The following is a 56744-nucleotide window of genomic DNA, read 5'->3' on the forward strand; positions in this document are numbered from 1 at the left end:
AGTGCCATCTGCCATCGATGTCAACCTTCTTAGTCGTCGCCGACCTGGGACTCATTAGGCCGCAAACTTCACCAGCGGCGGGCGAGCGTTTAAGCGCCACCCCCGACTCCTGACAGCACTCGCTCCACACCTGCGGAGGAGAGTGGCGCTTGGGAGCTTCGAGAACTGCGCAATCAATTCCGTCCACCACACAAAGACTCGATATCAGTCAGAATGACTGATTCCACCGACAATCGCCCCGTCGATCTCAACCGCCGCGACAATTTCGACCGACTGCTCAGTCGTCGTGTCGCGGTGGTCAAGCAGCGAGTTCTAGAGCTTCTCGCGCCCGGATTCGCGGCTCTCGACGTCTACGCGACCAGAGAATCTGGCGCTGCCCTTTTGACGCTTGTGCCCGCTGATGCCACCGACCATTCACGCGGAGGAATCACGGTCACCACTTCGCCGGTGTCAATAACTGCCCAGTCTCCGGTCCCCGCTTCTTCCACCGACAATGCCGTGCCGTCGACACACGCCCTCGGCATGTTGTGGGGTGCTCCCGAAGGTCCCGACGAGGCAGTGCGCACCGACGAGACGGTGCAGTTCTGGGAGCACGACTTGCCGCTCCAGAGGGCCTACCTGGCAACACAACTCGATGCCGGCCACCGGTTCGACGCGATCGTCGTAGACGAAGCCCAGCACGTCGCCGACGCTTGGTGGGACCCGCTGCTCGCCGCGCTCAAAGACGAACAGACCGGCGGCCTGTACGTCTTTACCGACGAAGGCCAGCGTGTGTTCAACCGGTACGGCTCACCGCCGGTGCCACTGACGCCGCTTTATTCTCGACCACAACCCGCGCAACACCCGCCAGATCGCGACCGCGTTCCAGCCCCTCGTTGATCACCCGATGCGATTCCTCGGCGGCGACGGGCCGGCCGTCGCCTTCATCGCATGCAGCCCCGACCAAGCCATGAACGTAGGCGACGACCAGATCGAGGCGCTCCTCACAAGGTTGGCGCCCCGAGGATCTCGCGTTGCTGACGACCGGAAGCCGTCATCCCGAGCAGCTCGCCCGCCAAGCCGGTGGCAACGCCGCGTAGTGGGACACGTACTGGGACACCGATCAGGTGTTCTACGGCCATGTCCTCGGCTTCAAGGGCCTGGAGCGGCGCGCCATCGTGCTCGTCGTCAACGAGGAGTCGCGCTTCGAGCGCTCCCGCGAACGCCTCGACGTCTGATTGTCCCGTGCCCGAGATCAACTCGTCGTGTGCGGCGACCCCGACTTCATCCGAGATGTCGGCGGTCCCGATCTCGCTCGGCGGCTTGTCCGTGCTTCACGCGACGGCCTCTACGTTTCTAGTTCGATTGTTGCAGAAAGACTTTCGGCGATCTCGTCGACGAGAAGCCGGCCTGGACCCTCGAATAGCGACGAGGCGCCAGGTCCGAATAGCTGCCAACTGCCCCGCGTTGACGCGTAACGCCGCCCTCCGTACAGCACCATCACCTCGGCCGGGTCGTGGCCAGCCAACTCAGCCTGCCGCGAATGCCAGACAAGACCCTGGATTCTGCGCCCGCCGCCTGCCTGCCCCAGCACGGCAACTGCCAGTCGGCGTGTACACGGATAGTGCTCGGCGTCGCTGGAGACGACATGCCCGCGGCGCAGTCCCAGACGCTCCAATTCCGGATCCCGCAGATCGGCCAGCCTGGCCACCGCGGGCGTACGCACGTGCGCGAGCAGCATGCCTCGCAGGTTGCGTTCGTAGACGATCCGGGGGCTGTCGTGATGCAGATCGTGAAACACCGTCTCCAGCAACGCTGCGGCCGGTGTGGCGGCCAGGTACATACTCGGCAGGCGGACGCCATCCGACGGATCGTCGATGGGCGAGAAGCGGGCATCGCCGTAGCCAGGGTTGTGCTCGTCGTAACCCCACGTCGCGTTGTACACGCGATACCAGGCGGTGCCCGCCCGCAGCGAAGTGGTGCGAACACGTGGCAGCCGGTCCGCGATCGGGCATTCTGCTGGGTTCGGACAGGTCAGGTCGGCGGCCGGAAAGGCGGCCATCTAGGCGGCCGGGGCCGCTGCGAATCGCTCGGCCGCGCGCCGCACCCGCTGTGGAGCGGTGCGCACCAGTTGTTCCGGAACTGCACCGGACAGCAGACTCGTCGGCGAGGTCAGCCATGTCCACAACGCCCAGCCCTGCACTCCGGCACTCTGCAGTACGGTCAACAGCGGTCGCAGCTCCGGACGGGGCTCGCCCCGGTCATCGAGCTGGAAAGCCGGGATCAGCGTGCGCCCATTGTGAGTCACGGTGAAGACTCTGCCTTCCGCCCTGCGACGCGACAGCCACGTGCGGGTGCTGGACTCGCGGGCATCACCGCGCAGCTCGCACAGCGAACCATACGTGTGAATCGGCGTGGCCAACAATGCATCTCGGTGAATGGCCAGCCGCTGCGCTTGCGCGACGGTCGCCGGAGGGGTCAGCGGGACATTGCTGGCCATCAACGTGTGTACGAGCTCATCGCGGGTGGCCGCGGCATGCTCGGCCTGCACCGCCCGGACCCGATCCAGCAGATCCAAAGCCTCAGCGACGCGGTGCGGACTTACCCCGCGGACTTCGACGTGATCTGAGCGCTCCGCGATGTCGTAGCGTTCCGCCGCCGATGCCGTCATGTAGCGATCGTAGCACCTCTGCTCAACTATGTTAGCCGCTACAACCAGGGAGCAGTGCGACGTCTGCCCCGCATCGGGCACCATAGTGACGTGCCGCTTTCCGAGACAGCGCTGCTCAATGTGGCCGGCGATCTGTTCTATGCCCGAGGCGAAGACTACGTCCGTTATGTCCGGGGACTTCGGGTGACCGACGTCAAGGCCTACGCGTCGGTCCAGGCCAAGAACGTCTACACCGTGGAGCTCGACTGGTCCGGTCCGCTACCCGACGGATCCTGTACCTGCCCGCACCATGCCGACGGCAATTTCTGCAAGCACATGGTCGCGACCGGACTGGCCGCGATCGACACCGGACGCGTCGCCGTCGACGACGCAACCACCGCTACGCCCGCGCTTGAAGCGGTAGTGCAGGCGATGAACGTCGACGAGCTACGTGAACTGGTCATGACACTTGCGCAGCGCGACGACGGCGTCCGCCGCATGCTGGAGATCCGCGCGGCGACGGCGGCAGGCGACGTCGAGCAGGCCAAAGTCCAGTTCGAAGCCTATGTGCGAAACATGTTGTCTTTTACGGACTTTATCGACTACCGGCGTTCGTTTGAGGTGGCGGAAGCGGCCAGTGAAATGCTCGACGAACTCGAGAACCACCTGAACAGTGGGACGGCTGAAGTCGTGCGGCCGGCGCTGCTGCGCGCAGTGACCATGCTGCGGAAGATGCTCCAGCACGTTGACGACTCGTCGGGCTCGATCGGTGACCAATGCCAACGTGCCGCCGACCTCTACGCGCGGGCCTGCCGGCTGGGTCAGCCCGACCCTGTCGCACTTGCGAAGTGGCTGGTGAAGTTTCGCGCTGAGTCGCCAGGGTGGCCGACTGTGGTCTTGGCGGACTTCGTGGACGCGTTCGACGAGCGGGCACTCCAGACATACCGCCGCGCGGTGGCGGCGCTGGACCTCAAGCTCCAGGATCGTGGTGACTGGGGGCGGTCCAAGGTCGACGCAATGCTGCTTGAGCTTGCCGACCACGACGGCGATGTCGATCGGGCCGTCGACTTGCTTGCTCAGCGGGAACATCCTCAGTACGGGGCCATCGTCGATCGGCTACGCGCAGCAGGACGCCACGGGGATGCGGTGGCATGGATTGACCGCGCAGTTGCCGAGGGACGAGTCTCCAGCCACGGTGGTGGCAACGCATATTGGCTGAGCCCCGACCATGTCGCCAAGACATACCTGGAATTGGGCCGCATTGACGACGCTGTCGGTGTCCTCCGCGCGGACTTCGTCCGACAGCCGTCGGTCCAGAACTACCGCGTCCTCGTCGATTTCGCGGCTCACATCGACCGTGCCGATGCCGAACGCACCTGGGCATTGGAACATGCGCGACAACTGGCATCCGACCGCTTCGCCGCCGGGGCGGTCTTGGTCCAGCTCTTGCTGAGCGAGGGTGATGTCGAGGCTGCTTGGCAGGCGGCCGACCGCTATGGTCCCGGCTGGGCGTGGCGGGAACTGGCCGTCAGAGGCGCCGAAGCTCGGCCCATCGACGCTGCAGACCTCTACCGGCCGCAGCTCGAGGCGGACCTACGGTACCCCAACTCCAAGCTGTATCCAGACATCGCCGCGAGACTGGCGACCATGGCGGAACTCTACGAAAGAGGCGGTCGCAACGCCGATTTCGCGTCGTTCATCGCGCAGATCCGCGAGGAGTACGGCCGCCGACCCGCGTTGATGAAAGCACTGAGGGCGAAGGGACTCTGAACGGCACAGGCCGCATGTCACCGCCCATGCGTAGCCTCCGCGCCATGACTAACAAGCGACGGCCTAGGCGGCCGAAGAACCGCAACCCGGATACCTCCGGCGACACGACGGTCACCGGCATATTGCGCCGTGTCCTGGCCAGGGGGCATACCCTCAGTCTCTTGCACGGGTGGCCGAGTCCAGCAGCGACACCAACGTCGTCGAAATGACCCTCGCCGATGCCCGGGTGTGGATCGAAGAAGCACTCAGCAAGCCGATGCTCGCACCGGAAACCGAAACCTGGCCGCTTTACCGAGCACTGGTTCAGTGGCTGGTAACTCGGCTACCCGAAGGCGGTGAGCATCGGTCAGCGGCCATGGATTGGAAGATGACCGAGGAGCCGTGCGACAGGTTCTTCGCTACCAGTTCGGCAGCGCCGTTCGCCGACCCCAGCCATCGGGAGCTGCTGCTGGAGCTCCTCGAGACTGGTACGGGTGACCCATTGCGGTGGAGCACGACGCGTGTCGAACAGGCGATCGGCGGCACGCCCTACATCGACGACAACATTCCGCTAGAGGTCGTGCTGGACGTTCCCGACCTGTTACGCGCGTACATCCCATACGCTCACGCGCAGAATGGGATTCGGGACGAACTGACGTCACGAGCAGTCGCAGTGATCGACGCGCGGTAGCCAAGGCCGACACGGTAGTCACTGACGAGATGGTGTTGGCGCTCGTCGATTCCGGGCGGCGCTTACCAAACTGCTGGCCGATGGCTCCGCTCTGACTTTTCACCCGCAGTCGGTGCCGGTCATGGCGGCGGCTACTCGGTCGTTCCTGTATGCCCTTGATCCGTGACGATCGTCTGGAGAAGGTCGACGATCAGTTGTTGTCCGGCGGCCAGGACGTCGAACTTTCCGCGCATCTCGGTGAAGCCATTGTCGACGTGCGTACGAAGGTCGACGAAGTCCTGCCGAAGGGCATTGAAACTCGCCGTGGTGGCCCGGCGGAAATCGCGTATCTCCGCGGGATTCACTGACGTCACGGTCGGCGGCGCCGGCGAGAACACGAGCGGACGCGGCGTCTTGCTCAGTTGCCCGGACCCGGCCGGCGAGATCGCGCACTTGCTCCTCGAGAGCGCTGACGCGTGGTTCCAGATCCCCAGACTCCACGTCGACCACCCTATCGTGGAGCCCCGCTTCACTCGAAAGTTATCCACAGCCCCTTGCCGTGCCGACCCGTCCGCACCTCAACATGTCGGACGTCCACCGGACACTCGCCCCATGCGACGCCCGACTTCAGACGGCGTCATCGGAAAGGGAGAGTTCATGGGCAACAGGGCAAACTTCGTCGTCGTCGAAGACCAGAACTGGCAACTCTATTACTCGCACTGGGGAGGCGGCCGCATCCTCGACGCACTGATCGGCGGCCCGGAACTCGCCCTGCGGTACGCCGCCACGCTAAGGCGATGCGAGAAGGACGAATGGACCGCCCCAAGTTGGTGCGACGGCGGTGCGCTGGTAGATCTCGACCGTCGCCGGTTGCTGTTCTTCGGCGAGCCGTTGATGGTGTCGATGAACGAGCGGCGCGCCTTGATGGACGTGCTGCCCAGGCTGTGGCCGGGTTACGAAATTCGTTGGGCATACGACGGAACCGAAGAACTGGCCAGATATGTAGCAGTCCACCTGCCGCCTGACGACTGGGACAGGCAGCCGATTCTAAAGCTCGCCCGCGACCGAAAGCACATGTGCCATATCATCTCTGTGGTCGACGCCGACGGGCAGCTGCGCTTGTGGCCGCTGTGGTGGCACCTCAGCAAGGCGTGGCATGGGCCGGCATTGCTCGACAAGCTGCCTGGCCCAGGGATTCGCCGAATCAAGCTCGGCGTGATCCCCGAAGGCGGCGCTCACATCGACGTGCGCCGAAAGACGTTGGAAGCCTGGCAAACCGCCGACACGATGGGTTTCTTCCACGCTCTGCCCGAGCTGTGGCCCGGCTGGCACACCGAGGTCTGGGAGGACCGCTTCGAGGAACACGTCGAATGGTGCGCGGGTGCGCTGCGTGTGCCCGAGGTGGACGTGGCTGCCGGCATTGACAGCGCTGTGACGCGGATTCGCGAGCGGGTCTTCGAAAGCTTCGAAGACAGCCCGGCAGGGCACATCGCCAAACTTGCCGGGCTGCTGGCGCCTCTCGCGCCGGGGTTCACGGTCAGCCCCGACGCGCTCGGCGACTGTGGCGTTCGGCCGACCGAATCCGAGTGGTCTCGCTTCCTCGACGCGTGCGACGTCGTGCGATGCGTCGATGAGGAGTCGGCATAGCCGCCTTCGGTCCCGAGCTGGCGTTTGACCCTGCGCGCGGACACGGGTGAGCCTCCTCAGAGGTACATCCCTGCCGGAACCTCGGCCCGGTACCGCCCGCTGCCGACCTCGGCCAATAGCGTTGCGGTGCTGACGCTTCCGTCGTCGCCCGCGAGCACCGCGCGGCGGACGACCTCGCGGATGTCGCTGCCACTCGTCCGTTCGGGCAGCGCCGCCACGACCGCTGCCGTGTCGACGTCCTGGCCGCCAGGGATATCGCGGATCAGCGCCGCGAGGATGCGCGCGGCGTCAGCTCGGTGGGGGTAGCCGACCTGGACGACTGAGTCGAACCGCCCGGTCCTGATCGCCGCTTTGTCCAGCGTCGCGGCGTCGTTGGTGGACGCCAGCGTCAGAATGCGGGCATCGACCTTGATGTCCATTGCCTGCAAGAGCTCCGACAATCCCGATCCGCCAGTGTTGCGGTCCCGGCACCACAGGTCGACGTCCTCCAGCACGATCAGCACCGGACCGCCGAGGCGCTGAGCCTCCTCAACCACAGCGGTAAGCAGCTCGGCCCCGGCCTTGGCTTCCACATAGATGACGGTGAATTGGCCGACGACCTCGCGAGCGACGACCGAACTGACCGCTGACTTTCCGGTGCCCGGTGGACCGCACAGAAGCACACCGCGTCGTGCGCCGAGACCGTGTGCGTTGAGTACGTCGTGACGGTCGCGCACGGCGGTGACACCTAGGTCGACCTCAGTCCACACCTCGTCGGGGACGATGACGGTCTCGCGGGTCGTGGTCGACGGTAGGTCGACCACGTCGAACCGCAGTCCATGCTTCAGGGTGGCGCGCACCGCCTGGCCGCGGTAGGGGTTCAGCTCATTGGCACGCGCGGCCAGCCGGTCCAGCACCGCGCGGGCGTGCACCTGGTTGTCGGGCGCCACGTACGCGCTCACTTCGGCGGTGTGGATAACGCTTTCCCGCGCATCGATGTGGATGACGCATCCGGTGTCGTCAAGCGTTCCCGCGGGGAAATACACCCGGAGGCAGAGCGGGTGCCGATACCGCCGGTCGCCGATCTCGGTCTGCGTCCACGTCGGTGGAGACGTGTACTCGCCCGGACCGATCTCGCAGACGTCAGCGTGCCTGTCGATCCACTCGGCCAGGGCCAGCGGAACAGTCAACCGGGATACGGAATTCAACTCGCGTTCCTCATCCAGGAGGTGGCTAGAGTCCGGGACGCTCAAGCAGCGGGCGGTGAATCCGTCTGCGCTTTCCGCGATTTCCCGTTCGGTGACACCCACCAGCAGCTCGCCGAGCGCTTGCAGCACGGGGCGCACATCGGAGTCCAGGCCGTCGAGCCATGCTTTGACGTCGGTGATCGGCCGGCGGAGCCCGCCATCGCCGGTGGCGGGCTCGGCGGCTGGATCGTTCAAATCTTCGTCGGTGAGAGTCATCATGAAGTGGTTGATCGGAAAGAAGGCAAGTGGAACAGAATCGCACCCGACCGCTACGTCGTCAACTGATTTGTTGAAACTGACGAAGTTTCGCGTGGCGGCCCGCGCAGCGGGCCTCAGCGGTCAGTCAACTTATCGAGCGAGAATTCCATTGTCGTCGGCTCTTTCACACGGACCGTGCCTGCATCGAGTGCCGGGACCCGTCGATAAACCTCACCGTCGAGGCGGTAGGCGAGAAATCGTTCGTCTGGCGGTGCATCCGGATCGACGATCCAGTAGTTCTCGATGCCCGCCTGGGCGTACTCGTGCAACTTCATGACATGGTCTGTCCCGCGCGAGCCCGGCGACACGATCTCGACGACGAGCACGACGTCTGCCGCCTGGACCCGGGCGGGCCGCTGCTCGAAAACACGATCAGGAACCACGACGATGTCGGGGTCGCGGACACTCGGTGGAAACGACGATCGCGTAATCACTTCGATTTCCGGAAGTGCCTCCAGTCCCTCCGGCAGGTGATCTTCGAGGAGGCGGGTTAGCCTTCTGGAAACGCGTTGATGCCAAACCTGCGGCCGCGGCGCCATGATGAGAGTCCCTTCGCTGAGCTCCCACCGTCGCGTCGGGTCGAGTCCCAGGGCGTCCCATTGCTCCAGGCTGAGTAGGCCACGGGGCAAGCTCGCAAGGTCGGACACTGCCCGCCTCCTCTCGCCACAGAGCTCGAATACAGAATACGCGCAACGGCGATCGCATCGGATTCTGGCGGATGCCACCGACAAGCGATCGTTGCGGCGTATCGAGATGCTTTGCGCGATGCGATGATCGCGGATACACCGCTGGACATGCGAGGTGGACGCCATACGGGGTGCGACGCTTTGGCAATCGTCACCGACCTAAGGCACCGCGCGCGATGAGCTCGACGACGACGTCGATGGATGCGTTCGTGGCACAGCTGCAGCGAGATTCACCAGACCGTGCGCCGTCAGGCCGGGCCACCCGTGCAGCAGCATGCGCCAACGCCGGGGAACCGCGCTGGCCCCATAGGCGGCGCCGAGCAACCCGCCCGCGATCGCGGCCACGGTGTCGGCGTCATTCCCCGCGCGCACCGCGGCGTCCAGCGCTGGCCTGAGGTGTTCCGCGCGGACCGCGGGTACAGGCGTGGTAACGATCGCCGACCATGCAGCCTGCAGCGCGGAAACCACCCACCCGTTGTTGGGGAAGTCTTGCGGCCTCGCCGACTCTGCAGCATCAAGCCTCTTCGTCCACAGCTGCCGACGCTCAGAAGCCAACTGGCGCAATCCGATTCGGACGTCGAGCGCTTCGGTGAGCACGGCGTGGCGGATCGCGCAGCACCACAAGACACAGGCGTCCGCGGCGTCCTGGTCGTAATGCGTGAGCTCGCTGATCGCGCGGGCCGCCTGCACCATCGCATCCTCATCGTCGAGGTAAGCCAACGCGATCGGCGCCGTGCGCATCAGCGAACCGTTGCCTGCCGTCCGGCCGGTGCGCTCGTGCAGCTTGGCGGCTTCTGCTCGTGCACTTGTCGCGGAGATGTCGCCGCCCCGCGCAGCGGCGGAGAGCACGCTGCGGGTTTGGATGCCGACGTCCTTCGCGTGCAGCGACCACTCGTGCCACCGGGCGACAACCTTGTCCTGCGCGGCTTCCGTGCGGAGGTCTGCGCCGGTGGCCGCGACTTCCGCAATCGCAATCGCCATCGCGGTGTCGTCGGTCCACTCGCCGGGTTCCCAACCGCCGCCGCCGACCATGTCGACCTCGAGGTCAGGGCCACGCGGCGGGCCGAATTCGTATGGTGCGCCGAGCGCGTCGCCCGCCGCGGTGGCCAGGAGGACGCCCTCGATGCGGTCAATCAGTGAAGTCATGTGGCGACCTCCTTCTGCCGAGCAGCGTTAGCGCATATCCGCGCAAATGTATGGCCACTGTACGCTGAGGCACCGACATGAGCGCTTATCGGGACACCAGCGGGAAAACGCTGGAGGACTACCCGCGACCGTCAGTCGCGGTCGACACGGCGGTCCTGACCTTGCACCCGGAACTTGGTCTGGTGGTTCTCGAGGTCCGCCGACCGCGCGGCACAGGCTGGGCATTGCCGGGCACCTTCCTGCACCCGGGAGAAAGGCTGGCCGATGCAGTCGACCGGTCGCTACGGGCCAAGGCAGGGGTTCGCGGACTGCATCCGCGCCAGTTGCATGTGTTCGACGATCCGAAGCGCGACGACCGTGGCTGGGTGCTTTCCGTCGCGCACGTCGACGTGGTGCGACTGGACCGACTGGCCTCGCGGCTGCCGACGACACGGCTCGTCCCGATCGAAAGACCCGGGCGGTTGCCCTACGACCACGCCGACATCATCACGCTTGCGGTCGACCATATTCGCTCGCGCTACGAGAAGCAGCCCGACCCGGACGGTCTTCTCGGCGACGAGTTCACGTTGCGCGAACTGCGGTTGGTCCATGAAGCGATCGCCGGACATGAGCTGCAGCGCGACACCTTCCGGCGCACGATGGAAGATCACATCGTGGCTACCGGGACGCTGGCCACCGGGAGCCGGGGGCGTCCGGCAGAACTTGTTCCGCCGGTGACGCCATCGCGGATTGCTGAGTGCGCGTCTGCCCGGCTCTTAGCGACAAGCGGCGCACTGCACCACGCAATTGTCGCTAAGAGTCGGGCACAACGGTGTTCTCCTCCGACGCCGTTCGCGGCTGACCGAGACTACTTGCGACGCAATGCGATCGACTTCGCTACCTCGCCATACCGCTCAAACCGATCGGCATGGCTCAGCGCGTTGTACAACACGATTCGCGTCGCGACGTCCCCGTACTTCTGAATCAGTACATCTGCCAGTCGATCCCACGTCGACTCCGTCGCGAACTTGGCGATGTGCTCGTCGCTGATCTGCGCCGCCATCCCCGCGAAGTCGCCCGCCCTCTGCTTCTCCCGGATGCGCGCCGTCGTCCCCTCGAAGCCTGCCTCGTCCCAGATGAACGCGTAGTTCGGCGTGCTTCCGTAGAAGCTCATGCTGGCCCGCACCGCCTCACGCTCCCGGTGCCGTTCCTCGTCGGTGTCGCCGACGATCGTCATCACCGGCACGATCACCGCGATGTCCGACGCCGATCGTCCTGAATTCGCAGCTCCCGCAGCCACATTCGGCACCACATGCCGCGCGATGTACCCCGGCTCACCCAGCGGATGCACATGCACCCCATCCGCGACCTCGCCGGCCATCCGCAGCATCCACGGATTCACCGCTGCCACATCGACTTTCGGATCCGGCTCGTCGATCGGCCCCGCACTCCACTGCGGCGTGATGAAGTCCAGGTTGTAGAACTCGCCGTGGTGATCGAGCTTGCCGGTCCGGAACGCGCTGAAGCACGCCTTCACCGCCAGCACGTAGTCGCGCAGCCGCGGACCCGGATGCTCGAACTCCACGCCGTAGCGCCGCACCACGTGGGTGCGCACCTGCGTGCCGATGCCGAGCCGGAACTTGCCGCCCGTCGCCTCCTGCAGCTCCCATGCCGCCGCCGCGGTCACGAACGGACTCCGCGGAAACGCCACCGCGACACCGGTCGACAGCTCCAGACCCGGCGCCGCCTGCGACGCCACGGCCGCGTTCAGATAAGGCGTCCGACCGGTCTCGGTGAACAGCAGACCCGAAAAGCCTGCCTGTTGCGTCCGTCGGGCAAGCCCGCCGATCTGGCCTAACGGCTGCGGAATCGTCATCGCGTCGACCTGCACGGTGGAACAATACGCTCGGGCGGGGGTTTCGCAGACGCGGCGCCAGGGGTACTGGTCGCGCAGGGAGACCAGGGGGTGATCGAGATGAAGATCTGGAAGCTCGTGGGAAGCGCGCTTGCCGCGACAATGCTGATCAGCGTCAGTGCGACGGCGCCGGCCTCGGCGACCAGCAACATCCAGCGGTTCGGCGTGCGAGAGACGCTCAAAGACCCGAACGGCACGGAGATCGGCTATACGGTCACGACGCTTACCCACAGTGCCGACGCCATCCCGTATCCGGTCGCCGGCCAACTGTACGAAGCCACCGTGACCGCCGAATCGCTGGCCGGCACGGTCATCCCGATGATCTCGTTCTTCAACGCCCGCGCGGAAAACGGCGACAACTACCGCGCGCTTGCAGAGGTCTGGACGCCCGACGGTATCGGCGGCGGCCCGTTGCCGCCAGGTGCGAGCACGACGGGCAAGATCTACTTCGACGTCGTCGGCGCCCCGCCCAACAGCGTCGTCTACAACAACGGTTTCGAAGACCTGCTGGGCTGGGTTCCGTAAGCCGCCCTAAGCCGATCGCAGGCGCTCCGCCAACCCGGACGCCCGCACCACGCGACGCTGCACCGCAGCCCGGACGGCCGACTCCGAGCCGATCACCCGAACCCTGGTCTTCGCGCGAGTAACCGCGGTGTACAACAGCTCGCGCGACAACAACCGCGAATCCTCTTGTGGCAGAAGCACTGTCACCTCGTCGGCCTGACTGCCTTGGCTTCTGTGGATGGTCATCGCGTGCATCGTGTCGACATCTGACAGCCTGCCCGTCGCGAACTCGAGGCGCTCCGCGCCCGCGATCACGGCCCGCAGCACGCCGTCACGCACCATTGTGACGCCCGTGTCGCCGTTGTACAGCCCGAGCCCGTAGTCGTTCGCCGTCACCAACACCGGCCGGCCCGCGTACCACGCCGACCAGATCGGCTCGCCCGTCGCCTCCGCCAGCCACCGCTCCACCTGACGGTTCCAATACCGAACCCCGAACGGGCCGCGCCGGTGCGCGCACAGCAGCCGATGCTCGTCCAGCGCCCGCAGCGCCTCGTTGGCATCGCCCAGGATCGCCGCCTGACGAAGCCGAGTCGCTTGCGGCACAACCACTGCGCGTAACGGCTCCGCCGCCTCAGCGGTCTCGATCCATTCGACGTGCTCGCCGCCCGCGCGCAACACCTCGACGACGTCGTCCGCGTCTCCCGCGCGGATCGCCGACGCCAGCCTGCCGATCGACTTCCCGAACCGGTGCGACGTCGTCAGCGCCGCCACCTTCGCCTCTCCGAGGCCGTCGACAAGGTCCGCCAGGACTGCGCCCGCTTCCACCGACGCCAATTGGTCGGGGTCGCCCACCAGGATCAGGCGCGCATCAGGACGCACCGCCTCCAGCAGCCGGGCCATCATGGTCAGCGACACCATCGACGTCTCGTCGACCACGATCACCTCGTGCGGCAGGCGGTTTCCGCGGTGGTGGCGAAATCGCGCCGACGTGTCCGGACGACTGCCCAACAGTCGGTGCAGTGTGGTTGCGTGTAGGCCCGACAGCGCCTGCTGGTCGGCCGGCTCGAGCTTGGCCACCTCGAGTTGCACGGCCTCCTGCAGCCGTGCTGCTGCCTTGCCCGTCGGTGCGGCTAGCGCGATCCGCAACCGCGTGCCGGCGGCAAGCAACGCCAGCAACCGCGCGACTGTCGTCGTTTTGCCGGTCCCTGGCCCGCCCGTGAGCACCGTCAAGCCTTGTGAGAGCGCCACTTCCGCGGCGGCGCGCTGCTCCTCGAAGCCCGCCGGGAACAAGCGCTCGATGGCGGCCGACACCGGCTTCGGTTCGGTCGACGTCATCGTGAGCACGTCGCGGCAGACCTGCTGCTCCTCGAGCCAGTAGCGATCGAGATAGATCAGATCACCGTCGACGCGCAGCGCCGGTGGCGACCCGGCCAGCGGGCTGGCCCGCACGGCCGCTAGCCACGCGTCGACGTCCGGCCACGGCAAGCCCTCGACCCCGACCTGCCGTTCAGCTGACCGCAGATCAAGGCATACCGAGCCGTTGCGCAATGCCCGCACCGTCAACGCCACTGCCAATGCCACCGTTTCGTCGTGTTCGGATGTCAAGACGCAAAGACGCTGCGCGACATGGACATCCGACGACTCGATCACCTCGGCATCGCTGAACACCCGCAGCAGCCCCGTGGCGCTGCGGGCTCGTCGCCACTCCAGGCTCGTCATGCTGCGGCCTCGCCCGCCAGCAGATCAGACAGCGCCGTGATCAGCGACGCGGGCGGTTGCCAACTGAACACGCCTGCGGTGTGGCCGTCCACCACAGGTGTATCCGGCCCGCACATACCCCGCAGGAAGAGGTAGAGGACTCCGCCCAAATGCTGTTCGGGCCCATACCGCGGCAGTCGCCATCGCAGGAACCTATGCAGCACAACGCTGTAAAGCAGCGCCTGCAACGGATAGTCGGAATGCAGCATCGCCTCGGTCAGCCGCGGCTGTGTGTAGTCCGCTGCCGTCAGCGGCCGGCTCGGGTCACCCAGCCAGTTGGTCTTGTAGTCGACGACCACGTACCGACCCCCGACGCGCAGCACCGCGTCCACCGAACCCGACAGGTAGCCCCTCAGCGGCTGACTGCCCAGCGCCGCTTCGGCCAACCGATCGGCATACGAGGCCAGCGGATCGTCGGCGGGCAAATGCGCCCGCAGCAGCTCGCCGACATCACGAAGCCGAATCTCCGGCGCGGCCGCTCTGAGGTCACCACCCGCTAAGGGGAATTCGAATTCCATCTCCCGCATCCGGTCCTTCAGGCCGATCTGCCGCAGCGTCAACCCGTACACCAATGAGCCGAGGGGAGTGTCGTGCAGCGGGATCATCGCGGCGGCCATCTCGGACGCGGACACGTCGACCGGCCACCACACCGCATGTTCTTGAATCCGTGCCTCCAGTTCGGCGGCCAGGTCAGGGGCGAACGGATCGGCCGTCTCCAGCACAGCGTGCACCAGCGTGCCGAACTTCGCGCCCGTCGGCAGCTCCGCCATGGGCGACGGCACGTCCGCGCCAGCGGCCACCGACACCAACGGAATCTCCGCGACCTCGTCGTCGAGTTCGACCACTTCCGGCTCACTGCTCACCGGAGCCGACTCGGCGGTGCGGATCAACCCCGAGTACGACGTGCGCCGCCACGACGTGTCGACGGACCGGTGGAAGTGCCGCACGCCGAGGTGGGACGGCGTCTTCTCTGGTGGCAACGCAGGCACCGGTCGCACCACCGACTCCTCGACGACCGGACCTCCGGCCGCCTCCCACTCCTCGAACCGCGCGAGTGCGTCGTCGTCCGAAACCTTGTCCGGCACACACCGATGCGGCACCAGTGGCTCACCCGGCTTGCGGCCTCGCAGCAGCCGCGACAGCCCGCCGTTCGGCTCGTCGAAGGACGGCGCCCACCACGCGACCACCTGAGCTTGCGCGCGCGTCATCGCCACATACGTCAACCGGCTGTCGTCGCTGGCGTCTTCGGCGCGACCCAGCCGCGACACCGCGGTGAAGTCGGGGCTGTCGCTGCCGCCGATGTGCAGGCACCGGGTATCGCCGTCGTGGTAGAGCACGATTTCGCGGGTCTGCACATTGCGGTTGAACGCGAACGGCAGATACACCACCGGGAACTGCAAACCCTTGGCCACCCACACGGTCATGATCTGCACCGCGGCGGCGTCGTTGTCGAGCCGACGCGAGCGTTCTTTTGCGCCGCTTCGCTCCTCGCGTTGGGTGCGCAGCCAATCGCGCAGCGCGGGCAGGCTGAAGTGCTCGCGGTGCGCTGCCTCCTGCAGCAGCTGGGTCATGTGCGCGAGGTCGGTCATCAGCCGTTCGCCGCGCTGCCAGGACAGCACGCGGTCGCTCATCCCGTTGCGCTGCGCCGCTTCGAAGATCGCGGCAACACCCCGCTCGCGGGCATGACCGGCCCACTCCCGCAACGTCTCTGCGACCTCGTCGGTGAGGTGGTCACCGCCGTCGGCGAGCTCGTCGGCGGTCTTGCCGAAGAACATGGTCGCCGCGGCGGCGCGAACCATGCCCGAGCGGTGCGGCTGATCGAAAGCCTCCAGCAGACACAGCCAGTCCTCGGCGGCTTCCGAGGTGAAGATGTCGGAGTCGCCGGTGTAGACGGCCGCGATGCCCGCGTCGCACAGGGCCCGGTAGCAAGCGCGTGCGTCTTTGTGGTTCTCGACGATCACCGCGATGTCGCGCGCCTCCATCGGGCGGCCGTCGAACGTGGCACCACTGGCCAGCAGATTGCCGATGTCCGCGGCGAGGTCGCGGGGGATGTGGTCGCGCAGTTCGGAGATCGGCAGCACCTTGATTCCGTTGCGGCCCAACGTTTCTCGGCGCACGACGCGCAGCCGGAACGGGTCACCGGCGCCGTCCAAACGTGATCCGTGGTGATGAGCGTCGACGTTGTGCACGACGATCCGCGAGTCACCGAGCTGCGCGCCACCCAATACGGCTTGCAGCCGCTGCACCAGCGCGCCGTCGCTGCGCCAGTTCTTGCCGAGCGTCATCCGGGTGCCCGCTGTCTCGGCCGCCTTCAAATACGTGACGATGTCTCCGCCGCGGAACGCGTAGATTGCCTGCTTCGGGTCGCCGATGAGGATCAGCGTGGAGCGTCCCGTGAATGCGCGGTCGATCACCTTCCACTGCACCGGGTCGGTGTCCTGGAATTCGTCGACCATCACGATCGGCCAGCGGTGGTGCATCCGCGCCTGAGCCGGTGAATCGTCGGCGTCCAGGGCGTCAGCGAGCCGGCTCAGCAGGTCGTCGTAACCCAGAATTGCCCTGCGGCGCTTACGGATTTCGAGTTCCTCCAGAACGTTTTTGGCGAAGCCGACGCACACCGCGGCGCGTGAGTCGGGATCGGGGTCTGCGGGCCTGAGCTCGGTCGCGGGGTTCTTCAACACCTCGCGTGCGAGCTGCAGGGCGTCGGCGTGGCTGAGCAGCGGGTCGTCGCGCTCGTTGCCGAAGTGGCGCAGATACAGATCGTCGACGATCTCGGTGACCAGCTCGTCGAGGCTTTCCACCAGCGTGACGCCCGAGTCCGTGTCGCCGGCCACGCCCAGCGACCTGAGCACCATCTGGCAGAACTGATGCGTGGTGGCGATGGTGGCTGCGTCGAATGCGGCCAACGCGTCGCGCAGCCGAACTTTGCGCTGGTTTCGCTCTTCGCCGGTTCCGGTGACCAGGTGCTCGATCACTTGGTTGTCGCCGATACGGCTCGGATCGTCGAAAGCGGCCACGGCGTCGACGATTTGGCACCGCACGCGATCGCGCAGCTCTTGGGTGGCAGCGCGCCCGAAGGTGATCAACAGCATCTGGTCGAGCGTCGCCACGCCCTCGGCGATGTACCGCGTGACCAGACCGGCCAGCGCGAACGTCTTGCCCGTACCCGCGCTGGCTTCCAGCACCGTCGTCGAACACGGCGCGGGCAGCGGCCCCAGCAGGTCGAAAGGTTCCATCAGACAAGCGCTTTCAACATCGGCAGCCACAGTCGTTGCGCGTACTCGTCGAGGCCCCTCGCGAGGAGGTCCTTGAGCCAGGCGCCCTCACCGAACGCGCGGACGTGCGCCGGGTCGGCATCTTCGCCGGGATAGCGGTCGGAGCGCCACCGATAGCCGGCTGCCCGCTGCGGGTCATCGTGACTGTGCACGGCTGCCGCCCAGGCGTAAGACGTTTTGACCGGCAGCGGCAGCGGTTTACGGCGGCCCTCGTCGTACATGGTGACAAGATCTTTCAGCAGCTCTATGGCGGTGTCGGCCGGTGCGCTCAGCTCATCGGTTTTCGGTGTGGTGCCCCGCTTCTGGCGACCGATGCAGATTGCCTCCCAATCCCGCTGCGGAGTGTGAGCGACCAACGCCAGCAACGGGATCCACGACTGCATCAGGTGGCGCCCGTCGAGCTTCGAGTAGGTGACCGACACGAGCCGATTCCCGTAGACCGGTGAGACCGTGCCCGTCAGGCGCCGCCGGTCGTCGAGAGGGATGTCGACGTCGACCGCGCTCGGCTCTGCGTGTCGATATGGCTGGGCCGTCCGCGCCAAAAGCGAGGCCTGGTCGCGAATCTCGGTGGCCTTACGCCAGCCCAGCCGACCTGGCGGCAGCGTGCCGCGGCGCCATTCGGCATGCCTGGCCTCGTCGGGGTCCATGCCGTTGAGCATGTCGTGCAGCATCCGGTCGCCGACCGTCCACTCCTCGAGCGCGTCGATGTCGACGGGCATGGCGTCCTCGACGCCGTCGACCTCCCACGGCAGCGTGAAGTCGAGTGCCCTGAAGAAGCCCTTCACCGGATCCCTGAAGAAGGCGACGAGGTCGGCGAGCACGACGTCGCCGGGTGCTGGCGCGGGGAGGGGGCCGTCGATGAACGGTGGACGTGGGTGCCGGTCCGCCGCGCGGGCGTGGGCGGCGTTGAGGACGGTGGGGTCGAAGGTGAACGGCTCGTCGGGGATCAACTTGCCGGGGATGACGTTGCGAGTGTCGAAGGGCTGCAACGGATGCTTGACGACGATGTCGTGGCGGACTTCGCTTTCCGTCGTCATGTCGAGGGTGTCGAGCAGCTCGGCCAGCGGCACAGCGGGCGGCCGTTCCTGCCCCGAGTATTCGTTGGCGCCGGTGTAGGTGATCACCAGCTTCTCGGTGGCCGCGCCGATCGCGTCGAGCAGCAGTTGCCGGTCTTCCGAACGGATGTCGCGCTCGCCCGTCATGGGGTTGCGGGCAAGCGCGTCGTCGCCGTCGACCACACCTTGGCGCGGGAATACGCCGTCGTCCAGGCCGACGAGGCACACGACCCGGTGGGGTACCGAGCGCATCGGCACCATGGTGCAGACGGTCAGCGTGCCGGTGCGGAAGTTCGCGCGTGTGGGGCGCCCGGCGAGGTGGCGTTGCAGAATTGCTTTGACGTCCGGCAGCCGCATCGGTGTGTCCGCGCGGTCGCCGGCGTGGATCAGCACGTCGCCGAATTCGCGCTGCAGCTGGCTGGTCTGCCACACATCGTCGTCGTCGACACGGGTGAGCAGTTCGATGCCTTCGGTGAGATCGGTCAACCAGTCGTTCAGTGGCTGTGTGCCGCTGAGGTTTTCGACGGCATGCCGGAGGCGGTCGATGTATTCGGCCAACTGGCCCGCGAGTTCAATGCGGTTGCTGCTGACGTCGTCGAGCGGCAGGGTGGCCTCGAGCCAGGCGCGTGAGTCGTCGGACATCGCGACACCGGCGAGCACACGGTCGATGCCGAATTGCCATGTGTTCTGGACGAAGTCGACACCGAACGGCTGGCGATGCGCGCGGTCGAAGCCCCACCGGATGTTGGCCTGGCGCACCCAGCGAGTGATGTCTTCGAGGTTGTCGTCGGTGAAGCCGAACCTGGCTCTTACCGGAGCGGCTTGTGCGAGGTTGAGCACTTCGGTGGCGGTGGCCCTGCCGCCGGCGAGTTCCAGGAGCTGGGACGCGACGCCGAGCAGCGGATTGGTCTGCGTCAGCGCACGGTCGGCGAGCTTGACGCGCAGCTGGTGTGCGGGATGGACGCCCTTGATCATGTCGCCGAGGCCGAAACCTGCGACGATCAGCGGGGCATAGGTCTCGATGTCCGGGCACATCACGAGGATGTCCCGTGGCTCCAGCGTCTTGTCGTCTTGGAGCAGGCCGAGTAAGACTTCGCGGAGCACGTCGATTTGGCGGGCCGGGCCATGGCAGCTGTGGACCTGGATGCTGCGGTCGTGTGTAGTGTGTCTGCGTCCTTGCGGGCGGATGGCATTCGCGGTGATGTCTTGCTGCAGCCAGCCGAGCAGCGTGTCGGGTTTGGTTGTGCCGCCGAGGTATTCGTCGGTGTGGGGCTTCGGCAGGTTGCGTTGGAGCTCACGAAGGTCGCGGCCGAGTGTGGCCAGCAGCGGGTGATCGACGTGGCGATGGCTGGTGTCGTCTTTCCTCGGGATGGGGCCGTGGTGGTCTTGGAGCTTGTGCCAGAGGTCGTCGCTGGGATGTGGCAGCCACAGGTGCAGATCGTGGTGGGTGGCTAGCGCGTGCAGCAACTCGACGTCGGTGATCGCCAGCCGGGTGTGGCCGAACAGGGAGAGCCTTTCCGGAAGATCGGTAGGCGACTCCTGCAGCCGCGCAACGGTTTTGGCGTGCCTGATGTGCGGTGGGTCGGCGTCGATGCGGTCGACGAGCGCGCGCCACAGTTCGGGTTGCCAGCTGAGGTCTCGGTCGAGGCCTTCGGTGCTGCCGTGGAGCCACGCTTCGAGCAAATGTGGGCGTTGGCGGGCGTAAGAGGCGAACAGCGCCGCGAGGCGTCGGGTGACGGCGTAGCGCCGGCCTTGTCGGAGTTCTTTTTCTTCGCCGCAGGCGAAGTGGCCGAGGTGGGTGGCGAGCGTCGTGCACCACGGCTCGTCGAGGCTTCGGTCGACGACGTCGAGCAGGGGCCACACCATCGCGTCGGGGGACCAGGGGTCGTCGTCGACGGTGTTGGTGATCTCGGCGATCAGCGACTGCGGGTTGCGGAACGCGATGCCGGCGCAGACACCGTCGGATTGGTGGCCGCGGCCGAGGATGTGGGACAGGCGCTGGCTGAGCCAGCGTTCGACGCCCTTGGCCGGGACGATGACGAGCTCCTCGGCGAACGGGTCGGGGAGCGGGTCGGACAGGAGCTTGCCGAGGCCGTCAGCTAGGAGGTCGGTGCGCTCGGCACGGTGGAGGTGAAGCATTGACGGTCACGATATGCCGGGGCACCGACATCGCGGCGGTAGCAATTCTGCTACCCTCGGCGCTGTGGCCACCATCCCGCAGAAGGAACTCCGCAACAACGTCGCCGAGGTGCTGCGTCGCGCCGAGGCTGGCGAGGAGCTGACGATAACGGTTGCCGGCAGACCGGTGGCTCGGCTCGGGCCCACGCGGCACCGGCGATGGGTTACCGGCCCGGCGCTGCAGGCCATCTGGCGCACAGCCCCTCCGCAGACACTGGAGCATGATCTCGAGCGACTTCCTGCCGCGCTGGTCGATCCGTTCGAGTAGCGATGCGTGCGCTTCTCGACACCTCCGTGCTCATCGGTGAGGCAGCGCCGAAAGGTATCGAGGCGGCGATCAGCGTCGCTTCTCTCGCAGAGCTGTATTTCGGTGTGTTGGTCGCTATTGATGACGACGAACGCGCCCGCCGTGCGGTCCGGCTTGGAGCGATTGAAGCCACGTTCGACCCGCACCCGATCACAGATGATGTGGCCCGCGAATGGGGCCGGCTGTCAGCCGCCGTAACGAACCGCGGCGGCCAGCCGCGTCGGCGTGCGGTCGACCTCGCGATCGCCGCAACCGCAAACATCCTCGGTGTCCCGCTACTTACATTCAATGTTGGCGACTTTCGCATCATCAGCGACCTGGTGGATGTTCGTCATCCGTCTGAAGTCGGGAGCTAGCCGCATCGGATATCTGCGCCACGCGAACATTCCTCAACTCGTCAGCACCACCCCCATCGGCCTGTCGAGCGCACCCGAAATCGCCGTACGCTCGACGATGAAAGCCGTCGCCTGTACCAAGGCCACGCTCGAGGTCGTCGAACTGCCGGTCCCGACCCCAGCGAAGGGTCAGCTGCTCATCGACGTCCTCCGTTGCGGTATCTGTGGTTCGGACCTGCACGCCCGACACCACTGCGACGAACTCGCCGACGTGATGACCGAGTCGGGGTACGACGACTTCATGCGGTCGGATCAGCAAGTCGTGTTCGGGCATGAATTCTGCGGCGAGATCGTCGATTACGGCCCAGGTACCAGGAAGTCGCCACGCCCCGGCACGGTCGTCGTGGCGATGCCGCTGCTGCGCCGCGGCAAGGAAGTGCATGCAATCGGGCTGACCACGAAAGCGCCGGGGGCTTACGCCGAGCAGCTTCTCATCGAGCAGATGTTGGCCTTCCCGGTCCCCAACGGATTGGCAACCGAGGTAGCCGCGCTCACCGAGCCGATGGCCGTCGGCTTGCACGCGGTGCGCGTCAGCGAGGTGGGCAAGGGTGACGTCGCGATCGTCATCGGCTGCGGGCCGATCGGTTTGGCGGTGATCTGCATGCTCAAGGCGGTCGGGGTCCGCAACGTGATCGCGAGCGACTTGTCGTCTGCTCGACGCACTCTCGCGTCCGCGTGCGGTGCGGACGCAGTGGTAGATCCCGCACACGATTCGCCGTACGAGGCGGCCGCCGGCCACGGCCATCTCGACACCGTGTCCGACGCATTCGGGCGCATCAGCGCGCTCGAAAAGCTGCACAATCTGCGAGTGCCGTGGTGGCATTTGTTGCGTGCCGCGGAAGCGGTGGGGGCGGCGGCGCCCAAGCGTCCGGTGATCTTCGAATGCGTCGGCGTGCCGGGCATGATCGACCGAATCATCGCCGACGCACCCCTGTTCTCCCGGGTCGTGGTGGCCGGGGTGTGCATGGGTGCAGATCGCATCCGTCCGGCGATGGCGATCAACAAACAGGTCGACCTACGGTTCGTGTTGGGCTACACGCCGCTGGAATTCCGCGACACGCTGCACATGCTCGCGGACGGAAAGGTGAACGCCGCACCGCTGATTACTGGGACGGTCGGGCTGGCCGGGGTTGAATCGGCGTTCGACATGCTTGCCGACCCCAACAAGCACGCGAAGATCCTCATCGACCCGAAAAGCGATGCGACAAGACCTGATACCTCGTAGCGATGTGTGCATGGTTCGGAGGCCTCTTCGGCTCAGTTGATCTGAATCCACCACGGCGGATAGCTGATGTCGAGTGCAATGGTGTCGCGGTATCCCGACCATGTCGGGACGCCAGGCGGTTGGCCGAGGTAAAGACCGCGTGCGGCCGCCACGACGCGGTTCCGTTGGGTCGGCCACTGTATTCGAGCAGCGATCTGTTCAAGCACGTCGCGATCTCGTTCGAGGACACGGTCGACGATCCTCACGGCTGGCAGCGAGTTCCGCTTGTCTGTATTACAGCGGGCGCACGACAAAACGAGGTTGGCCAAGCCGTCAATTCCTACCAATGACCAAGGAAGTACGTGGTCGATCGGATTGTCTTGGCGCAGATGGGTATTGCAGTAGAAGCAATGCGGGCCGAAGGCATCCTTGAACGGCTCGCGCACTGCTCCGAGGGAATTACGTTCGCGCCCGAAGAGGTGCCCTGCGACATCGGGCACTTCTGCGTGGAGGAACTTATTCATCCGCCGCACGTCTTCCACCCACATGATCTCCAGCGCCGGCTTCAGGAGACCAGCGAGCCGGGCCAATCCGTGCGCGACGCCCGGCATGAGCTCGATCGCCTCTCCATGTGCTTGCAATGTCGACCGCGTGACGTGGTCATGGAGAAATGAGTCGTCATAGAGGAAGCAGTCGCTTCTGGCTGCGCCGGGCAGACGTTGAAGCCGGTGCAGAGGCTGTTGAGCCATGCAGATAACGATCTCGTCGATGGCTTCGCGGTAGGCTTTCGGCGCTCGCATGACGGCCACATCCAAAGCAGCGCCGGTGTGTTTCAATCCAGCGGCACCACGGAACTGACTGACGGCTAGGAGTATCCGCGCTCGCGGCTGCGTTGATTGGCGCAACTCATGCCCATCGAAAGGCCGCACCTGGCGCCAGTAGACCTCGAGGACGCGATGCGCCAGATCAGCCAGCGGCACGGTCAGCGTGTCGGCGGGCTGCTCTGGAAGGTGCTCGATGCAGTGGTCGACCAACGCCATGAGCGTTGCGAGCTTGTACGTCGCAGTGCGTAAGCCGGTCTCGAGGATCGCAACGACGCGCTGACCCAACAATAGGGGATCGACCGGACCGTCAGCCATGCCTGTCTGTCGGTGTCAGCGGGTAGAACTGCATGCGAATAAGTATGCCGACGAAAGATTCGACCGTGGGGAAATTGGTGCGCGACAAGATCCCGCAGCTAATCCGGGACTCTGGACGTGAGCCGGTTGTAGCGCGGCTCGATGCCGCCGGGTTCCAGGCAGCCCTACACGACAAGCTCGACGAGGAGGCGGCCGAGCTTCGCGGTGCGGTGGATCACTCGGAAGCTCTCCTGGAAGCTGCCGACGTGCTTGAAGTGCTGATCGCCATCGCAAGACTTCACGGCTTCTTAATTGACGACGTGATCCGGGCCGCTGATCGCAGGCGGACCGAGCGCGGTGGCTTCTCTCACCGTTACTGGCTCGACGGTGTCGGCCCCTAGACCTCGTCGAGCGCCCGCACCTGCTTGACCAAGTGCCGCACTTCGGTGACCGACGGCTGCAATTCGTACGCGTGATGGTGTACCGCTCTGCTCAGTCCCTGCCACACCTGCTTCGCCAGTTCGCCGATCTCGTGTCCTCGACGTGTCCCCAACACAACGAGTTTCGACGACGTGGTGGGCCCATAGCCACCGGCAGGACACCATTCCGAACTTTGTTCATCGAGCCAATCCTCCAACGCGCAGCGAGCAAGCACCGCCGCCGTACGCGGCCCTCGGGTGCTGAGGCCGAATGCTCCTTCGAGCACCTGCTCGGCATAGTCGAGCAGCGCGGCCCGGTCGGTCATGATGCCAGCTTCGTCAGATCAGCCGTCGCCAGTCGGGCGGCCTTCACCGCGGCCTTGAAATCCTCAATGCCGCTGTGAATTCCCTTCGTGGCCACCATGACCGTGGCGCGCCGCGCTGGCCTGCCGGCCTGCCACCTCTCGACCGCCTTTTCGTCGTCGGGGTCCACCGCTAAGGCCAGCCGCTTCTTCACCGAACTCGCCTTCTCCCAAGCGTCTTCGACCTCAGCGCGTGACTTTCCTTGTGCCAGTGCCCGTGCGCTGAACACATCCCACGCTGTTGCCTCCAGCGCCTCACGACACAACACCGGAACCGCGGCCTTCTTGACGTCGTCTGGAACGGCGTCGTCGACTGCAATTGCAAACGCCTCATCCAGCAGTCGCGTGCCGGGGCTGCTCGATACAGCAACAGTGACAACAGAATTGGCGCCGCGCGTTACCTCGATGATCCGCGCCGGCGCTCGCGACCGCCGAATCGCCGCCGGTAGCCGGTCGTCATGGGTGAACACGATGACCTGCCGCTCCTGCGCCAGCGACGTCAGCACCTGCAGGAATCCATCGATCTTCGACGGATCCATCGCCTGGATCGGATCGTCGAGCACCAAGAATCGAAACGGGCTCTGCGGCGACGTCGCACGCGGGATGAAGATCGCCAACGCCAATGCCTGCAGCTCGCCCTGGCTCATCACGCCGAACGCCTCGGTGTCGGAGCCGTCGACGTCAGCCTTGAGCACCACTCGTCGATTGGTCTTTTGCCCTTCAAGCCTGATCGCTCCCAAGTCGACATTGCTCTCCTGCCGCAGCGCCGACCAAATCTCCCGCGCCTGCTCCGCCAATGGCGCGATCCGCAGATTCCGTAGCTCACTGGCGTTGGACTGCAACCACTTCAGCGCCTCGGTGGCGACAGCCAGCTTGGGCGCGGCCTCTGCGGCCCGCTCAGCCATACGCACCCACTCGGCCAGTTCCAGCGCCACAGGACTCCACGCGTCCTCACGCGCCTGGATCAACTCGGCGGCCTCATCGCTGAGTGCGGTGTAGGCCTGCTGCAGCATCGGTAATGTCGACTCCACGTGATCGGCCAACGCGAGTTCGCCATCGGCTGGCAGATTCGTCCACCCCTTGTACGCCTTCCACGCCGCTGCCATCCCCATCAACTCCGCAGCCTCCAACGGTGGTGCCGCGACATCGCGCACCGCCGCGATCACCGCCGACCGCGCCAGCGCCGTTGCGTCCCGCGCAGCGGTCAACGCCCGCGCCGCAAGCTGCTCCTGCTCCAGCGCCGCCCGCGCGGCGATCGCCCAGTCCGTATCCAGCCTGCCGCGGCCACAGACCGGGCATGGCTGGTCGCCATGCTGTTCGTGAAACGACAGGCCCATCTCCAGCAGCCGGCCGCGGTCCGCTGCCAGCGCGTCGGAGCGACGGGCCACCTCCTGCTCGTTGACTGCCGCCGACCGTAACGCCTCACACTTGAGCGCCACGTCCTCGGTGTTCGGGGCACGGAGCCGCTGCGCATGCAACCAGGCCGACGGCACCGACGCCCCGCTGCCTTCGGTGATCAGCGGCCGCACCACATCGAGCGCCGGCTTAGATTTGCGCAGCTGTGCCAAAGCTGTTGCCGCTCGGGGGTCTTCATGACTCTCGAGCTTTGGCCGCAGTGCGTCGCGCATCTTCTTGAGCTCCGCAGACGGCTGACGCAACTGCTTCACCTCGGTGTCGAGGCGAGCCATCGCCTCGGTCAGCTGCTCCAAACCCAACAGTTTGTACAGCTGGTCGTAGAGCGCACTCGGTGGTCCCTCGAGGATGCCTCCGAGTTCGTCGTAGCTCAGGAGTGGGCGGTACATCTCTAGCGCTGCGTCCCAGCCGAGCACTTCGGTGCCCTCGCGCCTGTGACCGTCGCGCTGCACCCATGCCTTGAAGTGGTCGACGGCGACGTCGGGTCCGGCTGGCCAGTCGACCCCGATGGTGGTAGTGCCCGATCCTTCCTCGGCGATGCCGATCCGGATTTCTGCCGGTTCACCCGCGTGCAGGTTCCGCCAATTCTGGGACCACACCGGGCCTTTGCCTTTCCACCGCGAGTTGGTGCCCGTCAGCGCGAGTTCGAGACCCTCTGCCACAGTGGACTTCCCCGAACCGTTGCGCCCAGCGATGACGATCAGTCCCGGTCCTGGCTTGAGCGGCAAGGTGACCTTGGGACCGATGCCTCGAAAGCCTTGCACGCTGATGGACCGCAGGTATGCGCCCACCGGCTCAACTGAAACGTCGTCCGGCGACGTCAAGGACTCTACGAGTTGTTCGGACGTCGCCTCGTCGCCGAGAACCTCCGCCAGCTCGTCGGCAGTTCCGAGGGCGGCCAACACGACCAGTCGCGCCTCCTCGCTGAGCCCAGCGTCCGCGTCCGCGCGGGCCAGCACGTAGTTCTTGAGTCGGTCATCGGTCACCGCGAACCCCTTCCTGTGCGGCTGCCGGACTATTTGGCGACGATCGTTGCGTCATAACGCTCACACCGCGTGCGTGATTCTCAGCGCGGCGCCTCGATCTTCGCAGAGGCGTGTGACACATCTTGTCGGAGCAATTGGTTAGCCTGCCGGCGTGGACATAGGTCTCTACGAATCGCTGCTGACCCGGCGCCTGAACCAGGAACTGGCGGTCCACAGCCACATTCGTCCTTACCTTGAGTTGGTCGACGACGCCGAACAGCCGCTGACCATTGCCCGTCACCTGATGCCGATCATTGAAAAGGCACTTCGAAACGCCGGAACCCCAGCCGCGTGTGCTGACATCGTGCACGCCCTTCTGGCGGCCCTGCCTGACTCGGAATTCCTGGTCGAGGAGCTTCATCAACGCGAACCAGGCCGGATCGAACGCCTCGACGCGGCGATGCTTGCCGACGCGCTCGAACATGTGGTGCCACCGCGGCCAGTTACGCCGCTCTCGGACGCCGCGTTGATGACCAATGGCCGCAATGAGCCCACGCTCGCCGCCGAACTGCGCGCTGAGCTTGCCAGCGCCGACCGCGTCGACCTTCTCTGCGCGTTCGTGAAATGGCAGGGCCTGCGGTTGCTCGAGGATCAACTCGCCGAACTGAAGATTCGCGGCGTGCCGCTGCGTGTCATCACCACGACATATTTGGGCGCGACGGACGCCCGTGCGTTAGACGCCTTGGTGACCGAGTTCGGCGCCGACGTTCGTGTGAACTACGAGACGGACCGCACGCGTCTTCACGCCAAGGCGTGGCTGCTGCGCCGCAACACCGGCTTTCACACCGCTTACGTCGGGTCAAGCAACCTATCCCATGCCGCGCTGGTCGACGGTCTCGAATGGAACGTCCGGCTGTCAGCGGTATCGACTCCGCACCTCCTCGAGAAATTCCGAGCCACTTTCGAATCCTATTGGGAGAACCGTGAATTCGAGCGATACCGGCCCGATGTGGATGCGGAGCGCCTCCGTGAAGCGCTCGGTGTGGCGGCTGGCACCCGCGAGCGGGGGCGCATCACGGTCACGCTGTCCGGTCTAGAAGTGCGCCCCAAGCCATACCAGGCAGAGATGCTTGAGGAGCTCGACGCAGAACGGGTGTTGCACGATCGGCATCGCAATCTCATCGTGGCAGCCACTGGTACGGGCAAGACCGTTGTCGCCGCTTTGGACTACCGCCGGCTCGTTCGCGACGTCCACGGCCGCGATCTGCGACTCCTTTTCGTCGCGCACCGCAAAGAGATCCTGATGCAATCCCGACGGATGTATCAAGAAGTGCTTACCGACCCGACGTTCGGTGAACTGCTCGTCGGCGGTGACGAACCGCTGCACTGGCGCCACGTGTTCGCAAGCATTCAATCCCTGTCACCCGACAGGCTTTCCCGCATCAAACCGGACCACTTCGACGTGGTTGTTGTCGATGAATTTCATCACGCCGAAGCAGCCACCTACCGAAGGCTGCTCGAGCACGTGCGGCCGATGGAGCTACTCGGGCTGACTGCCACCCCGGAACGCGCTGACGGTGTCGACGTGCGCGAATTCTTCGGTGGACGCGTCGCGGCCGAGCTCCGGTTGTGGGAGGCGTTAGAGCAGAATCTGTTATGTCCGTTCCATTACTTCGGCATCCACGACAACACGTCGCTGGACCAGATTCAGTGGAAAAGAACGGGCTACGACGTCGCAGCGCTGACCAATCTGTACACCGGCAACGAGTCACGCACGCGGATCGTGCTCAAGGAGCTACGCGACAAGGTCGCTGACATTGGTGCCATGCGTGCACTCGGGTTCTGCGTGAGCGTCGAACACGCCCGCTACATGGCCGAACAATTCGAGCATGCCGGGATTGCCGCCCGTGCGATCTCAGCGGAGACGCCGCCCGACGAACGGCAGGCCGCTCTGAATTACCTGCGCGCCCGCCAAATCAACATCATCTTCGCGGTGGACCTGTTCAACGAAGGCTTGGACATTCCTGAAGTCGATACGGTGCTGTTTCTGAGGCCCACGGAGAGCGCCACGGTTTTCCTTCAGCAGCTTGGTCGCGGGCTGCGCCTGACTCACGGCAAGACCGTCCTTACCGCCTTAGACTTCGTCGGCCTTCACCGCCGCGAGTTCCGATTCGATCAGCGGTTCCGTGCGCTCACCGGTGCCCCACGCAAAGACCTGATCCGGCAGATCGAACACGGATTTCCCTTCCTGCCCTCGGGCAGCCAGATCGTGCTCGACCCGGTGGCACGAGAGCTGGTGCTCGGGAACATCCGCGCGCAGCTCAGGCCTCGATCGGGCGAGCTGGTGTCCGAGATTCGCTCTTACCCAGGCGGTGACCTCGCGACGTATCTGGACGCATCGGGCCGCGACCTCGCCGACATCCTGCGGTCGAACCGCTCCTGGAACCGCTCCTGGACAACGCTGTGTCGCGATGCCGGCAAGATCGCCGATGAAGCCGGTCCTTACGACGAAGCTTTGGTGAAGCGTGTGCGCGCCGTCGCGCATGTCGACGACAAGAGAAGAGCACAGGCGTACCGCTCAATGCTGCAGGGCACTACCCAAATTCGCAGCAGGGCCGAGCAGCGCCTGGCGGCGATGCTGTTCTTCTCGCTGTTTCCCGACGGCGGCGGGTTCCCACAACCCGCCGCCGGCTTGGCAGCGGCGCGCGCCGAACAGGTCTCGAACGAGATGTGCCAGGTGATCGACATCGCGTTCGACGCGGCCCGCCGCAGCACGTACTCGCTCGGGGAGGTGTTGCCCGAGCTCGCCGAGGTTCCGTTGGCTCTTCACGCGAGTTACTCCCGCGAGGAAATCCTCGCCGCGCTGGGATATGCGTCGATGAGCCGCAAGCCCAGCACGATGCGTGAGGGGGTCGCGTGGTGCGCGGAGGTGAACGCTGATGCCTTCCTCATCACGCTGAAGAAGAGTGACACCGACTACTCTCCGACCACCATGTACCGCGACTACGCAATCAGTCCTGAGTTGTTCCACTGGGAGTCACAGTCAACGACGTCGGAGGCGTCGAAAACGGGTCAGCGGTACATCCACCATCGCGAACGCGGCTCACACATCCTGTTGTTCGTGCGCGAGGCGAAGGAAAATTCGCTGGGCGCCGCACCGTACATCTTCCTGGGGCCCGCGGACTACGTGAGGCACGAAGGGAAGCGGCCGATGGCCATCACGTGGAAATTGCGGCGGCCCATGCCCACGGAGATGTTCATGGCATCGAGGGCGGCGGTCGCATAGCTCGGACCTTTGCTGATGTGGCCGCTGTGGCCGAAGTGGACGATGCGCTCAAAAACCCTCGATCAACGCTCGCGGACACGATACTTTCGCAAGGGCGACAGTCGACGCGGAGGTGACCATGGCGATCAGCCGAGCAGTGGCGAGTTCAACAGCGGTGTGCGCCTTTGCGGGCATCCTGGGCGGCCTGCCCACTGCAACCGCAGACCCCCCACCGGCATGCGGCCCGGATCAAGCCACCGCCATCGCCATCGCAACCGCCCACGATCGCCACGAGTCCATGACGCAAGGACCCTGGAACCCCAACCCGGTGATGAGCAATTTCGACCCGTGCGCGAACCTCTCCGGCGTCGTCCTCACCATCGACATGGCCAAGCCGTCGTCCCCCCGCCAGGTGTTCCTGTTCAACCGCGGCAACTACGTCGGTAACGCGCTCACTCGCGGCCAACCTTTCACCACCATCGACATGGCCGCATCCACGAAGGACACCCTGATCGTCGACTACGTGTCCGGCCGCACCTGCGGAACCTGCACTGACGGCAAGGTCACTCCGGTCCGTTACTACTGGGACGGCGCCCGTGCCGTCATGGCCGATCCCATTCCGCCCCGCCAGGATTGGCCTATCCCGTAGGCAGCCGCCAACATATGACCGAGCCGCTGGCCTGGACCCTTGCCGACGGCCGCGAGCTTTTGTTCTTCGCGTTACCCGGCCATACCCCGATGCCGGTCACCGACCGACGGTCCCTGCCCGAACACGAACATGCCTTGCCCGAGTTGCGCTTTGACCGGCAGACCGGCCAGTGGATCACGATCGCCACGGCCCGCCAAGACCGCACCTACAAGCCGCCCTCCGACGAATGTCCGCTTTGCCCAAGCTCTTCCGGCCTGACCAGTGAAGTTCCTGCCGACGACTACGACGTCGTGGTCTTCGAGAATCGCTTCCCGAGCTTCACCGGCCACGCGCCCGGCCATCTCGCCGCACCCGACGGCAACCTCTTCACCGCCGCGCCCAGTCGCGGCCGCTGCGAGGTCATCTGCTTCTGCAGCAACCACACTGGCTCGTTCGCCGAGCTCGACCAGGCGCACGCCCGCCTCGTTGTCGACGCGTGGCGTCACCGCACCGCCGATCTGATGGCTCGACCTGGTGTCGCCCAGGTCTTCTGCTTCGAGAACCGCGGCGAGGAAGTCGGCGTGACCCTGACCCACCCACACGGCCAGATCTACGGTTACCCGTTCCTCACGCCCCGCACCGAGGTGATGCTGCTCCAAGCACACCGTCATCGAAAACGCCATGGCACCAACCTGTTTGAAGATCTCCTGAAGGCCGAGCGTTCCGACGGCCGACGCGTGGTCGGGCAGACCGGGCACTTTACTGCGTTTGTCCCCTTCGCCGCCCGCTGGCCGGTCGAAGTCCACATCTACCCGAACCGGTTCGTACACAATCTGACCGAGCTCGACGACGACGAACTCGACGAGTTCGCCGAGATCTACCTCGACATCCTGCGCCGCTTCGGCCGCCTGTATTCAGCGCCCCTGCCCTACATGTCCGCGCTGCATCAGTACGCCGACACCGACGTCCAGCGTGAGGGTTACTTCCACGTCGAATTGATGTCGATCCGCCGTACCGCCACCAAACTGAAGTACCTCGCCGCCTCAGAATCGGCCATGGACGCGTTCATCAGCGACGTGACACCCGAAGGCACCGCGCAGCGTCTGCGTGAGGCCTGACGTGATCCGCTATGCCGCACCTGGGCGGGTCAACCTGATCGGCGAGCACACCGACTACAACCTCGGCTTTGCGCTGCCGATCGCACTGCCCCAACGGACCGTCGTCACCTATGCGCCAAGCGGTTCCGCCACGCTGGCCGTACGCAGCGACGCAGCAGACGGTCTTGCTCAGATCGCACTCGACACTGCCCCCGGCGATGTCACCGGCTGGGCGGCTTACGTCGCCGGCGTGCTATGGGCACTGCGCCGTGCCGGCTATCCGGTGCTTGGCGGCGACATGTCGATCTCCAGTGATCTCCCGATCGGCGCTGGCCTGGCGTCGTCAGCGGCGCTGGAGTGCGCAGTGCTGGGTGCACTGCTCACTGCCAAAGGCCTACGCCTGAATCCCGTCGAGCAGGCGCGGATCGCGCAAGCGGCCGAGAACCACTACGTCGGCGCCCCCACCGGACTGCTCGACCAATTGGCAAGTCTCTTCGGCGCACCCCGCACCGCGATTCTCATTGACTTCCAATCGCTTTCGGTGCAGCCCGTCCCGTTCGATCCCGATGCATCCGACGTTGCGCTGCTGCTCATCGACTCACGCTCCCGGCACCGCCACCCCGGCGGCGAGTATGCAGCCCGCCGCGCCTCATGCGAACGCGCCGCCGCGACCCTCGGCGTCTCGACCCTGCGTGCCGTGCAAGACCTTGCAGCGCTCGAGACGATCACCGGAGTCGACGCACGTCGCGCACGCCACGTTCTCACCGAAAACCGGAGGGTGCTGGATTTCGTTGCTGCGCTGGGCAATCGGGACTTCCAAGCCGCTGGCGCCATCCTCACCGAATCACACCGATCAATGCGCGACGACTTCGACATCACCAGCGACCAAATCGATCTGATCGCCGACGCTGCGGTACGAGCCGGAGCGCTGGGTGCGCGGATGACTGGCGGCGGCTTCGGTGGCTGCGTCATCGCACTCGTTCCCCTGAACCGGCTCGACGACGTGGCGGAATCCGTGCGCAACATCACGCACCGCGCCGGCTATCCCGCGCCGACGGTCACGCGCACGACCGCAGGGCCCGGCGCCATGGAATGCTGACGCGATGACGACCCCGAACCTCAGCCGCTCCGTCGCCGGCCGGACGGCCTTCATCACAGGCGCCGGCAGTGGAATCGGCCGCGCGACCGCAGAAGTCTTCGCCGCCGAGGGCGTGCGGGTGGCGCTCGCCGACATCCAGTCCGACGCGGTGCACCAGGTGTCCGACGCCATCCGCCAACGAGGCGGGCACGCTACGGCTTACCGCCTGGATGTCGCCGACGCGGCGGCGGTCGCCACGACTGTGCCCGAAGCCGCCGACGCGCTCGGCGGCTTGGATTTCGTGGTCAACAACGCCGGAGTTGTGCGCCCGACCGCGTTGGACGACAAACAGTACGACGACCTCTGGCGGTGGCAGCTGGACGTGATGCTGACCGCACACCAGCGGATCGCCCGGGCGGCGCTGCCGTATCTGCGGCAGTCGTCGTGCCCGCGGATCGTCAACCTGGCCTCAACCGAGGCGATGGGCGCCACCCGCGGCAACGGCATCTACGCCGTCGCCAAGCACGGCGTGGTGGGCCTGACGCGTGCGCTCGCGGTCGACCTTGGGCGCGAGGGCATCACCGTCAACTGTGTCTGTCCCGGACCGATCAACACCGCACTCACCGAGCGAATCCCGGTCGAGCACAAGACGATCTTCGCGAAACGTCGGACTGCCCTCGGCCGTTACGGCGAGCCGGCGGAAATAGCGCACATGATCCTGAGCCTGTGCCTGCCGGCAGCCTCTTACATCACCGGTGCGATGGTGGTCGTCGACGGCGGGATGACTGCCCGCAACGCCTGACGCCCGGCGTGCACGATCAAGTCCGAGAATCGGAAGGTCTAGGGAACTCGGCGGCGATCGTCGTGCGGATCTCGTCCAGCACAGCCGCCCGTACCTTCAGCTTGCTTTCCTTGTGCGCCCGCGCGTCCAGCGCAGCGAAGCCCTTGGCGACTTCCTGTGCGCGCGGACGCACCATGTCCGCCTCGACCAACTCGTCGAGATATCCTGCGGCAAGGGCGTTTTCGCCCTTGAACTCGTAGGCGAGGTTGACGGCACGCTGAATCGCCCCGGGCGTCAATCGATTTCGCATGATCGCGAGAGCCGGGCCCGGCATGGTGAGCCCGATCGCCACCTCGTTGGCCTGGATGCGGTGCGACGGCGCGCCGATCAGGTAGTCACCGCAGAGCATCAAAAACGATCCCATCGCGATGCAATGGCCGGTACACGCCATCACCACCGGCTTGGAGAACGCGAGAACCCTTGCGGCGAGCTCGAATCCGCCGACGAGCATGTCGAGAGCGGCATCGCCGCCGCCCGTCAGCACCTTGAGGTCGAAGCCGCCGGAGAACACGCGGTTGTTGCCGGCTATCACCACCGCCTGCACGCCTTCGAGTTCAGCGTGGTCGAGCGCCTCGTTGATCTCCCGCTGCATATCGGGGGACAGCGCGTTGACCTTGCCGTCGTCCATGGTGATCGTCGCGACCGAGTCGTCGACGCTGTAGTGAACCCGTTCGCCCATGGCCACAAACGTTACTCAGGCGCCCATCAGCATCCGCCACTGCTCCAGACTGGTGGGGCGGAAGACGTAGTTGGTGCGACGCACCTCCGACAACGACGCGCTCGGCTCAGCTGAGTACCAGTGGCCGGGGTAGACGGTCGGGTCGCCCGGCAGCTTCGCCAGCTGATGCAGGCTGCGGTACATGGCGTCGACGTCGCCGCCTGGGAAGTCGGTGCGGCCGCAGCCTTCGAGGAACAGCGTGTCACCCGCGACCAGGCGCCCGTCGAGAAGGAAGCACTGACTGCCCGGCGTGTGCCCCGGAGTGTGCAGCAGTTCGATCTCGACATCGCCGATGTTGACCTTGTCGCCGTGCTCATGGGTGGTGAGGTCTGCAAGGGGGATGCCCGTCACCCGTGACACCCACAGCGCCTCATGGCTGTTGACGTGCACGGGTACTTCGGCGTGCTCCAGCAGGTCCGCCAAGCCCTTGAGGGTGAAGCCCATCATCGTGCCGCCGACGTGGTCGGGGTGGTGGTGCGTGACCAGGACCCCGGACAGCCGCATGCCGTCCCGCTCGAGCGCGTCGACCAGATCCTGCGCGGCATACACGGGGTCGACGACGACGGCGTCCTTGGTCTCGTGGTCGCCGATGAGGTAGGCGAAGTTGCGCATCTGCTGGGCGATCATGTCGGTCTTCGCGAAGTCGCGGCCGGATAGCAGCTGGCGGAAGTACAGACGATCATCGGTGGCCATGTGGTCAGAGTATTCGCGCCGCCTCATGCGTCGCTGTGCAGCCGCACCATCCTGGTGGTGCTGGTTTCGTCGAGGTCGACGAGGTCGGAACGCGATCTGAGGAAGTCGCTGAAAGAGCGGTAACCCAGGGCCTTCTCGCTGAACGACGGGTCCATACGCTTCATCTGCGCCTTGACCGCCGAGTTGTGCAGCCATTCGGTGTCGTCGCGTTGCAGGCCGATTCGCAGTGCCCGCTCCAAAAGATCGGTGGCGACCTGCTGCGCGTCCGGTAGCGACGGTTCCCCCTCCACGGCAGGTGCCGCTTTGCGCCGGGCACGCTTCTTCGGTGCCTCTTTCGACGGCACGCCGGGAAGAGCGTCGTAGGTGACGAACTCGTCGCACGCGGCCGCCAGCGAGCCACTGCTCGCTCCTGCCACGCCGATTCCGACGACGTAGCGACCAAGCCGCTTGCAGCGCTGGGCCAGCGCGATGTAGTCGGAGTCACCGCCGACGATTACGACGTGCGTGAGATCGGGCAGCCGGAACATGTCTTCGACCGCGTCGACCGCAAGCCGGATGTCCGCGCCGTTCTTCCCGTATGCCGCCGCGGGGAACAGCTGCACCAGATCCACTGCGCGCGCCACCAACTGACCGCTGTAACCCGCGTTGACGTCGGCCGACCAATCGGCATAGGCGCGGGTGAGCACCAAGGTGCCGAACGACGAGGCGAAGTCGATGATCGCCCCGACGTCCACGGTGGCCTCCGCGAGCCGCTCGACCGTCAGCCCGCGCGCCTTGTCCTTCTGGAACGAGTTGCGGCCGTGGACCTGGTCGTACCGCGATATCACGATGTTGTCGAAGTCGAGGTACACCGCAACGCGGGTCGCACCGCCGTCAGCCATGGACTCAATCTAGGGTCCCCCCGGTGCGGCTACCGAGGTTTGTCGCTTAGAGGCGGGCACGACGGCCTTTACCGGCAGTGACGTCCGTGTGTCCGATGGGGGCTATTCGCCGGAGGAAGTCGGGGGAAGACCCGTCGTGCCCGCCTCTAAGCGACAATCCGCGATGTCGGACCCACATGTCAGGGTCCGGTCATGACGAAGCGGTTACTGCGCGGAACGGAATTGCGTTACGTCCTGACTGATCACCTGTATGTTCATGGCCCTGCGACGGTCGCGGACCTCGCGGTGATGCTGGCCAGGTGGAACTTCGTCACAGACGGGCGGCCGTCGAAAGCCATTTCTGATGCACTGCGGTGGGAAATCCGGCTCGGGCGGGTGTGTAGACGTCGGCGCAGCCTCTACAGCGCGGCCGCGATGCCGCGGTCGACCGAGTACCGCATTCATGCGCGGGTGCTGGCGCTGCGCGACGAGGCCGCGGAATTGTCCACAACAGGCGGCAGAAATGACGTGTATCCCGACCCGGCGCGACCGTTGCGGCACCGGGCCACTCGAAAACGCGCCTGACCTCCTGTTTGGCGGGCCAGCTAGCCACGCTGTAACCTCTACAAGGCCCAATGCGCGGGTCAAGGCCCCCTTAGCTCAGTCGGCAGAGCGTTTCCATGGTAAGGAAAAGGTCAACGGTTCGATTCCGTTAGGGGGCTCGGCGGACGCCGGGTGGACTGGCGGTGCCTCAGCACAAGGCGATGTAGCTCAGTCGGTTAGAGCGAACGACTCATAATCGTTAGGTCGCCGGTTCGAGTCCGGCCATCGCTACAGGACAGGAAGAAAAAGAAGGGCAGCAGAAGTGGCCTCCAGCACGGACATTCGGCCGAAGATTACGTTGGCGTGCGAGGTGTGTAAACACCGCAACTACATCACCAAGAAGAACCGCCGCAACGATCCCGACCGGCTCGAACTCAAGAAGTTCTGCCCCAACTGCGGCAAGCACCAAGCACACAAAGAGACCCGCTGAGGTAGGTTCGCCAGCCGTGTCTTTGTCCGACAGGATCGTCGGGATGCACTACCGCTATCCCGACTACTACGAAGTCGGCCGGGAAAAAATCCGCGAGTACGCCGAGGCCGTCAAGAACGACCATCCCGCGCATTTCGACGAGAAAGAGGCGGCGGAACTCGGCCATGACGGTCTGGTGGCGCCGTTGACCTTCATTTCGGTGTTCGGTTACAAGGCGCAGTCGGCGTTCTTCGAGAATGCGAACGTCGCCATCACGGACGCCAAGATCGTGCAGGTCGACCAGGTGCTGAAGTTCCACAAGCCGCTCAAGACCGGCGATCGGCTGTACTGCGACGTCTACGTGGATTCGGTTAGGCAGTCGTTCGGCACCGACACGGTGGTCACCAAAAACGTCGTCACGAACGACAAGGGCGAAGAAGTCCTGGAGTGCTATACGACGCTCGTGGGTCGCAGTGACGAAGAGGGAGATGAGGGCTTCAAAGATGCCATTGCGTGAATTCAGTTCGGTGAAGGTGGGCGATCAGCTGCCCGAGAAGGTCATCACGCTGACCCGCCAGGACCTGGTCAACTACGCCGGCGTGTCCGGTGACCTCAACCCGATTCACTGGGACGACGACATCGCCAAGCAGGTGGGCCTCGACACCGCGATCGCCCACGGCATGCTGACCATGGGCCTCGGCGGCGGCTACGTGACCTCCTGGGTCGGTGACCCAGGCGCGGTCACCGAATACAACGTCCGGTTCACTGCGGTCGTCCCGGTTCCCAACGACGGCAAGGGCGCCGACATCGTGTTCACCGGCCGCGTGAAGTCGGTTGATCCCGAAACGAAGTCGGTGACGATCGCGCTGTCGGCCACCACGGGTGGGAAGAAGATCTTCGGTCGCGCCGTCGCGACCGCGAAGCTGGCGTAACCATGGCGCTCAAAACCGACATCCGCGGAATGGTCTGGAAGTATCCCGACTACTTCGAGGTCAGCCGCGAACAGGTCCGCCAATACGCCGCAGCGGTCAAGGCATACGATCCAGCCAGCCACGACGAAGACGCTGCCCGCGAACTCGGCTACGACAGCCTGGTGGCACCGCTGACTTTCGCAGCCATCTTTGCGGTGATGATCCAACGGCACTTCTTTCAGAACGTCGACATCGGCTTTGAGACGATGCAGATCGTGCAGGTCGACCAGAAGTTCAAGTTCCACCGGCCGATCATGGCTGGGGACAAGCTGTTCGGGACCATGTACGTCGAGTCCGTGGACGAGCGGTTCGGTGCCGATATTGTGACCACCCGCAACGTCGTCCAAGACGAGAACGGCGAGGTCATCATGGAGGCCTTCACCACGATGATGGGCCACGAGGGCGACAACTCGATCTCGGCGAAATGGGATCCGGAAACCGGGCAGGTGGTGCGGACCGCCGTCGGCGCGTAGGCGGTAATCGGATTGGTAACTCCGACGTGGGCCGATGTACACTCGGACCTCGGGGTTTCCCCACGTCAGCGCGCTGTCCGTCGGTAATTGGATCGACCGCACGGGGAGCGCGCGAATTGTGTGGGCCTCTGAACGCGTACAGGTTGGCCTGCCAACCTCTAGGGGCGTAGCTCAACTGGCAGAGCAGCGGTCTCCAAAACCGCAGGTTGCAGGTTCAAGTCCTGTCGCCCCTGCAGAACCGAACTCGAAGTGATCGTGGACACTGGAGGGTGGACACGGCGAAGGCACGAACGGAAGGGCATGCGGTGAGCGACGAGCGCGAGGCTGCCGGCGCCGCAGGCGACGGCGAAGACACCACCGCCAGCGGTCGGACCGCGGTAGCCACTCGGCCGCTGCGCCCCACCGGCAAGCGATCCCGGCAACTTAGCGAGGCCGTCGAGGCCGAGCCGATCGAAAAGGCCGGCGAAACCAAGGACGGCGGCAAGGGTAAGGCCAAAGCCGCAAAGAAGACCGGCCCGGACAAGGGTCGCGGCAACCCGATCGCGTTCGTCATCAACTACCTGCGGCAAGTCGTTGCCGAGATGCGCAAGGTCATCTGGCCGAACCGCAAGCAGATGGTTAGCTATACCTCCGTGGTGCTGGCTTTCCTGGTCTTCATGGTGGCGTTGATCTTCGTCGTCGACATCGGCTATGCGGCAATCGTGCGTGGCGTGTTCGCCGGCGACTGGGCATTGAAATTTAAGTAGGGAAGGACAAGGACCGTGACAACCCCTGACGGCGTCGAGGGCTACTCCGAGGAGCAGCCTGACGCCGAGCTGTCCGCGGGTGCGGCCGTGGATGTCGACGAGCGTGCGGCCGAAGAGGCTCCTGCACAAGAAGCCCCAGCCGAAGAGCTCGACCCGGCCGAGGCGCTCAAGGCCGAGCTGCGTTCCAAGCCCGGCGAGTGGTACGTCATCCACAGCTACGCCGGCTACGAGAACAAGGTGAAGGCCAACCTCGAGACCCGCGTGCAGAACCTCGACGTGGGCGACTACATCTTCCAGGTCGAAGTGCCCACCGAAGAGGTCACCGAGATCAAGAACGGCCAGCGCAAGCAGGTCAACCGCAAGGTGCTGCCCGGCTACATCCTGGTCCGCATGGACCTCACCGACGAGTCCTGGTCGGCCGTGCGCAACACGCCGGGCGTCACCGGCTTCGTCGGCGCGACGTCGAAGCCGTCGCCGCTGTCGCTCGACGAAGTGGTGAAGTTCCTGCTGCCGCAGGGTGCGGGCAAGAAGACCGCGAAGGCTGCGACCGCCGGCGCTGCCGCTGAAACCGGCGGAATCGAACGGACGCCGGTCGAGGTCGATTTCGAGGTCGGCGAATCGGTGACCGTCATGGACGGCCCGTTCGCGACGCTGCCCGCCTCGATCAGCGAGGTCAACGCCGAACAGCAGAAGCTCAAGGTGCTGGTGTCGATATTCGGCCGCGAAACACCCGTCGAACTGACCTTCAACCAGGTAGCGAAGCTTTGATTTCGGTGCGCTAACCGGCGCTGAGCGCATGAAAACGCACCGAAATCGCTGAGAAAGGAAGAGTATGCCCCCGAGAAAAAAGGTCGCCGGGCTGATCAAGCTGCAGATCCAAGCCGGCCAGGCCAACCCTGCGCCGCCCGTCGGCCCGGCGCTCGGCCAGCACGGCGTCAACATCATGGAGTTCTGCAAGGCCTACAACGCCGCGACCGAAAACCAGCGCGGCAATGTCGTACCGGTGGAGATCACCGTCTACGAGGACCGCAGCTTCGATTTCAAGCTCAAGACCCCGCCAGCCGCCAAGCTGCTGCTCAAAGCCGCACGCGTCGACAAGGGATCCGCTGAGCCCCACCGCAACAAAGTCGCGAAGGTGACGTGGGACCAGGTCCGCGAGATCGCCGAGACCAAGAAGGAAGACCTCAACGCCAACGACATCGATGCTGCGGCGAAGATCATCGCCGGGACCGCCCGGTCGATGGGCATCACCGTCGAATAACGGAATAACCATCTGTGGGAGGGCTGGCATCGGCCCGCACCACGGCTCCAACACCACGATTGGATGAACGAAATGAGCAAGAAGAGCAAGGCATACCGCGCGGCCGCTGAGAAGGTGGATCGCACTCACCTGTACTCGCCGGTCGAGGCGGTCAAGCTGGCCAAGGAGACGTCGTCGAAGAACCAGGACGCCACCGTGGAGGTTGCGATCCGGCTGGGCGTCGACCCGCGCAAGGCCGACCAGATGGTGCGCGGCACCGTCAATCTGCCCAACGGCACCGGCAAGACCGCTCGCGTCGCGGTGTTCGCCGTCGGTGACAAGGCTGAGGAGGCGCTGGCCGCCGGCGCCGACATCGTCGGCAGCGACGATCTGATCGAGCGGATCCAGGGCGGCTTCCTCGACTTCGACGCCGCTATCGCGACGCCGGACCAGATGGCCAAGGTGGGTCGGATCGCACGCATCCTCGGTCCGCGTGGCCTGATGCCCAACCCCAAGACCGGCACCGTCACCCCCGACGTCGCCAAGGCCGTCAGCGACATCAAAGGCGGCAAGATCAACTTCCGCGTCGACAAGCAGGCCAACCTGCATCTGGTGATCGGCAAGGCGTCGTTCGACGAGAACAAGCTCGTCGAGAACTACGCTGCCGCAATCGACGAGGTGCTGCGGGCCAAGCCCACCGCGTCGAAGGGCCGCTACCTGAAGAAGATCACCATGTCGACGACGACGGGCCCGGGCATTCCGGTGGATCCGTCGGTGACGCGGAATTTTGCTGAGGTTTAGGCCCCTTGAGCCGCAAGCGATTTCGCGAAGCCGCTGACGTCGCGCAGGCTCGCGCCGTAGACGTCGGGTAGCGCACCCGCGCACATCATGTCGCCGGCATGACCGGTGCCGGCGATGATCCGGCCGACCGCCTGCACTCCGGCGCGCACCAGCCGTCGGTAATAGAGCAGGCCCTCGTCGCGCAGCGGGTCGAGTTCGTTGACGGCGATCACGTGCGGCGGCATGCCCTCGAGGTCACCTTCGGTCGCGTTGCCGGCCCAGCACGCCGGATCGTTGGCGTGCTCGCCGTCGGGATCGTAGACCGAGCCGTTGACCGCCAACTCCATGCAGCTGAAGACGTATCCGTCGTTCTCCTTGAGCGAAGGGAGTTCGTCGGGCTGCTCCAGGAACCGGTTCGAGATGTACGGGCATTGCGCGTACACGCCCGCGATCTCATGCAGCCAGCCCTCGCGCTTGGCCTTGTGCGTGACCGCCAGCGTCAGGTTGCCACCGCCGGACTCGCCGGACACCACGATGTGTGATCCGCCCAATTCGTCGAGATGCCCTGCGGTCCAACGGATTCCGGCCGCGCAGTCGTTGATGCCCGCGGGGTAGGGGTGTGGGCCCAATTTGCCTGCGCTATTGCGGAATTCGACGCCGACGACCAGCAGCCCGGTGGCCGCGAGGTTGTCGCGCCAGCGGACGTAGCCGAGGTCGGTGGCGCTTCCGAATGCCATGCCGCCGCCGTGGATGTGGAAGAGGCACGGCAGCGTCGACGACGACGCGTTCGGCCGGCTGATGTAGAGGGTGATGTCGCCGCCGTCGCCGTCGATTGTCACGGTCTCGGTCGACACGCCCTCAGCCGCCGGCGCATTCTGGGCCAACGCCGTGAGGAACGCGACCGTCACTTCCTCCGCTTTGGCGATGTAGGCCAGCCGGTCGGCCAGCGGCGCGTCCGGTGTGAGCGGCGGAGTGGGTGCCAGACCGTCGAGGCCGAACGGCGCCAGCGCGGCGACCATCCGGGGGTCGGAGCGCGGGTCTGTGCCGAGTGTGCAATCGGGATTCGCGAGGCGGCCTTGAAGCATGTCGTCATGCTATGCGCCGCCTCGCAGCAAATCTTTTCACGGGCGATTTGACGGTTCTGTAAAACCGGTCGGCCGTCTGTGGGACGATGCCGTTCAAACCACCTGAATCAGCCGCGCCCCCGTCCAGGGGAAGCGGTCCACCGGTCATGCAGGAGGCTGAAGGTGCGTGCCACATACCGCAAGGCGTTGTTTGCTGTCGTAGCGCTGTTGTCGGCGGTCGCCTTCGGCGTCGTGTCGGTGTTCAGCGCAGCCCTCACCTGGGGCGCGGTGACGGCGTTCGTCGTTCCGGGCACCGGTACCCCCAACGCGAATGTGGTCACCAACTACCTCAATAACGCCTATAACCGCTACATCTATGCGTCGGACCCCACAGGCGTGCCTTCCACCTGCACCGCAGCCACCAACTGCGCGCTCAGCGGCATCAACTATCCGGCGTCGTTCTGGCCGATCTTCTTCATTCCCAACTGGTGCCCGGGGGCCAACTGCGCCAAATGGAACGAGTCAGTGGGCGAGGGCGTGCAGCACCTCGACGACGAGGTCCAGCCGGCAGTCGGCAACCTCCAGGCTGGCGACAAGCTCGTGATCTTCGGATATTCGCAAGGCGCGCGCGTGGTCAGCATCGAAAAGGAGCGCCTGGCCGCCACGCTGACCCCCGACCAGAAGAAGCAGGTCGAGATGGTCATGATCGGCAACATCAGCCGCCCGAACGGCGGGCTCTGGTCGCGGCTGAGCTTCCTGCCGACGATCCCGATCCTCGACGTGTCGTTCGGCAACCCCACCCCGACGAACGCCGACATCAAGACCACCGACATCTCGTTCGAGTACGACGGGGTGTCCGACTTCCCGGCGTATCCGCTCAACCTGCTCGCCGTCGCCAATGCGATCGCCGGCTTCCAGTACGTCCACGGCTACTACCTGGTGCCCAACGGCAACGGCCCGACGGATCAGCTGCCGTGGGGGTACACGCCCGCAGACATCCAGAACTTCATCGAGGCGGCCGGCAATCCGACGAAGGGTGACACCACGTACGTCACCATTCCGGCGAAGTCGCTGCCGATCCTGCAGCCGTTCATCGACTTGGGCAACGCGACTGGCACGTCGGCGATCGTCGACCCGCTGCTGGAACTGGTCCAGCCGGCTCTGAAGGTGCTGATCGACACCGGCTATGACCGCACGGCCAGTCCGGGGGATCCCGTGACGTTCCGTCTGATCCCGAACATCAACCCGGTCAAGCTCGCCACCGATCTGATTGCGGCGATCGGGCAGGGCATCCACGACGCGACCGACGGCGTGCCGATCGTTCCGACGGTGACGCCGCCGTCCTCGTCGTCGACGACGACGATCTCGCCGTTCTCGACATTTGCTGCGCAACAATCGAACCCAGCACTTCAAGTGCAGAAGACGCAGCAGCAGCAGACCAGTGCGGGTGCCGTTCCGACGCTCGATCTCGCGCGGACGATTTCAACCCAGCCCGATGCCACAAAGTTGGCCAGCCCGCAGGGTTCCAGCAACGCCAACGAGAATCAGAACCCGTTCAAGCTCAGGTTGGGAAGGTCGTCGGTCGCGGGAGATCAGACGACGCCGATTGCGAAGACACCCAAGCCGGCCGCGCCGAAGCTGCCGAAGCCGGGGGACGTTGCCAAGGTCGACAACCCGCTACCGCGTGTCAGCGATCTGTTCGGCAAGCACAGGACCGCCCAGAACGGGCAGACGGGTACGGACGGCACGAAGCCGGGTGGCAAGCAGAACGCCGCGACGTCGCCCGATTCCGGGCAGCGCGCGGCGGCGTGATCAGGCCGCCGCGCCCGGCTTGAGGTAGGTCACCAGGCTGACGTCGATGCTCTCGTCGATGAAGTAGTACTGGCAGCCCTTGAGGTACCGCATGTAGCGGTGGTAGTTCTCCTCGTCGGTGACCTCGATGGCCTTCTCTTTGTTGCGCTCCAGTGCCTCGGCCCACAGACCCAGCGTCTTGATGTAGTGGGTGCGCAGCGACTTGGCCTCCGGCACGACGAACCCTGCCTTCTCGCCGTGCTCGATCATCATCTGCGTGGTGGGCAGCCGACCGCCCGGGAAGATCTCCGTGATCATGAACTTGATGAACCGGGCGAGCTCGAAGGTCAGCTTCTTGCCCTGCGCGGCCAGGTCGAACGGGTGGTAGCCGACGCTGCTTTGAATGGTCATCCGGCCGTCGTCGGGCAGGATGTCGAAGCAGTTCTTGAAGAAGTCGTCGTAGCGCTCGAAGCCGAAGTGCTCGAACGCCTCGATCGACACGATGCGGTCGACGGGCTCGTGGAACTGCTCCCAGCCCTCCAGGCGCACGTCGTAAGTGCGCTCGGTGTCGACCTTGGCGAGCAGCTCTTTGCAGTACGACAGCTGTTCCTTCGACAGCGTCAGGCCGATGACGTTGACGTCGTACTTCTCCAGCGCCCGCTTCATGGTGACGCCCCAGCCGCAGCCGATGTCCAACAGCGTCATGCCTGGCTTGAGGTCTAGCTTGTCGAGGTTCAGATCGACGTCGGCGAGCTGCGCCTCTTCGAGCGTCACGTCCGGCCCGGTGAAGTACGCGCAGCTGTACTTGCGAGTGGGGTCCTGGAACAGGCCGAAGAAGTCGTTGGACAGGTCGTAGTGGGCCTGGATGTCTTCGAAGTGCGGCCGCATGTCGTCGGCTTGCTTGGTCTTGTTAGGCATGTGTCTAGCTTGCCTTTCGTGGTTTTTCCGAGGCGGCTGACGCCCCAAGACTTGACTGGGAATGCTATCCGATGTGCGGGACTGCTCTGAAACTCACGCGGGCGTGGCCTCGCTGAAGTTTGTTTTCAGCTCGCCCACGATGTCGTCCCACAACTGCTCGGGCAACTCGTGACCCATCCCGTCGTAGAGCACCAACCGGGCGCGCGGGATCGCCCGAGCCACCGCGCGACCACCTGTCGGACGCATCAGCTTGTCTGCTTTCCCATGGATCACGACTGTCGGCGCCTCGGTTTGCCGGTTGTAGCGCAGCAAGCTGCCGGTGCCGAGGATCGCGCCGAAATGCCGCGCGATACCAGCCGGGTAGTAGGACCGATCGAACCCTTCGATGGCTTCGGCGCGGATCACGTCGTCGCTGCGGGGATAGCCGGGGCTGCCGATGATCTTGCTGACCCGAATCGCATTGGCGATGATCGCCTCGCGGTCTGAGCCCTTGGGCTTCTGCAGGATCGCGAGCAGCTGCTGGGGTCCGGGCGGCGGCAACAGCGGCTGGTTGTTGCTGGAGAAAATCACGGCCAGCGTCTGCGTGCGGTGCTTGTACTCGGCGGCGAAGACCTGCGCGATCATGCCGCCCATCGACGCGCCCACCACGTGCGCCCGGTCGATGCCGAGATGGTCGAGAACCGCCGCAGCGTCGCCGGCCATGTCCTCGAGGGTGTAGACGGCCCGGTTCCGCAGGCCGAAGAAGTGCCGCACCATTTTCACGGGCAGCGATCCCGGGTGACGACGGCCGTGCAGCTTGGAGGACAGCCCGACGTCGCGGTTGTCGTAGCGGATCACCCGCAAGCCCTGATTGACCAGCTTCTCGCAGAAAGCCTTGCGCCACAACAGAAGCTGGGCACCCAGCCCCATGATCAGCAACACGGCCGGGTCGTCCGGGTCGCCCATGTCCTCGTAGTAGATGTCCAGATCACCCGAGCGGGCGGTGCCGGTTCGGATGTGCACTAGACCTCGACTTCCTTGTGTTCGCGGCTGACCTCGACCATGAAGTTCGCGAAGTAGCCCGTCAGCTCTGGATCGGACATCATCTGCCACTTGGGCGCCAGCAGCTTCATGTAGCGCTCGACGTAGAGGAACTGCTTGCCGATCAGCACCAGCTCGCGGGGAAGCTTCACGTCGTAGGCGTCGGCCAGCGCGGAGAGCTGCCGGCCGATCTCCGCGTAGCTCATGTCGCCAAGGCTCTTCATGGTCAGCGGCGTTGCGAACTTCTCCAGGTCCTTGGCCGCCTGCGCCTCTGGCTTCGTGGTGCCGACCGCGCCCATCAGCACGACGATCTTGCCGGCCGCGGCATGATCCTTCTTCACCAGCAGCGCGTACACCAATTCCCTTAGCAGCCAACGGGTTCGGGGGTCGATGCGGCCCATGATGCCGAAGTCCAGGAACACGATCTTGCCGTCGGGGTCGACGAAGAGGTTCCCGGCGTGCAGGTCGCCGTGGAAGAGGCCGTGCCGCAGGCCGCCCTCGAACACGCTGAAAAGCAACGCCTTGACCAGTGCGGTGCCGTCGAAGCCGGCCTTGCGGATCGCGGCGGCGTCGTCGATGCGGATACCTTGGATGCGCTCCATCGTGAGCACGCGGCTGGTGGTGTAGTCCCAATACACCTGCGGCACCCGGATGTTCTTGCCCAGCGGGCTGGCGTGCATGTGCGCTACCCAGGCGTCCATCGACTGCGCCTCGAGCCGGAAGTCGAGCTCCTCGGCCAAGTTGTCGGCGAAGTCGGCGACGACGTCCTGGGCGGACAGCCGCCGGCCGAGCTTGGCCAGTTCGACGAGCTGTGCGCCGCGCTTGAGGATCTGCAAGTCGGCGGCGACCCGTCGGCGGATGCCGGGCCGCTGGATTTTGACCACCACTTCCTCGCCGGTGTGCAGCGTGGCGTAATGCACCTGCGCGATCGACGCGGACGCGAACGGCCGATCGTCCCATTGGGCGAACAGCGTGTTGGGGTCCTCGCCCAGATCTTCGACGAAGATCTTGTGCACTTCGTCGGGGTCTGCAGGCGGCACCGCGTCGAGCAGGCTGCGGAACTCCCGCGACAGCGGTTCACCGAACGCGCCCGGGCTCGACGCGATGATCTGGCCGAACTTGACGTAGGTGGGGCCGAGGTCGGCGAAGACGTTCGGAACCTCTTTGATGACTTTCTGTTGCCAGGGCCCTCCGTCGAACAGCTTGCCGGCCACCCGGCCGGCGGCTCGGGTTACGTGCCAGCCGGTCGCCCCGATACGGGCGGCCTCGGTGAAAAGCGGCACACTGTCGAGCTTGGCAACCTCGCGATGCTTGGTATTTGAGCTCATAGAGGCAGTGTGCCAAACCTTCTTAGGGTTTCCATAATCTGCGCGGGGCGGGTCCACCCGGTCCATCATGCGCTTTTCTAGCGCTCGCGGGTCTGCATCGCCACTTGAGCCGCATCCGTCACAGCGAGACGTGGAGTCCGATCTGCCCGCCTCCTAGCGACACGGTCTGACTGCGCATTTGCCGCTGGCCGAGGGCTGCCTCGGCGCACCAAACCGGCACAACGGTCCCCGCCACCGGGAGATACCAGAGTGACGAAGGGATTCACCTGGACGCGGCCGGCCTCCACGGCTTGAGCCAGTCCGTCTCCGGCCAGCCTTCGTGCGCCGCGATGAGCTCGTACATCGTCGCGCCGTCGATCGACTCGCGGATGATGTCCGCGTGGCCGGAGTGACGGGCCAGCTCGTTGATCACATGGTGGAAGACCCAGCGCACGGACCACTGCGTGATGTCCTTCGGGAACCACGGCGCGTCCGTCGGCACGGGAACCGGTGCATCGAGGTCAGCAGCGTCCAGCAGCCGCAACGTCTCGGCGTTCTGCGCGGCAAGCGCGGCCAGCACGTCGTGCAGCGTCTCGTCCTCGCGCATCACGAACTCGTCCTCGAACGCGGCCCGGCGTTCCTCGAAGGACCGAGTGTCGCGCTGCGGAGATTCGGGCGCGGCCGCGACCCGCTGCATCCACGTCCGCTGCATGCCGGTCGCATGTTTGACCAAGCCGCCGATCGACAGGGCGCTCGCCGACGGCGTTAACCGCGCCTGCTCGTCGGTCAACCCGTGCGCAACGGCGAAGTAGGCGTTCTGGTGGTAGGCGACGAATTCGCGAAGGGCGTGGCGCTCGTCGGCGACAGGGGGAGCCAGTGCGGGCATCAGTGTTCTCCTGTTCGGTGCGAATGAACGTAAAGGTCACGCAGACAAGCGATTTCAGCTCCGTGGTGGATGACCTCGCGGTTGATGTGGAGGATCAGCGCGGACATCGGCAGCTCAGCGTACGGCCCTTCGGCCGGTCCGCACGGGCGCGCCAGCGCTGCCGCATCGAGCCCGCGCACGCCGGCGTTCCACCGTGCGTAGGCGTCGTCGAGCTGGCCCAGTGCTGTCGCCGCGTCGGTGGCGTACTGCCACGACTGGTAGTCCGCGGGTGGACCGCCGAAGTGGAAGTGGTTGCGCATCGCCAGCACGCCGACGATCACATGCGCCATCCGCCACGCGATCGTCGTGAACGGTTCGGGGCGTGGCGGCGGATAGGCGAAGTCGATCGCGCCGTCGCGATGCACCGTCCAGCAGCCCGGCACCGGTTCCCAGAAGTACTCGTCGTCGGTCAACCCATCGAGACGCGGGCGCAGCTGGTCACGCCAGTGCACGTCGAGCTGGTCGGCAAGTTGCGCGGTGAGATCCATATCGACCAGCTTGCCGGTGCTACCGGACAGCTTCTGTCCGCTGACTCTGGCACGCTTGGCTGATGGCCGAGACGACGGCGCGGGTGCTGCAACTGCTCGGACTGCTGCAGTCGCGGCGGGTCTGGAGCGGAGAGGAGCTCGCAGAGCGGCTCGGCGTGACCACCCGCAGCGTGCGCCGCAACGTCGAGCGGCTGCGCGACCTCGGCTACCCCGTCCACGCCAGTAAGGGCCACGGCGGCGGCTACCGGCTGGGCGCAGGTGCCGCATTACCGCCGCTGCTGCTGGATCCCGACGAGGCGGTGGCCGTCGCTGTGTGCCTGCGGCTGGCCGCCGGTGGCACGGTCGCCGGAGTGGCTGAGGCCGCGCTGCGTGCGCTGACCAAACTCGACCAGGTGCTGCCTACCCGACTGCGCTCGCAGGTCGGCGCAGTGCACGACGCGACCGTGACGCTGACCCGCGACCCACCGGAAGCCGTCGCACCCGACACGCTGATGACGCTGGCGCGCGCCTGCCGTGACCACGAACACGTCACCGCCGAATACGTCGACCGCGCCGGCCGAACCACTCGCCGGCGGCTGGAGCCGTACCACTTGGTGACCACCGGTCGGCGCTGGTACCTGATGGCCTACGACCGCGACCGGCAGGACTGGCGCAGCCTGCGACTGGACCGGATCGCCGAGGCGCGGGCGGTGGACACCATGTTCACCCCCCGCGATGCTCCCGATCCGGCCGCCTTCGTGGCACGCTCGATCACCGCCTCGCCGTACCGGTACGTCGCACGGGTGCGCTATTCTGCGCCAGAAAGCGTTGTGGCACAGCGTTTTTCGCCCGCAGCGGCGACCGTGGAGTCTGATGGTCCGCACGCCTGCATCGTGACGGCCGGCGCCGACGACGCCGAGTTGCTCGCGTTGTACTTGGCGACGGTGGACGCGGAGTTCGAAGTGCTCGAGCCTCCGGAGGTGGCCGACGCAGTTGGCGTGCTCGCTGAACGGCTGCGCCGGGCAGCGGTCAAGACGTGATGCCCAGCCGGTCGGTAAGCACCAGAAACGCCGCCGCGAAGTCGTTGTCGGCCGTGTCGGCGCGCACACGCTGCCAGTCGACCTGTTCGCGGACCGCGCGCACGCCGGGCAGCAACGAGGCGAAGTCGCAGTGATGTTCGTGGAGCGAGGCCAGCTTTTCGGTGACCACCACCGTCGGCGACAACACCGGCATCGCGATCGCCAGCACCTCGCGTACGTCGGCCGAGCGGATCAGCTCCTTGTCCACCGGAACGCCGTTGAGCCGGTGCAGCACGTCGATCACGAATTCCTCGGCGACACACGCTTTGAACAGCCAGTCCTCGGGCGTCCGCTCGATCGAGAAGCCCGCGTCTTCGAGCGCCGCCACGGCCGCCTCGACGTCGGATTCGGCGACGACGAAGTCCACGTCGTGCACCGGTTCTGGCCCTCCGTAGACCCACAGCGCGTAGCTGCCGGCGAGGGCGAACTCAGGTCCGTTCGCCTTCAGCGCCGACGCCGCGCGCTTGAGCGCGTCACGCAACTCGTCATTTCGGTCAGGCACGTCTCTTCCAAGGGATCGTTGGGTAGGTAGTACCCATGCGGATGGCGACTTTCAACATCCTGCACGGCCGCAGCGTGCACGACGGCAACGTGGAACCCGACCGGCTCGCCGCGTCCGTGCGCCAACTCGACGCGGACGTGCTGGCGCTGCAAGAGGTCGACTGTGACCAGCCGCGCTCGCAGATGGCCGATCTGACCGCCGTCGCCGCCGAGGCGATGGGCGCTATCAGCCACCGCTTCGTCGCCGCGATCTCCGGCACCCCGGGAGCGACCTGGATGGCCGCGACCGGCGAAGAACAACCGGGCACGGCCGCCTACGGCATTGCACTGCTGTCGCGGTTCCCGGTCGAGAGCTGGCAGGTGCTGCGGCTGCCTCGCATTCCGATGCGATTCCCGATGTATCTGCCCGCGCCGAACCGCGTGACGATTGTCGACGAGGAGCCCCGCGCGGCCGTGGTGGCACGCCTCGATTCACCGCTCGGGCCGATCACCGTCGCGAACACGCATCTGTCGTTCGTGCCGGGGTGGAACCGCGTGCAGTTGCGGCGGTTGATCCGCGATCTGCGCGGCTTCCCACCGCCCCGCGTGCTGATGGGCGATCTCAACATGAGCCCGCCCAGGCCGACTCGCTGGACCGGGTTGCGGTCGCTCGCCGAGGCGTTGACATTCCCGGCCCACGAGCCCGACCGTCAGCTCGACCACATACTCACCGACGACGACACCCTGGAAGTGGATGCGTTTTCGGCACCGCTGATGTCGGTTTCAGATCACCGCGCGCTCGTCGTCGACGTCTCGCGGCCTCAGCACTGATGGAATCACCTGTCCTGGCGGTCGACATCGGCGGCACGAAACTGTCTGCCGGACTGGTGGATTCAGCTGGCGCGCTGACCCGCAGCGTCAGGCGGCCGACACCGTGCGGTGATGCCGGGACAGTGTGGTCGGCGGTGAAAGAGCTTGTGACACTAGCGATTGCGGACTCCGTCGTTCGGGGCGTCGGCATCTGCTCGGCCGGGCCGATCAACGTCCCGGCCGGCACCGTCAGCCCGATCAACATCGCTGCATGGCGCGACTTCCCGATCGTGGCTCAGCTCGCGGCGCTGCTGCCCGGGGTGCCGGTGCGACTTGCCGGCGACGGGCTGTGCATGGCAGTCGGCGAGCACCGGCACGGCGCTGCCCAGGGCGTGCAGTTTCTGCTCGGCATCGTGGTGTCCACCGGAGTCGGCGGCGGGCTCGTGCTCGACGGTGCACCGTACGGGGGCGCCAGTGGCAACGCGGGTCACGTCGGCCACGTCGTCGTCGACCTCGACGGCCAGCCGTGCACATGCGGCGGGCGTGGGTGCGTGGAAACCATCGCGTCGGGGCCGCAATTGGTGCGCTGGGCGCGCGCCAACGGATGGTCCGGTGCCCCAGACGCCGACGCGAAAGATCTTGCGGATGCCGCGAACGCGGGTAACGCGTTGGCGCTGAAGGCCTTTCGTCGAGGGGCCACAGCCGTCGCCGCGATGATCGCTTCAGTCGCGGCGGTCTGCGACCTGGACTTGGTGGTGATCGGCGGGGGAGTGGCGAGCTCCGGCCCGCTGCTGTTCGACCCGTTGCACGAGGCGCTCAGCGGCTATGCGGGCCTCGACTTTCTCCGGAAACTGCGGATGGCGCCTGCCGCGCTCGGTGCTGATGCGGGGCTGATCGGCGCGGCAACACTCGTCCAAAGTTGAGCGGCGGTCAGTCGTTCTCGTGCTTTTGTGCGACCCTGCGTTCGGCGTAGGACTGCAGTTCGCTGACGAGCCACACAGTGGCCAACCCGAAAACCGAAATGATGACTGCGAGCAACATAGCGGTTTCCCTTCCCCGACCTGCTGCCGAGGCGACAGCAAATTTATCGTAAACGAAAATGTGCTGGCTGTACCGCAAACACGCGGATTGCCAGCATACAAAATGGAGTTAGTTCGAGAGATCAGCTAGCTAATGCGCTGAGCGTCAGGAGAAGGCTGGATCGCGGGTGGTCGCGCCGCGATTCGGTGTTCATCGGCGGTAACTGCTAACCTGGGACGGCTCCACCGAAGACCGTCGGTCACCGGAGAAATCCGGTCGAAGGTCCGGGAAACATCCCGGCGGCCCACGCAGGCGGACGAGGCATCTGCATTTGCGCGCCCCGATCCCTGCGTCGGGGCGTTCGTCATTTCCGGCGACCGACGATCTTCTGCGGGGCGACCCACACCCACGCAAGGAGGCATGCATGGCAAAGGCTGACAAAGCCGCCGCCGTCGCCGACATCGCCGAGCAGTTCAAGGAAGCCACCGCCGCGCTGGTCACCGAGTACCGCGGCCTCACAGTGGCCAACCTTGCCCAGCTGCGCCGGTCACTCGGGGAGTCCGCCACCTATTCGGTCGCCAAGAACACGCTCGCCAAGCGGGCGGCCACCGAGGCCGGCATCGATGGACTCGACGAACTGTTCACCGGCCCGACGGCGATCGCGTTCGTCAAGGGCGAGCCCGTCGACGCCGCGAAGGCGCTCAAGACGTTCGCGCGCGAACACAAGGCGCTGGTGATCAAGGGCGGCTACATGGACGGTCGCCCGCTGACCGTCGCGGAGGTCGAGCGCATCGCCGACCTCGAGTCGCGCGAGGTGCTGCTGGCCAAGCTCGCCGGCGCGATGAAGGGCAACTTGACCAAGGCCGCCGGCCTGTTCAACGCACCCGCATCACAGGTGGCACGGCTGGCCGCCGCGCTGCAAGAGAAGAAGAGCCAAGAAGGCGGGCAGGAAGCCGCGACCCCCGAACCGGCTGCCGCCGAATAAACCCCGTAATCAGGAAGGAACCCACCATGGCCAAGCTGTCCACCGACGAGCTGCTCGACGCGTTCAAGGAAATGACGCTGCTAGAGCTCTCCGACTTCGTCAAGGCGTTCGAGGAGACCTTCGACGTCACCGCCGCCGCACCGGTCGCAGTGGCGGCCGCTCCCGGCGCTGCCGCGGGCGGTGCCCCCGCCGAGGCGGCCGAGGAGCAGAGCGAGTTCGACGTGATCCTCGAGTCGGCCGGCGACAAGAAGATCGGCGTGATCAAGGTCGTCCGCGAGATCGTCTCGGGTCTGGGCCTCAAGGAGGCCAAGGATCTCGTCGACAGCGCCCCGAAGCCGCTGCTCGAGAAGGTTGCCAAGGAGGCCGCCGAGGAAGCCAAGAGCAAGCTCGAGGCCGCCGGCGCCACCGTCACCGTCAAGTAGTTCACGCAGTTCCACGCAAAGGGGCCGCCGCGTCGATCGGGCGGCCCCTTTCGCATGGTCACAACCTGGCTCTATAGCTAACGACACCTGCTGACGTAGGCTAGAGTGACCGCAGCCACAACCGGGGTGTGTGTGGCGGGCAAGCACTGGCGGAAGGACTACGCGTGGGCATCGGCATTCAGATCGAGGGGCTGACCAAGTCCTTCGGCTCCCAGCGAATCTGGGAGGACGTCACGTTCGACCTGCCGCCGGGCGAGGTCAGCGTGTTGCTGGGCCCTTCGGGTACCGGCAAATCGGTGTTCTTGAAGTCGCTGATCGGCCTGCTGCGTCCCGAGCGCGGCAAGATCATCATCGACGGCACCAACATCATCGAGAGCTCGGCCAAGGAGCTCTACGAGATCCGCAAGCTGTTCGGCGTCATGTTCCAGGACGGCGCGCTGTTCGGGTCGATGAACCTCTACGACAACACCGCCTTCCCGCTGCGCGAGCACACCAAGAAGAAGGAAAGCGAGATCCGTGACATCGTCATGGAGAAGCTCGCGATGGTCGGTCTGGAAGGCGACGAGAAGAAGTTCCCCGGCGAGATCTCCGGCGGTATGCGCAAGCGTGCCGGCCTGGCTCGCTCGCTGGTGCTGGACCCGGAGATCATCCTCTGCGACGAGCCCGACTCCGGGTTGGACCCGGTGCGTACCGCGTACCTGAGCCAGCTGCTGATCGACATCAACGCCCAGATCGACGCGACGATCCTGATCGTCACGCACAACATCAACATCGCTCGCACGGTGCCCGACAACATCGGCATGCTGTTCCGCCGCAAGCTGGTCATGTTCGGTCCTCGCGAGGTGCTGCTGACCAGTGACGAGCCGGTGGTTCGCCAGTTCCTCAACGGCCGACGGATCGGCCCCATCGGTATGTCGGAGGAGAAGGACGAGGCGACGATGGCCGAAGAGCAGGCCATGGTCGAAGCCGGCCACCATCATGGTGGCGTGGAAGAGATCGAGGGCGTGCCGCCGCAGATCAGCGCCACGCCGGGCATGCCGGAGCGCAAGGCGGTGGCCCGGCGCCGGGCGCGGGTTCGCCAGATCCTGGACACGCTGCCGCCGGCGGCCCAGGAGGCCATTCGCGACGACCTCGAGGGCACGCACAAGTACAAGTCGCGCGACTTCCCCGACTCCAGCGATGGGGATCGCTACACCGACGAGGCGCCGACCGGGCGAATTCCGGTTTCCGGCGACCAGCGTTAAACAGGCGTCCGAGCAGCCCGACATCGTCGTGCTCCGATAGGTCGGGTCGCCCGAAGCTCCGATTTCACGAGGGAGTGCCGGTGATCATCGAGCGCTGGCGACTGGCGCTGCTGGTCGCTGCAGGCGCAGCCGCCGGGATGGTGGCGCTGGGCTTAGGGTGCGGACTCGCATCGGCAGACTCCGGCCAAAGCGACACGACCAACTCTGCAGCCTCGACACCGACATCCGCGGGGAAGACGGCGAGCAAGCCGTCGACACAGACGCCGCCGTCGACGAGGCGTCCAACAGGGCGGCTCAACTCGGTCGCGGCAGGTGCCCAACGTCCAGAGTCGGGGTCGTCGCCTTCCAAGACGGGGCCGACGACTGCACCGTCGAAGACACGGTCGGGGCAGCGCGTAAGGCAACCGCAGCCAGAGAACGCGGCGCCCGCAAGCGAGCGGTCGGAGGCGTCCCGAGACACCACCACAGGGGTGCTCTCCGTCGGCGCGTCACCGCTGACCAAGACGCGAGTCCAACAGACCGGCTCCGATGTTGGCCCGTTTTCGCGGCCTCAGCCCAACGGTGAGGCGCCCAGTGCGCGAATCCACCGTGCAGTAACGACAGTCGACGCGGCTCAACGGTCCGCGACGACCGCAGAAACGATGGGCACACCTGTTGCCGTCGCGGCCGTCGGCGCACCGGCCCCTGCGCCGTCGGCGGCCAAGCCACAGGCAGTGACCACGCGACCTGCCATGCCGCGCGCGCCTCCGCTGCTCAACGCCATCGGATCGTTGGTGGTCAACACGATTTCGTTGGTGGAGAGAAGCCTGGTAGGGCCGCCGGTGCTGCCGCCGGGAAGCACTGTGACGGTGCGTCAGTCCACCGTGCAGATCGGCGACGTCAGCGCCCCGGCCGACTGGTATGTCCCGGCCGGGCCGGCGCCGCCGAAGAGTGTCATCTACCTCCAGCACGGCTTCTTTGCGACCGGCCCGATGTACAGCTACACCGCAGCCCGACTCGCCGAGCAGACGCACAGCGTGGTCGTCGTCCCGACGTTGTCGTCGAACTTCTTCGCCACGGACGGCAATTGGCTCGGGGGCTCGACGCTGCAGCAGGCAGCCGCCGGCCTGTTCGTCGGCGATCGCGCGGCGCTGACCGCCAGCGCAAGCGCGGCTCTTGGACATCCGGTGTCGCTGCCGCAAGACGTCGTGCTCGTCGGGCACTCGCTCGGCGGCGGGTTCGTCACCGCCGTCGCCGGATACACCGCCGACAACGGCGCCGTGGCTGACCTGAAGGGCGTGGTGCTACTCGACGGCGTAGGTCTGCAAGGCGCGATCCCTACGGCGCTCGGCAAGCTTCCCGACGACACACCCGTGTTGATGATCGCCTCTCCGCCCTACGTATGGAACTCGTTCGGCATCGCCAGCACCGAGCTCACCGAGGCGCGGCCCGGAAGATTCGTGGGTGTGCAATTGGTCGGCGGACGCCATATCGACGCGATGCAGGGCGGCAACCCGCTGATCCAAGGCGCGGCATACCTTGTCGCAGGCGTTTCGCAGCCGCGAAACATCGCGGCGGTTCAGACGCTGGCCAGCGGATGGATCAACGACATGCTGGACGGGACGACCAACGGTGTCTATGGCCAGCCCGGTGCGACGATCTCCATTCCCACAGCAGCGGGGACCGCTACCGCAATCGCGTTACCGGCACCGCCGACTGCGCTGACGCCGGTCACAAATTTGCTGCGGGACCTGTTCCGCGTCGGCAGCGACCTGTTCTTCGGTTTCCTGGGGAATGACCCCGGCGCCGCGCATCCGCCAACCTCTCTGCGAAGTCGTGCCGGCATGCAATTGGCTGCGCCAAACGCCGCGTAAACCCTTGACGAGAGCGCGTGAAGGCGTCAGTCTGTTGGGCAGCATGTACATATGTCGCAGTACGGGCCGCCAGCCAGCGCCTTTACTGCCAGCATGCCC

At 65.7% G+C, this 56744-nt stretch carries 51 protein-coding genes, 3 tRNA genes and 4 pseudogenes; 35 read left to right on the plus strand and 23 right to left on the minus strand.

Features of this window, described 5'->3' with window-relative positions; genetic code table 11:
• Window positions 1-510 precede the first annotated feature (510 nt).
• Window positions 511-1304 (plus strand): annotated as a pseudogene (locus AC5Y39_RS12560) (DEAD/DEAH box helicase); the annotation flags it as partial.
• Between the two features lie 23 nt (window positions 1305-1327).
• Here AC5Y39_RS12560 and AC5Y39_RS12565 read toward each other — a convergent pair.
• Together AC5Y39_RS12565 and AC5Y39_RS12570 are read right to left on the minus strand one after the other, a co-directional pair.
• Complete coding sequence (locus AC5Y39_RS12565) at window positions 1328-2041, minus strand: RES domain-containing protein (RefSeq protein WP_500020367.1); 714 nt, start codon at window positions 2039-2041, stop codon at window positions 1328-1330.
• Window positions 2042-2650 (minus strand): hypothetical protein, encoded by a 609-nt coding sequence (locus tag AC5Y39_RS12570; RefSeq protein ID WP_500020365.1) that lies wholly within the window; start codon window positions 2648-2650, stop codon window positions 2042-2044.
• Window positions 2651-2740: 90 nt separating this feature from the next.
• Here AC5Y39_RS12570 and AC5Y39_RS12575 point away from each other — a divergent pair, with 90 nt between their 5' ends.
• Complete coding sequence (locus AC5Y39_RS12575; protein WP_500020363.1) at window positions 2741-4399, plus strand: SWIM zinc finger family protein; 1659 nt, start codon at window positions 2741-2743, stop codon at window positions 4397-4399.
• A 169-nt stretch (window positions 4400-4568) separates the two neighbouring features.
• Window positions 4569-5069, plus strand: a complete 501-nt coding sequence (locus tag AC5Y39_RS12580; protein WP_500020361.1) for a hypothetical protein — start codon at window positions 4569-4571, stop codon at window positions 5067-5069.
• A 131-nt stretch (window positions 5070-5200) separates the two neighbouring features.
• Here the strand turns inward: AC5Y39_RS12580 and AC5Y39_RS12585 are convergent.
• Window positions 5201-5549, minus strand: a pseudogene (locus AC5Y39_RS12585) (hypothetical protein).
• Between the two features lie 156 nt (window positions 5550-5705).
• Between AC5Y39_RS12585 and AC5Y39_RS12590 the strand changes: the two are divergent.
• Window positions 5706-6695 (plus strand): hypothetical protein, encoded by a 990-nt coding sequence (locus tag AC5Y39_RS12590; protein WP_500020359.1) that lies wholly within the window; start codon window positions 5706-5708, stop codon window positions 6693-6695.
• Window positions 6696-6751: 56 nt separating this feature from the next.
• Here the strand turns inward: AC5Y39_RS12590 and AC5Y39_RS12595 are convergent, their stop codons facing one another.
• The 3 genes and pseudogenes from AC5Y39_RS12595 to AC5Y39_RS12605 all read right to left on the minus strand — a co-directional run.
• Entirely contained in the window at window positions 6752-8137 is a 1386-nt protein-coding gene (locus AC5Y39_RS12595) for an AAA family ATPase (protein WP_500020357.1), read from the minus strand.
• A 116-nt stretch (window positions 8138-8253) separates the two neighbouring features.
• Window positions 8254-8826: a Uma2 family endonuclease gene (locus tag AC5Y39_RS12600; protein ID WP_500020355.1), complete on the minus strand. Its 573-nt coding sequence runs from the start codon at window positions 8824-8826 to the stop codon at window positions 8254-8256.
• A 246-nt stretch (window positions 8827-9072) separates the two neighbouring features.
• Window positions 9073-10011, minus strand: a pseudogene (locus tag AC5Y39_RS12605) (ADP-ribosylglycohydrolase family protein); the annotation flags it as partial.
• Between the two features lie 77 nt (window positions 10012-10088).
• Here AC5Y39_RS12605 and AC5Y39_RS12610 point away from each other — a divergent pair.
• A pseudogene (locus AC5Y39_RS12610) lies at window positions 10089-10715 on the plus strand (NUDIX hydrolase); the annotation flags it as partial.
• Between the two features lie 143 nt (window positions 10716-10858).
• Here AC5Y39_RS12610 and AC5Y39_RS12615 read toward each other — a convergent pair.
• On the minus strand, window positions 10859-11881 hold the full coding sequence (locus AC5Y39_RS12615) for a TIGR03617 family F420-dependent LLM class oxidoreductase (RefSeq protein WP_500020353.1): 1023 nt from the start codon (window positions 11879-11881) through the stop codon (window positions 10859-10861).
• Window positions 11882-11965: 84 nt separating this feature from the next.
• Between AC5Y39_RS12615 and AC5Y39_RS12620 the strand changes: the two genes are divergently transcribed.
• Window positions 11966-12430, plus strand: a complete 465-nt coding sequence (locus AC5Y39_RS12620) for a DUF1942 domain-containing protein (RefSeq protein ID WP_500020377.1) — start codon at window positions 11966-11968, stop codon at window positions 12428-12430.
• Between the two features lie 6 nt (window positions 12431-12436).
• Here AC5Y39_RS12620 and recD read toward each other — a convergent pair whose 3' ends face one another.
• The 3 genes from recD to recC are packed head-to-tail and all read right to left on the minus strand — an operon-like array spanning window position 12437 to window position 20636.
• Window positions 12437-14128, minus strand: coding sequence for an exodeoxyribonuclease V subunit alpha (recD, locus tag AC5Y39_RS12625; RefSeq protein ID WP_500020351.1), 1692 nt, complete (start codon window positions 14126-14128; stop codon window positions 12437-12439).
• Window positions 14125-17403, minus strand: coding sequence for an exodeoxyribonuclease V subunit beta (recB, locus tag AC5Y39_RS12630; RefSeq protein WP_500020349.1), 3279 nt, complete (start codon window positions 17401-17403; stop codon window positions 14125-14127). Before recB ends, recD begins: the two co-directional genes overlap by 4 nt.
• Window positions 17403-20636 carry an exodeoxyribonuclease V subunit gamma gene (gene recC / locus AC5Y39_RS12635; RefSeq protein ID WP_500020347.1) on the minus strand — a complete coding sequence of 1078 codons (3234 nt, stop codon included), beginning with the start codon at window positions 20634-20636 and terminating at the stop codon, window positions 17403-17405. Before recC ends, recB begins: the two co-directional genes overlap by 1 nt.
• A gap of 64 nt (window positions 20637-20700) precedes the next feature.
• On the opposite strand from recC, the gene AC5Y39_RS12640 reads away from it, so the two are divergent.
• The 3 genes from AC5Y39_RS12640 (at window position 20701) to AC5Y39_RS12650 (ending at window position 22602) form a co-directional block, all read left to right on the plus strand.
• On the plus strand, window positions 20701-20943 hold the full coding sequence (locus AC5Y39_RS12640; RefSeq protein WP_500020345.1) for a type II toxin-antitoxin system Phd/YefM family antitoxin: 243 nt from the start codon (window positions 20701-20703) through the stop codon (window positions 20941-20943).
• A 26-nt stretch (window positions 20944-20969) separates the two neighbouring features.
• Window positions 20970-21338 carry a PIN domain-containing protein gene (locus AC5Y39_RS12645; protein WP_500048221.1) on the plus strand — a complete coding sequence of 123 codons (369 nt, stop codon included), beginning with the start codon at window positions 20970-20972 and terminating at the stop codon, window positions 21336-21338.
• A gap of 97 nt (window positions 21339-21435) precedes the next feature.
• Window positions 21436-22602, plus strand: coding sequence for a zinc-binding dehydrogenase (locus AC5Y39_RS12650; RefSeq protein WP_500020341.1), 1167 nt, complete (start codon window positions 21436-21438; stop codon window positions 22600-22602).
• Window positions 22603-22634: 32 nt separating this feature from the next.
• Here the strand turns inward: AC5Y39_RS12650 and AC5Y39_RS12655 are convergent, their stop codons facing one another.
• On the minus strand, window positions 22635-23720 hold the full coding sequence (locus AC5Y39_RS12655; protein WP_500020339.1) for a DUF8808 domain-containing protein: 1086 nt from the start codon (window positions 23718-23720) through the stop codon (window positions 22635-22637).
• A 44-nt stretch (window positions 23721-23764) separates the two neighbouring features.
• Here AC5Y39_RS12655 and AC5Y39_RS12660 point away from each other — a divergent pair, with 44 nt between their 5' ends.
• Window positions 23765-24100, plus strand: coding sequence for a nucleoside triphosphate pyrophosphohydrolase (locus AC5Y39_RS12660; protein ID WP_500020337.1), 336 nt, complete (start codon window positions 23765-23767; stop codon window positions 24098-24100).
• Here the strand turns inward: AC5Y39_RS12660 and AC5Y39_RS12665 are convergent.
• Together AC5Y39_RS12665 and AC5Y39_RS12670 are read right to left on the minus strand one after the other, a co-directional pair.
• Complete coding sequence (locus AC5Y39_RS12665) at window positions 24097-24444, minus strand: hypothetical protein (RefSeq protein ID WP_500020335.1); 348 nt, start codon at window positions 24442-24444, stop codon at window positions 24097-24099. The two genes, AC5Y39_RS12660 and AC5Y39_RS12665, sit on opposite strands and share 4 nt — an antisense overlap.
• On the minus strand, window positions 24441-26879 hold the full coding sequence (locus AC5Y39_RS12670; protein ID WP_500020333.1) for an AAA family ATPase: 2439 nt from the start codon (window positions 26877-26879) through the stop codon (window positions 24441-24443). Before AC5Y39_RS12670 ends, AC5Y39_RS12665 begins: the two co-directional genes overlap by 4 nt.
• Window positions 26880-27030: 151 nt before the next feature.
• Here AC5Y39_RS12670 and AC5Y39_RS12675 point away from each other — a divergent pair, with 151 nt between their 5' ends.
• The 5 genes from AC5Y39_RS12675 to AC5Y39_RS12695 all read left to right on the plus strand — a co-directional run bounded on the left by AC5Y39_RS12675 (window position 27031) and on the right by AC5Y39_RS12695 (window position 33728).
• Window positions 27031-30144: a DEAD/DEAH box helicase gene (locus AC5Y39_RS12675; RefSeq protein WP_500020331.1), complete on the plus strand. Its 3114-nt coding sequence runs from the start codon at window positions 27031-27033 to the stop codon at window positions 30142-30144.
• 118 nt (window positions 30145-30262) lie between these two features.
• Complete coding sequence (locus tag AC5Y39_RS12680) at window positions 30263-30772, plus strand: LppP/LprE family lipoprotein (protein WP_500020329.1); 510 nt, start codon at window positions 30263-30265, stop codon at window positions 30770-30772.
• A gap of 14 nt (window positions 30773-30786) precedes the next feature.
• Window positions 30787-31869 (plus strand): galactose-1-phosphate uridylyltransferase, encoded by a 1083-nt coding sequence (gene galT / locus AC5Y39_RS12685; RefSeq protein WP_500020327.1) that lies wholly within the window; start codon window positions 30787-30789, stop codon window positions 31867-31869.
• The gene (locus tag AC5Y39_RS12690; protein WP_500020325.1) at window positions 31859-32947 is read left to right on the plus strand and encodes a galactokinase; all 1089 of its coding nucleotides are present in this window, start codon (window positions 31859-31861) and stop codon (window positions 32945-32947) included. Before galT ends, AC5Y39_RS12690 begins: the two co-directional genes overlap by 11 nt.
• Window positions 32948-32951: 4 nt before the next feature.
• Window positions 32952-33728 (plus strand): SDR family NAD(P)-dependent oxidoreductase, encoded by a 777-nt coding sequence (locus tag AC5Y39_RS12695; RefSeq protein WP_500020323.1) that lies wholly within the window; start codon window positions 32952-32954, stop codon window positions 33726-33728.
• 16 nt (window positions 33729-33744) lie between these two features.
• Here AC5Y39_RS12695 and AC5Y39_RS12700 read toward each other — a convergent pair whose 3' ends face one another.
• Genes AC5Y39_RS12700 through AC5Y39_RS12710 form a run of 3 tightly spaced genes read right to left on the minus strand, consistent with a single transcriptional unit; the run spans window position 33745 to window position 36059 of the window.
• A complete protein-coding gene (locus AC5Y39_RS12700; RefSeq protein ID WP_500020321.1) occupies window positions 33745-34446 on the minus strand; it encodes a crotonase/enoyl-CoA hydratase family protein in 702 nt (233 codons plus the stop codon).
• Window positions 34447-34461: 15 nt separating this feature from the next.
• On the minus strand, window positions 34462-35178 hold the full coding sequence (locus AC5Y39_RS12705; protein WP_500020319.1) for an MBL fold metallo-hydrolase: 717 nt from the start codon (window positions 35176-35178) through the stop codon (window positions 34462-34464).
• 23 nt (window positions 35179-35201) lie between these two features.
• The gene (locus tag AC5Y39_RS12710) at window positions 35202-36059 is read right to left on the minus strand and encodes an NYN domain-containing protein (protein WP_500020317.1); all 858 of its coding nucleotides are present in this window, start codon (window positions 36057-36059) and stop codon (window positions 35202-35204) included.
• Window positions 36060-36251: 192 nt separating this feature from the next.
• Here AC5Y39_RS12710 and AC5Y39_RS12715 point away from each other — a divergent pair, with 192 nt between their 5' ends.
• The 12 genes from AC5Y39_RS12715 to rplA all read left to right on the plus strand — a co-directional run bounded on the left by AC5Y39_RS12715 (window position 36252) and on the right by rplA (window position 41281).
• The gene (locus tag AC5Y39_RS12715) at window positions 36252-36623 is read left to right on the plus strand and encodes a hypothetical protein (protein ID WP_500020315.1); all 372 of its coding nucleotides are present in this window, start codon (window positions 36252-36254) and stop codon (window positions 36621-36623) included.
• A gap of 64 nt (window positions 36624-36687) precedes the next feature.
• A tRNA-Thr gene (locus tag AC5Y39_RS12720) sits at window positions 36688-36760 on the plus strand.
• Window positions 36761-36798: 38 nt separating this feature from the next.
• Window positions 36799-36872, plus strand: a tRNA-Met gene (locus tag AC5Y39_RS12725).
• A 31-nt stretch (window positions 36873-36903) separates the two neighbouring features.
• Window positions 36904-37071: a 50S ribosomal protein L33 gene (gene rpmG, locus AC5Y39_RS12730; protein WP_499906171.1), complete on the plus strand. Its 168-nt coding sequence runs from the start codon at window positions 36904-36906 to the stop codon at window positions 37069-37071.
• A 43-nt stretch (window positions 37072-37114) separates the two neighbouring features.
• On the plus strand, window positions 37115-37567 hold the full coding sequence (gene hadA / locus AC5Y39_RS12735) for a (3R)-hydroxyacyl-ACP dehydratase subunit HadA (RefSeq protein WP_500020375.1): 453 nt from the start codon (window positions 37115-37117) through the stop codon (window positions 37565-37567).
• Window positions 37554-37982: a (3R)-hydroxyacyl-ACP dehydratase subunit HadB gene (hadB, locus tag AC5Y39_RS12740; RefSeq protein WP_499906176.1), complete on the plus strand. Its 429-nt coding sequence runs from the start codon at window positions 37554-37556 to the stop codon at window positions 37980-37982. Before hadA ends, hadB begins: the two co-directional genes overlap by 14 nt.
• Before the next feature lie 2 nt (window positions 37983-37984).
• Window positions 37985-38494 carry a (3R)-hydroxyacyl-ACP dehydratase subunit HadC gene (hadC, locus tag AC5Y39_RS12745; protein ID WP_500020313.1) on the plus strand — a complete coding sequence of 170 codons (510 nt, stop codon included), beginning with the start codon at window positions 37985-37987 and terminating at the stop codon, window positions 38492-38494.
• A 160-nt stretch (window positions 38495-38654) separates the two neighbouring features.
• A tRNA-Trp gene (locus AC5Y39_RS12750) sits at window positions 38655-38727 on the plus strand.
• A gap of 72 nt (window positions 38728-38799) precedes the next feature.
• Window positions 38800-39240, plus strand: a complete 441-nt coding sequence (secE, locus tag AC5Y39_RS12755) for a preprotein translocase subunit SecE (protein ID WP_500020311.1) — start codon at window positions 38800-38802, stop codon at window positions 39238-39240.
• Window positions 39241-39255: 15 nt separating this feature from the next.
• The gene (nusG, locus tag AC5Y39_RS12760; protein WP_500020309.1) at window positions 39256-40008 is read left to right on the plus strand and encodes a transcription termination/antitermination protein NusG; all 753 of its coding nucleotides are present in this window, start codon (window positions 39256-39258) and stop codon (window positions 40006-40008) included.
• A gap of 64 nt (window positions 40009-40072) precedes the next feature.
• The gene (gene rplK / locus AC5Y39_RS12765) at window positions 40073-40501 is read left to right on the plus strand and encodes a 50S ribosomal protein L11 (protein ID WP_500020307.1); all 429 of its coding nucleotides are present in this window, start codon (window positions 40073-40075) and stop codon (window positions 40499-40501) included.
• A 72-nt stretch (window positions 40502-40573) separates the two neighbouring features.
• Complete coding sequence (rplA, locus tag AC5Y39_RS12770; protein ID WP_500020305.1) at window positions 40574-41281, plus strand: 50S ribosomal protein L1; 708 nt, start codon at window positions 40574-40576, stop codon at window positions 41279-41281.
• Here rplA and AC5Y39_RS12775 read toward each other — a convergent pair.
• Complete coding sequence (locus AC5Y39_RS12775) at window positions 41278-42345, minus strand: alpha/beta hydrolase (RefSeq protein ID WP_500020303.1); 1068 nt, start codon at window positions 42343-42345, stop codon at window positions 41278-41280. The genes rplA and AC5Y39_RS12775 overlap by 4 nt on opposite strands.
• A 162-nt stretch (window positions 42346-42507) precedes the next feature.
• Between AC5Y39_RS12775 and AC5Y39_RS12780 the strand changes: the two genes are divergently transcribed.
• Entirely contained in the window at window positions 42508-44136 is a 1629-nt protein-coding gene (locus AC5Y39_RS12780; RefSeq protein ID WP_500020301.1) for a PE-PPE domain-containing protein, read from the plus strand.
• Here the strand turns inward: AC5Y39_RS12780 and AC5Y39_RS12785 are convergent, their stop codons facing one another.
• From AC5Y39_RS12785 to AC5Y39_RS12805, 5 genes are all read right to left on the minus strand, one after another.
• On the minus strand, window positions 44137-45033 hold the full coding sequence (locus tag AC5Y39_RS12785; protein ID WP_500020299.1) for a cyclopropane mycolic acid synthase family methyltransferase: 897 nt from the start codon (window positions 45031-45033) through the stop codon (window positions 44137-44139).
• A 93-nt stretch (window positions 45034-45126) separates the two neighbouring features.
• Window positions 45127-46035: an alpha/beta fold hydrolase gene (locus tag AC5Y39_RS12790; protein WP_500020297.1), complete on the minus strand. Its 909-nt coding sequence runs from the start codon at window positions 46033-46035 to the stop codon at window positions 45127-45129.
• Window positions 46035-47381, minus strand: coding sequence for an ABC1 kinase family protein (locus tag AC5Y39_RS12795; RefSeq protein WP_500020295.1), 1347 nt, complete (start codon window positions 47379-47381; stop codon window positions 46035-46037). Before AC5Y39_RS12795 ends, AC5Y39_RS12790 begins: the two co-directional genes overlap by 1 nt.
• Before the next feature lie 262 nt (window positions 47382-47643).
• Window positions 47644-48246, minus strand: a complete 603-nt coding sequence (locus AC5Y39_RS12800; protein ID WP_500020293.1) for a DinB family protein — start codon at window positions 48244-48246, stop codon at window positions 47644-47646.
• A complete protein-coding gene (locus AC5Y39_RS12805; RefSeq protein WP_500048222.1) occupies window positions 48246-48773 on the minus strand; it encodes a DinB family protein in 528 nt (175 codons plus the stop codon). The genes AC5Y39_RS12800 and AC5Y39_RS12805 overlap by 1 nt, the downstream gene beginning before the upstream one ends.
• A gap of 62 nt (window positions 48774-48835) precedes the next feature.
• Here AC5Y39_RS12805 and AC5Y39_RS12810 point away from each other — a divergent pair, with 62 nt between their 5' ends.
• Window positions 48836-49792 (plus strand): helix-turn-helix transcriptional regulator, encoded by a 957-nt coding sequence (locus tag AC5Y39_RS12810; protein ID WP_500020289.1) that lies wholly within the window; start codon window positions 48836-48838, stop codon window positions 49790-49792.
• Here the strand turns inward: AC5Y39_RS12810 and AC5Y39_RS12815 are convergent.
• The gene (locus AC5Y39_RS12815) at window positions 49782-50333 is read right to left on the minus strand and encodes a nucleotidyltransferase family protein (protein ID WP_500020287.1); all 552 of its coding nucleotides are present in this window, start codon (window positions 50331-50333) and stop codon (window positions 49782-49784) included. The two genes, AC5Y39_RS12810 and AC5Y39_RS12815, sit on opposite strands and share 11 nt — an antisense overlap.
• Before the next feature lie 35 nt (window positions 50334-50368).
• On the opposite strand from AC5Y39_RS12815, the gene AC5Y39_RS12820 reads away from it, so the two are divergent.
• From AC5Y39_RS12820 to AC5Y39_RS12845, 6 genes are all read left to right on the plus strand, one after another.
• On the plus strand, window positions 50369-51142 hold the full coding sequence (locus tag AC5Y39_RS12820) for an endonuclease/exonuclease/phosphatase family protein (RefSeq protein ID WP_500020285.1): 774 nt from the start codon (window positions 50369-50371) through the stop codon (window positions 51140-51142).
• A complete protein-coding gene (locus AC5Y39_RS12825) occupies window positions 51142-52044 on the plus strand; it encodes an ROK family protein (protein ID WP_500020283.1) in 903 nt (300 codons plus the stop codon). Before AC5Y39_RS12820 ends, AC5Y39_RS12825 begins: the two co-directional genes overlap by 1 nt.
• A 521-nt stretch (window positions 52045-52565) precedes the next feature.
• A complete protein-coding gene (gene rplJ / locus AC5Y39_RS12830; RefSeq protein WP_500020281.1) occupies window positions 52566-53126 on the plus strand; it encodes a 50S ribosomal protein L10 in 561 nt (186 codons plus the stop codon).
• Between the two features lie 26 nt (window positions 53127-53152).
• Window positions 53153-53548 carry a 50S ribosomal protein L7/L12 gene (rplL, locus tag AC5Y39_RS12835; protein WP_499906218.1) on the plus strand — a complete coding sequence of 132 codons (396 nt, stop codon included), beginning with the start codon at window positions 53153-53155 and terminating at the stop codon, window positions 53546-53548.
• A gap of 164 nt (window positions 53549-53712) precedes the next feature.
• The gene (locus tag AC5Y39_RS12840; RefSeq protein WP_500020279.1) at window positions 53713-54792 is read left to right on the plus strand and encodes an ABC transporter ATP-binding protein; all 1080 of its coding nucleotides are present in this window, start codon (window positions 53713-53715) and stop codon (window positions 54790-54792) included.
• A gap of 641 nt (window positions 54793-55433) precedes the next feature.
• Entirely contained in the window at window positions 55434-56645 is a 1212-nt protein-coding gene (locus AC5Y39_RS12845; RefSeq protein WP_500020277.1) for a dienelactone hydrolase family protein, read from the plus strand.
• Window positions 56646-56744 lie beyond the last annotated feature (99 nt).

This window comes from Mycobacterium sp. NGS39 (assembly GCF_059812765.1).

Coding starts and splice junctions, on each gene's coding strand:
- AC5Y39_RS12565 (WP_500020367.1), bottom strand. CDS start 2,041: ATGGCCGCCTTTCCGGCCGCCGACCTGACCTGTCCGAACCCAGCAGAA.
- AC5Y39_RS12570 (WP_500020365.1), bottom strand. CDS start 2,650: ATGACGGCATCGGCGGCGGAACGCTACGACATCGCGGAGCGCTCAGAT.
- AC5Y39_RS12590 (WP_500020359.1), top strand. CDS start 5,706: ATGGGCAACAGGGCAAACTTCGTCGTCGTCGAAGACCAGAACTGGCAA.
- AC5Y39_RS12595 (WP_500020357.1), bottom strand. CDS start 8,137: ATGACTCTCACCGACGAAGATTTGAACGATCCAGCCGCCGAGCCCGCC.
- AC5Y39_RS12620 (WP_500020377.1), top strand. CDS start 11,966: ATGAAGATCTGGAAGCTCGTGGGAAGCGCGCTTGCCGCGACAATGCTG.
- recD (WP_500020351.1), bottom strand. CDS start 14,128: ATGACGAGCCTGGAGTGGCGACGAGCCCGCAGCGCCACGGGGCTGCTG.
- recB (WP_500020349.1), bottom strand. CDS start 17,403: ATGGAACCTTTCGACCTGCTGGGGCCGCTGCCCGCGCCGTGTTCGACG.
- recC (WP_500020347.1), bottom strand. CDS start 20,636: ATGCTTCACCTCCACCGTGCCGAGCGCACCGACCTCCTAGCTGACGGC.
- AC5Y39_RS12650 (WP_500020341.1), top strand. CDS start 21,436: ATGAAAGCCGTCGCCTGTACCAAGGCCACGCTCGAGGTCGTCGAACTG.
- AC5Y39_RS12655 (WP_500020339.1), bottom strand. CDS start 23,720: ATGGCTGACGGTCCGGTCGATCCCCTATTGTTGGGTCAGCGCGTCGTT.
- AC5Y39_RS12660 (WP_500020337.1), top strand. CDS start 23,765: ATGCCGACGAAAGATTCGACCGTGGGGAAATTGGTGCGCGACAAGATC.
- AC5Y39_RS12665 (WP_500020335.1), bottom strand. CDS start 24,444: ATGACCGACCGGGCCGCGCTGCTCGACTATGCCGAGCAGGTGCTCGAA.
- AC5Y39_RS12680 (WP_500020329.1), top strand. CDS start 30,263: ATGGCGATCAGCCGAGCAGTGGCGAGTTCAACAGCGGTGTGCGCCTTT.
- galT (WP_500020327.1), top strand. CDS start 30,787: ATGACCGAGCCGCTGGCCTGGACCCTTGCCGACGGCCGCGAGCTTTTG.
- AC5Y39_RS12695 (WP_500020323.1), top strand. CDS start 32,952: ATGACGACCCCGAACCTCAGCCGCTCCGTCGCCGGCCGGACGGCCTTC.
- AC5Y39_RS12700 (WP_500020321.1), bottom strand. CDS start 34,446: ATGGGCGAACGGGTTCACTACAGCGTCGACGACTCGGTCGCGACGATC.
- AC5Y39_RS12705 (WP_500020319.1), bottom strand. CDS start 35,178: ATGGCCACCGATGATCGTCTGTACTTCCGCCAGCTGCTATCCGGCCGC.
- AC5Y39_RS12710 (WP_500020317.1), bottom strand. CDS start 36,059: ATGGCTGACGGCGGTGCGACCCGCGTTGCGGTGTACCTCGACTTCGAC.
- AC5Y39_RS12715 (WP_500020315.1), top strand. CDS start 36,252: ATGACGAAGCGGTTACTGCGCGGAACGGAATTGCGTTACGTCCTGACT.
- hadA (WP_500020375.1), top strand. CDS start 37,115: ATGCACTACCGCTATCCCGACTACTACGAAGTCGGCCGGGAAAAAATC.
- hadB (WP_499906176.1), top strand. CDS start 37,554: ATGCCATTGCGTGAATTCAGTTCGGTGAAGGTGGGCGATCAGCTGCCC.
- hadC (WP_500020313.1), top strand. CDS start 37,985: ATGGCGCTCAAAACCGACATCCGCGGAATGGTCTGGAAGTATCCCGAC.
- rplK (WP_500020307.1), top strand. CDS start 40,073: ATGCCCCCGAGAAAAAAGGTCGCCGGGCTGATCAAGCTGCAGATCCAA.
- rplA (WP_500020305.1), top strand. CDS start 40,574: ATGAGCAAGAAGAGCAAGGCATACCGCGCGGCCGCTGAGAAGGTGGAT.
- AC5Y39_RS12775 (WP_500020303.1), bottom strand. CDS start 42,345: ATGCTTCAAGGCCGCCTCGCGAATCCCGATTGCACACTCGGCACAGAC.
- AC5Y39_RS12785 (WP_500020299.1), bottom strand. CDS start 45,033: ATGCCTAACAAGACCAAGCAAGCCGACGACATGCGGCCGCACTTCGAA.
- AC5Y39_RS12795 (WP_500020295.1), bottom strand. CDS start 47,381: ATGAGCTCAAATACCAAGCATCGCGAGGTTGCCAAGCTCGACAGTGTG.
- AC5Y39_RS12800 (WP_500020293.1), bottom strand. CDS start 48,246: ATGCCCGCACTGGCTCCCCCTGTCGCCGACGAGCGCCACGCCCTTCGC.
- AC5Y39_RS12805 (WP_500048222.1), bottom strand. CDS start 48,773: ATGGATCTCACCGCGCAACTTGCCGACCAGCTCGACGTGCACTGGCGT.
- AC5Y39_RS12810 (WP_500020289.1), top strand. CDS start 48,836: ATGGCCGAGACGACGGCGCGGGTGCTGCAACTGCTCGGACTGCTGCAG.
- AC5Y39_RS12820 (WP_500020285.1), top strand. CDS start 50,369: ATGCGGATGGCGACTTTCAACATCCTGCACGGCCGCAGCGTGCACGAC.
- AC5Y39_RS12825 (WP_500020283.1), top strand. CDS start 51,142: ATGGAATCACCTGTCCTGGCGGTCGACATCGGCGGCACGAAACTGTCT.
- rplJ (WP_500020281.1), top strand. CDS start 52,566: ATGGCAAAGGCTGACAAAGCCGCCGCCGTCGCCGACATCGCCGAGCAG.
- rplL (WP_499906218.1), top strand. CDS start 53,153: ATGGCCAAGCTGTCCACCGACGAGCTGCTCGACGCGTTCAAGGAAATG.
- AC5Y39_RS12845 (WP_500020277.1), top strand. CDS start 55,434: ATGGGCACACCTGTTGCCGTCGCGGCCGTCGGCGCACCGGCCCCTGCG.